We start from the raw sequence: 57,671 nt of genomic DNA, 5'->3' as shown, positions 1-57,671 counted from the left end.
TCTCTGGTCGATCTGAGTCTTTCGGTCGGCGTTGTCAGAAACGCGCATTCGGAACCGAGCGGCTTTGTGTTGCTGGCCGCGGATCTTTCCGAGCGTGCGAAGCTCGAGGCTCAGTTGCGGCATGCTCAGAAGATGGACGCCGTCGGCCAGCTCGCCGGCGGAATCGCGCACGACTTCAACAATCTTCTGACCGTCGTTACCGGATACGCAGGGATACTTCTCTCCGAGCTTCCCAAGGACGAGCCGATTCGCCCCGACATCAAGGAGATAATGAGCGCAGCCGATCGTGCTGGCGTGCTCACGCGTCAGCTGCTTGCGTTCAGTCGCCAGCAGATGCTGGAGCCTCGCGTGCTCGATCTCAACGACGTAGTGGAAGGAATGGAGCAGATGCTCCGCCGCGTCCTGCCGGCCGATATAAAGGTGATCATGACACTCGATCGGTCGCTTGGATGGGTCAACGCGGATCCGGGCCAGCTGGAGCAGGTACTGATGAATCTCATCGTCAATGCCCGCGATGCAATGCCCGAAGGCGGCGAGCTCGTCATCGAGACCAGAGATGCCACGCTCGACGGCGCGGACGGCAGTGAGTGCGCGGGTGCCAAGCCGGGTGACTACGTGACACTCGCTGTGAGCGATACAGGCTGCGGTATCCCGGAGTCGATGCAGTCGCGGATCTTCGAGCCGTTCTTCACGACCAAGGAGTACGGAAAGGGAACCGGACTTGGCCTGTCGACCGCACATGGCATCATCACACAGTCCGGCGGCTATATCACCGTGCGTAGCGAGCCGGGCATCGGCGCAACATTCAAGGTCTATCTGCCGCTTGTACAATCGGCGCCAGCGGTGAACGTCGCTACGGCACCGGTGAGCACGGTCACGCGTGGCGCAGAGACAATTCTACTCGTCGAGGACGATGACGCAGTGCGCACGACGGCGACCCGCATTTTGGAGCGTGCGGGCTACACCATCTACGCAGCGGCCGATGGTGGCGAGGCGCTCGCAATTCACGACAGGATCGGGCACGGCATCGACCTCCTGTTGACTGACATGATCATGCCGGAGATGAGTGGCGGCGAGCTGACGGCGCGGATCCGGGAGCGCGAGCCCAACGTCGCGGTGCTGGTGATGTCGGGCTATACCGAACAGACGTCGCTTCGTCAGAGGCTGGTCGATTACGGAAGTGCATTCATTCAGAAGCCATTCACGCCGGAAGGTCTCACCGCGAAAGTACGCGAAGCACTGAACGCAACAGCTACCGTACAAGCTTCGTAGCGCTGCTGCGTCTGTACGTGCGGGCCGACGCTATGCGTCGTTCATGCCACCGGTAGATCAAACACGATCTCGGCGCCCTGTCCCGGTTCGCTACGCGCCCGAATCGTGCCATGATGGGCTTCGACGATACCCCGGGCGATCGCGAGTCCCAGGCCCGCGCCGGTACGCACACCATGAGTCGCCTGCCAGAACCTGTCGAAGATGTGCGGCAAATTCTCCGGACTCACTCCCGGTCCGCTGTCACGAACGGAGAAGCGAACATTGTATGGGCCATCGGCGCTCGCCGTGACGTCTATTCTTCCACCGGCCGGTGTGAATTTTACCGCGTTTCCGATGAGATTACTGAACACCTGTTGCAGCCGCTCGCGATCTGCCATCACGTCGGGCAGATCGGCATCGTCACTGCAACAGGTGAGCTCTACATTTGCGGCGGCAGCGGTGGGCGCCATCGCTTCCAATGCGTCAGCGAGCAGCAGTTCGGGCGCGATCGGTTCAGTGACGACGGAGAATCCCCCCGCTTCGATTCGTGAGACGTCGAGCAGGTCCTGAATCAACCGGTTTGCGCGATCGACCGCGCGCCGTATGATCTGCGTCTGCTGAAGTGCCGCCTCCGGCAGGTCCGGAAGAAACACATCGGCCAGGTACGATGCACTGAGAACGATCGTGTGCAGCGGATTGCGTAGATCGTGTGAGACGATTGCCAGCACGTCATTCCGCGCCTGAGTCGCGCGTTGGGCGGCGCGATAGAGGCGGACGTTCTCGAGTGCGCCACCAACCAGACGCGCAAGCTGATTCACCACCGCGGCATCGCTTCCTCGATTTGCCCACACCTCCAGCATGATGTTGCCGATGGTCTCATCGCCGCGACCGGGGAGAGGAACCTCTATTGGCGAGGATATGTCCCGCCGCGCATCACCGTCTACCGAATACCAGCCGCCATCGTCATCGTCATCGGAAAGATCGTTCATCGCGCTGCCGGCAATTGTGACACATGCCGCCGGCGCGCCTGTGATGAGGCATGCGTGCATGGCGGCCGCGTCGAGCAGGTCACGAACGTTCTCCGCCCGGTTGACCGCGACTGCTGCGTCAGCCAACCCAACCAGCTGATTCGCGTAACGCTCGTGTGCCGCCCGGGCCGCGTCCGCGTGGCGCTCCGCCGCGGCCAGTCGCACAGCTGAGCGTACTACCTGTCCGATACGTTCCGGCGATACGGCCGACTTGGCGACGTAATCGGTGGCACCAGCCTTCATTGCATCCAGTACCGTCTGCTCATCGCCGAATCCCGTCAGCACTATGACGGGAGTATTCACGCCCGCTGTCCGCACATTGCGCAACAACGCCACACCGTCGCTATCGGGCAGACGGAAATCGAAGAAGGCACAATCGAACGACTTGCTCGTGATCTGCGTGAACGCATCGCGTGCCCGCTCCGCTTCGACGATCACGAGCTCGCCGAGGTTCGCCTTGCCGAGCGCGCGACGAAGCGCGAGTCGATCCACCTCGTCATCGTCAACGAGCAGGATCGACAGCGGTTGCATGGTCAACGCAGGATAGGGCACGAAGTCACCGGTGACGTGTCAACGCACTTCGGGCAGCTCGACCAGAGCCCAGTACTTGTTGAGCGCCGCCATCACATCCACGAAGTTGACGAACGTCACCGGCTTGAGCAGATATCCGGCCACGTTCAGATCGTATGCCTGTATCTTGTCGCGATCGTCGTCCGACGTGGTCAGCACTACCACGGGTGTGGAACGAAGCGCTGGATCCTTCCGGAGCTCGCGGAGGAACTCGATTCCATTCATCCTGGGCATGTTGAGATCGAGCAGCACGAGCCGCCGATCCTTCGGCACGGTGCCGCTGCGAAGCAGCTCCAATCCCTCGAGCCCATTATGCGCCACGAACACGGGGTTCGTCACGTGCGCGCGCTCCAGAGCTCGTCGGACATTCATTACGTCAATCTCGTCGTCCTCGACGAGGACCAGATTCAGCGTTCGTTCGATGCTCATGCTGCGGTTGTCTCCTCGGTGCTCTTGGGCCATTCAAAAGTGAAGGTCGCGCCTTCTCCGAGCGCGGAATGCACGGTAACCGATCCACCGTGCAGCTCGACCGTTTTCTTTACGACGGATAGTCCTATGCCAGTACCCTCGACCCGGTCACGCGATTCGAGCGTCTGGAAGATTCCGAAGATCCGATCGTGATATTCCGGCTCGATGCCCGGGCCGTTGTCCGCCACACTGAATGCATACATGCTGCCGGCATCGCGCGACGACACAGTGATTCGGGCACCCGGACGCCGGTTGTACTTGATCCCGTTGTTGATGAGGTTCATGAAAACCTGTTGAAGTGGCGTGCGCTCGGTCGCGATCGTCGGCATGCCAGGTTCGATGGTGACGGTGATGTCTGGCGGTGGTGCCAGCAGCTCGACCACGTCCTTCACGAGCAGCCCCACGTCGACCTGCTCGACCGCCGAGCGCACGCGGCCGGCGCGGGAGTACTGCAGAATGCCGTCGATCAGCGCTTCAAGGCGCTGCACACGGCCTCGCACGAGTGCCATCTTCTCCGAGACGTCCGGTGGAACGCTCTCGCCCAGGTCCTCCTCGATCCATTGCGACAGGTTCGCGATGCCGCGTAGCGGCGCCTTGAGATCGTGCGATGCAACGTACGCGAACTGGTCCAGCTCCTGATTGCTGCGCGCAAGCGCGCCGATGAGACGCTCGCGCTCGCGCTCGGCGCGCTTGCGAGCGGTAATGTCGTTGAAGGCGATCACCGCTCCAACAGTTCGTCCGCTGCTCAGGATTGGCGACGAAGTGTATTCCACCGGCACCGCCCGGCCGTTGCGAGTCCAGAATACCTCATCTGCAATTCGAACCGAAGTTCCATCGACGATGGCCTTGTGTATCGGACATTGCTCGAGCGGGTACGGGGATCCGTTGGCGTGGTGATGGTGCAATACTTCATGTATGTTCCTGCCGAGCAATTCATTACGCTCGTAGCCGAGCAGCTGTGCGCCGGACGCGTTGATGAAGGTGCACACGCCAGCGGCGTCCATTCCGAAAATCGACTCGTCCGTCGACTGCAGCAGTTGCTCGAAGCGGACACGCGCACTCTCAGCTGCGGTGTTCGCCTCTTGCAGGTCATCGTTGCTGGCCGCAAGCCTGTCGCTGAGCGATTGCGACCTGGTCAGCTCGTCTCCCAGCTCGGCCGATTGTTCCTCGATCGTATCCTTGGCCGCTTCCAGTTGCTTTATCCCGCTGCGCAGCCAGAGCATCGTGAGAATGGAGAGCGTGGCGGCGAGCAGACTGCCGATGACCGTCACGAGCGTTACGGCGCGCTTTCGGCTGTTGTAGATGTTGATGCGCTCCGTGAGCTGCTCTGACTGCGTCTCTTCCATCTCGTCGATCACGCCGCGTGCGCGGCGCGTCAACTCGGCGCCGCGTCCGGTCATCACGATCTTGAGCGCGGAGTCGCGATTGCCCGATTGCGTCAACACTACGGTTTCATTCATCGTGACCAGCTTGGCGTCCGCTATGAGCGCCAGCGAATCGATGCGACGCTGCTGGAGCGGACTGTCTCCGGTGAGTGCGCGGATCGATGCAATCTCGTGGTCCAGATCCGTGCGCGCGGACGTGTACGGTGCGAGGTAGTTGGTGTCCTGCGTGATGAGGTAGCCGCGCTGGCCTGTTTCGGCGTTCACGATGGTCGTGAGCGCGCGCTCCAGCTGCACCCGAACCATCTCGGAGTGCTCGACCGCGGCTGCGGCGTTGGTCGATTGCCGCAGGGCATAGAGCGACGCGACACCCACGAGCAGAATTACGAGTGCCACCCCGAGGGCGGCTGTGAGCTTGAGACGAAGCGACACGTCGGATTGAGTAGAATTGGCGGGCGAGTGAATTCGCCGCTGGCTGGTGCGCCCGACATGTCCCGGGTTGGCCAGCCTTCGAGGCTGGGATAACGCTATAATTGGGCCTGACTGACCAACTTCAGATGCAACCACTCACACCGATCCATTTTCCGGTCGTAAAGACCGCGCGCTACTATCAGATAGGCACTCCGAACCCGCTCGTTCGGGACGTGTGGATAGTTCTGCATGGCTTCAGCCAACTGGCGGCTGATTTTGCTGTCCCGTTTCAACCCCTGGAAGCCGATTCGCGGCTGATAGCGGTGCCGGAGGGTCTATCCAGGTTCTACCTCGATACGCGGCCAGGTCATTCGGGCGCCAGCAAGGTCGGCGCTCTGTGGCTGACCCGCGAGGACAGGGAAACGGAGATAGTTGACATTGTCAACTATCTTGACAGGCTGTACGAGCGGATACTGGAGGAGCTGGCGAACCGTGGAGTGGACCGCGACCAGATCCGCGTGCACGCGCTGGGCTTCTCGCAGGGCGGACCGGCGGTTTGCCGGTGGGCGGCGCGCGGGTCGGCGGTGATCGATCATCTGGTTCCGTGGGCCCACGCCATCCCCCAGGACGTAAATCTGCGTGCGCTCTCCGAGCGAAGGCCGCACCTGACCATCGATATGGTGTACGGGACCCGGGACAGGTTCATCGGCGAGGACGCGGTGGAAGAGCAGCGCGCCGTTCTCGAGAGCAGCGGGGTACCATACGCGATGCATCCGTTCAACGGCGGCCACTCTCTGAACCTGGCAATGCTGCGCCAGCTCATGGGTAGCTGACGGGACGGATGGGGTGGGAAGGAGGCGGGGAGCCGGTTAGGTTTGGAGACTGACCGTTGGCAGTAAACGGCACCGTGGCCAAGTGGTAAGGCGGGAGACTGCAAATCTCCTATTCGTCAGTTCGATTCTGACCGGTGCCTCTTGTAAGTGATTGTGGGAAGCCAATTTAGAGCGCAGCGCCATCGTCGTGCGATCGGACTGGGTACAAAACAGGGTACGAAGCCACGGTTTCCCTGATTGAGTCAGCACAATCGAACACATCGTCCGTGTCCGGACAACGCGTCCGCTGCTGCAATCCCAAACACCGGCAGGCGAGAATGTGTCATTCAACGTGCTGTAGTGACCCAAATAAACCATGCCGGTCATTCGGACGCTTCGTAGCAAAGAGACCGGCATCAGTAGTGCTCTACCTACAGGTGCATGGATCAACCGATGGGAAACACTGCGTGCCCGCGAATTATTCTTTGAGCTCCACCAAGCAAAGCCACGATGCGTAATCACAGCAGTTGAAAAGTCCCAAAGACGATGACAAACTTCGTGAGCCGGCGGCAGCCAGCGCAATTGCCGTGTGCAAAGGACCCGTCTGACTTTTAGCCCTGCGCCCTCATTCTTGACGGGACCATGAAGCGATCTTGCCGTACGTGCTCTCGCTCGGGCTGTGATCTCGCGCCCTACCTCGGTGGCCTCTGCAAGACGCATAATGCTGAGCACGACCGCGAGCAGGCGAAGCGTACGAGGGCGCTCGATGCCTTGCGTTTCCGGCTGCCTGATTCAGCGGTCCGGTCCACAGGAGAACTTGCAGACGACTGGAGCACGCTTCGTAGCCGGTGGAACCGAGTATGTGACGTTGTGAACGGGCAACATGGCACCAAGCAGTTGCCGCTCAACGAGGCGGAGTATGCCATGGATTGGTGCATCGCGCTAGCGAAGGAATTGTTAGATGCGGAAGACACCTTGGCGATGGGGAACAAACTCTCCTCGTCGCTGGAGATCGCGCGAGGCTGGGTAAACGAGCGATTCGAGAATCTTGAATTAGGTCTTATGAGTAATGGGCGGCCGCGCTCCGAAGACTGAGCGCGCATTCGGACTAGGTGCCATGGGGAGAGATATCGCAACCACCAGCCTAGCGAGCACGTGCCTCGTTATGCGCCGCCAGTTGCCGCTGCGGGTAGTACAGGTAGTAGCCGGGAAACGGCGCGCAGAACTCTTCGAGGATCGAGACGAGCTGCCGCGCTCGATTGCGTCGCCGCGTACGTGACCCTCGAAAGTGAGCGGCACGCCGAGCCCCGCAATGGCGAGACACCGGTTGAGTGCTGCATCGTTCGAGAGCACGCGCGCTGGGGCAGCCGCGGCGAAAATCGCGCCCTTTTCGGTGAACTTCCGGCGGTAAGTGGACTGCTCGCAGTCGGGTGCTAGTTGAGACAGTCGTGCTGAGAGAGTTCGCGTGGGTGAGCCGGCACGCTGTACCGCGCGAAGTAGGTAGGAGCGCCCACTGCTGCCAAGCGGAGATGAGTCATTTTGCTGTGAGATCTTCACCTAAATCCGTGCAGACTCCATTCAATCGCTGTTAATACTGTTCTAGCGCACATCCGAACGAATAGGTCGGCGCGCGAGACTAGTCCCCACAAGCCCCAAAATCGTATACGGAAAATCCTGCGTCGTCATGTTTTCGCCGATAACTAATGCAGCCGTCACACCTGCCTGTTCCATCGCTTCGGCGGCTGTGACAAACGCAAAATCCTCTGCTTTTGCTCGATCGATCTGCCGATAGACGATTCCTCCTAATGCGAAGGGGCGTGCTGTGGGACCACCGTGCATATGGAACGATCCTAGAGAAACGTGTTTTTTTCGCTTAGATGCATTTGCCCTGATGTCCTTTATACGCTCATTGAATGCACTTTGGGCGGAGGGCGGTACTTCCAATAAGGCAAAGGTGACTTCAACCCATTTGGGTGGACGTGTTCGCTGCAGGCGTTCGAGTGCAGCACTCCATCGCTTCGTCAAACGCAACTTAGGTTTTTCAACTACTTGACCTCGCATACCAGCTACAAAATACCTCATGATCTTGTGTGAGAGCCCCCATATGTCGAGCAAATTGCTCGAGAATTCGAAATCGCCGATATTGAATGTCGTATCCAAATAGAGTGCGAGAAAGTCAGCTTCATCTCCATAAATATTCGCGTGTGCCGCTAGCTCGCCACGACGCAGCAGATAGTGCAGACGAGTGGCGGCGTCCGGCAGGAGATCGAAGACATTCTCTAAGTCGGCTAAGGGAATTGATGGTGTGGGTATCAGTTGCGGGTCAATGAAACCTGCTTCCACAAGGTGCGACCATCTAGCGTTCAGTGAGCCGAGGCTTTCAAGCGTGACGCTAATACAGACAGTCCTGACAATCTGGCTGGTGTCAATCTGAAATTGCGTTCTTGCGCGCGTCGACAACCTACGGACCCCAGGAGATGACATGAGGTACGCTTCGAATCGACGCCCTTGTTCGGCTGGTGCGACAATGGTGTCATTGATGGCGGCTCGCAAGCTTTTATCTCCACCGCGCCGCGCATCTCGAATCGAGTGTGATTTTGCCTCGATAATAACGATGCAGGAATCCAAGTGAACTAGGATGTCATTCTCGTATGTAGCGCCATCCTGGGGATCTTGCCACAAAACACCTCTGTACACATCTCCTGGAGATAGGGCTTGCTGGCACAACTGCTCCACGCGCTTCTCAAGATATGAGCTCCGTATTTTACGGTACTTTTCGTGTAATGAGCTAGCGTTGACAACCGCCTCACACATCTCGATGAGAAAGCCTTGCAAAAGGTCGCCAATCGGAAGAAAATAGTTCGAGGGTGTTATGCGAATGAACGGTCGACCCCATACTGGATTGGCTAAGAAGAAATGTTCCGGTTGCTGATTATGAAGCTCTCCAAATTCATAGCTCCAGGCATCTAACACAGCCTTTAACTGCCGGCGGTCAACAGGCTCTTTGTATGCGCCGGCGAAGTCGTCGAGCGATACCATGAAAGCGTTTGCAATCGTGGTGTGGAAGCAATAACTGACGTAATCGCGTGCTTCTTCCATCGTATCACTTGCACGTATGCGCTCGATATCCTCCGTCCGGAATATTCCATCTGGAGCGGACTCTATGCACTGTACGATTGCTGCAAGGTCGCCGGCATCGCGAACACACTGCACGACGCTCCGTCGAACTCTAAGCCGTGCCGTGATCAGTTCTGCCATCCTGACCAGCATGTTTGTTAGTGCGAGAACCGTGACGCCACATTCTTGATATAGCTGCGGATCGGTGACACTGAAAAGCTCTTGCGTAATTCGTATGACTTGTTCGAAGTGTCCCCAGTTACGAATGAGCTGCGTTTCCCGTCGTAGATCTTCGACCATGACTGCCTGCCACAGATCTACTCCGTCGTGTCGTGCGCTAGGTCGTCGCCGCTCATAAAAGAGGTGGAGGAGCGCATCTAGCTCTGCCCGTATGTGCTGGATGTCGTTGAGAGACGGGGGCCGGGAAGCAAACGATGATACAGGAAATTGTAGAGCAAGGGCCTGAAAAAGCTCGGTCGCCACCTGAGCCTTTCCATGTTTCTCTTCCTCTCCAGGACCATCGGCAGAATAATGCAGAAGCTCTCGTAGCGCCGTAATCCCTAGAAATGTGACGGGATCGACCTGCTTGATCAGCGTCTGAATGGCTATGAGACGCTGCTCAAAAGGCAGGATCGTCGGCGTACTTTCGTCGCCTACACCCACGCGGTCAAGTTCCCGAAAGTCAAAAAGCCAGAATCCACGTGTCGACCATATTGATACTCGATATCCGTTACAGGTTGAGACCGAATCCGCCGACGCGACTAAGCGTCATGTAGATGAGCGGATCCGGTAAACCGCTCTGACGAGGTTCTCGTTACGAAGATGTCGGAAGATTGTCGAAACGGGAGTAGGATCTGTCAAAGGCGACAAATGCCGTCCCAGTCGGCCCATTGCGTTGTTTTGCAATAATTACCTCTGCGCGACCGGCTGATATTTCACCCCATCGATTGGGTTCATTCGGGTCGCGACCATCCAGAACGTCGTAGTATTCCCGCCTATAAAGGAACATGACTATGTCTGCATCGTCCTCAATTGCGCCGGAATCTCGCAGGTCAGGGAGTTGCGGACGTTTATCGAACCCTGATCTTTGTTCGGGCGCACGGGAGCATTGCGACAATATGATGATCGAGATTTTGTACTCACGTGCAAGATTCTTTAAGCCGCGCGAAATTGCAGCGACTCCCTGGTGCCGCGACTCCGCGCCCAAGGTTTCGAATAATTGCAAATAGTCAATCACGACTAGACGAACGCCGGCATTCTGGACCAGTGCCGAAATTCGCTCTCGAAGAGACGCTAGCGTGGCATTCGATAGTGATTCGAACCATAAAGGTGCCTGCGACAGTAGTCCGGCGGCGCGTCCCATGCGCATGAAGTCATCGGTGTGGAGTCTTCCGGTGCGTACACACGTTTGATTTACGTGTGCTTCTGCAGCAATGACGCGGGTCATTAACGCCTCGGCTGAACTCTCTTGGGAAAAGAAAACGGTAGGCGTCGCTTGGTCGAGTGCTGCGCGAACCGTTAAACCGAGACCAAAACTGGTCTTGCCCATCGCTGGACGGCCTCCAACTACGACCAAATCGCCCGCTGAAAATCCGGTGATAAGGCTATCGACATCGTGCAAGCCAGTACGAATGAATCCGGCATGTTCTGGATTACTGACTAGACGTTCGAGCTGAACCATTGTCTCATAAAAGACTTCCTTACGGTCGCTAATTAAGTGAGACGCGTTGGTGGGCGGGCTCGCCTCTGGCAATACTACGCCGCCCTGCGGCGCCGGGCCGCGGGTCTTCGCTGGTGGCATGGAATGACGCTCCGAGTCCCCTGAATGGGACATCTGTGCTAAACCGCCCTAGTCGCATATGGACCAGGCCTGCGATCTGGCAGATCCTACAACCTAACCGTCAAGATAGCAGACAACTGGACGACAGGGACGCGTGTCAGCGGCGACGCGGTATCGAAATCGCGCGATCGATAGATATATGCGATACATATACGCTACACCGGATTGTCAAGTGACCCACAAGGAACCCCGTTCAGTGGCGACGGATCTCAAGCTGTTGCATTCGATGTCGATCGTGCGTCACTGCGATTTGAGTTGAGGAAAGGCGTGCGGTGGATATGAGCCGCGAGCTGGTTTCGTCGTGTCAATGCGAATCTATGTGCGCGGTTGCCGGGAAACGATGGGCGCGTCTTCTCCCGTGAGTTCTCGATACAGACGCACAGCTCTTTTACGAACCGGTGGGATCTTCACGAATTGACGTTGCTGCCCTTGTTCTCCGACTTCTAACCGGAACTCGTGAATTTGCGCAGTGACGTGTTCCGGCAACCTTTTCCCATCGAGCACTTCGTACCATGCGCCGCGCTCTTTCGCAATAACTCCTTCCGCAATCAGCGCTGGAATGTCGACCGGAGTGACAAGCTTGCGTGCCATGGCGACGAGCTGCTCCCGTTGCGACGATATTGGGAGTGATGAGAACACAGCTGCAGTAGGTGATGACGGTGATGACGATGATGTAGCTGCAGCGATGTTATCCTGAGTCACTGGTGTGCTTGATGCGAGTTCGCGCGTGAAGCACTCCGCGTATAATTGCTCGATGCTGCTGACTTCATCTCCCGTAAGTGAAGCAAACTCCTTTTGGCGCGAGCGTTTGGAAAAATGACCGTGTCCTTGCTGCAGGAAGCCATGCAGTAGCTCGACCATGCGGGCTGGCAAATCTACAATCAGCTGTACTCGTGTCGCGAATCGATCATAACCTTCGAGATACGCTACCTCGTCCGGAAGGTCACGCTCCACCGTCGTAGCGACGCATTCATACAGAAACTCTGCATGCGCAGTGGCATCGAAGTATCGGTAATACTGAGCGGTCTCGTTCAGCACGTTCACGTTGCCGCGCTCGGTCGGCTCCCAGTTGATGTAGGGAAGTAGCGGCTTGGAGTATGATTCGAGCACGCGCTTGTAGGCATCCAGCTCGCGAAGGATTGCTGCGCTTACCGGAAAGACTACGCCGGGCGGATTATAGCCAGTGATTGCCAACGCATGATGGATCAACCATCTGTGTAGTCGACCGTTGCCGTCTTCGAATGGATGGATGTACACAAATCCGAACGCCGCGGTCGCTGCTGCAACTACAGGGTCGAGACCTCCTGCAACGGCGCGGGATACGTACTCGACGACCCCGGTAAGCAGATCGCGGAGGTCTTTGGCACGTGCGCTTATGTGCTCGGGCAGCGGCTCCTGGGTGAGACGGTCACGATCGCCAACAAAGCCGCCGTCTTCCCTCAGCCCGAGATGGACGAAGCGAGCATCGCCAATGACGATTTGCTGGAGGCGTTCGAGTTCGTCGAGACTCAACGGTCGAGCGCCAGCTTGCCCGATCGCCTGCGCCCAGCGCGCAGTCCTCTGGCGCGAAGGACGCTCGCCTTCGATGTCGAACGAGGAGCGGCTATCGCTCAGGAGCAGAAATGCCGCAGCTCTCGCAATGACGTCGCCATGCGTGCGGCCCAGTACTTCGCGAGCTCGGCGGTTTAACTGTTTTGCGGCAACTGTATTGAGGGCCTGAGTCCTGCGTACGAGTGGGCTGAACGCACGCGTACCAGGAAGGTTGTCGATGACGCGGTGGCGTGTCGACATGGCCCCCCTCGAAAGGGCAAACTGCTGAGCCGGGTTCAGCACGGGCACCGCGCGGACCTTCCCCGCATTCGGAAGTGCCAGTGTTTGGCCAGTGAGCCACTCGTACAAGAACCAAATCCTCCGTGCGTAGCTGCCGGTCGGCGTTGCTCGGATGAGCGCCTCAAATTCTGCGGGGGGGACAATCTTGGTCAGAGCGTTGATTACGCCGAGATCAACGCCCTCCCACTTGAGCGCAAACTCCAACTGCCCTGCCAGTGTCTCCTCAGGTCTGTGTCTGGGGGTCACCAGCAACCATTCGGCAGTCGACCGTGGATGGTGCCGCTCCGCCACGGCCGCTAGCCGCGGCGGCAGGGGGAGCTGGAGGTCATATAGGCGAATGAGCCCGGCGTAGCCAGCAGGCGAGGCAGGCTCATGGAGTGGCCGCCCGTGAAAAGACATCACACCCCGTGAAATTCCTTCACTTTTTAATTCTTTATTAGACAATTAGTCACTCAAGGCGAATGCAAGGTAGGTAGGCAAAAAAAAGGCCCACTTTATTCACTAGTCGCGAAAAATATTCACTGAAGTCTAAATGTGTGTGAATCTTATCACTAGGTCCCTAGCTCCGTCACAGGCCATTTGCGCGCCTTTTTGGGACATTTTCCCTAGGTTGAGGACACAATCCAGACGGCCAAGCTACCGAGAGATGTGGAATGGGTACGTCGACGACCCTGTAGCTCTCTAGACAGCCTAGCCATGCGTCGGGGCGGCTGACGGGCCCCTGGATCCGCACGCCAATTAAGGCCGGTTGCCCCCGGTTGCTGCAGGCTGGTTCCTCACAAAAATCGAAAGGCACCACCATGGCGCCGATTAGAAGAGACCAGACCTTCCTAATTGTGCGGTGAGGCAGCGAGGGCCTAACACGGATTCATAAGGAGGTAGTGCCGGGTTTTTTTCGGTATATTATCGATACCCAGTGTCAACCGCAGTAGCTCAGTTTCCCTAGCCGTCATCTCTGACATGGCGAACGCAATCGTTCCGCGTCTCCAAGGCGACGAATATCAAGCCCGAGTCTTTTGGACGGAGGCGACCCGATTATTCCAGGACAACCCCATTGTCACGGCCGTGGGATTTGAAGTCGATGGGATACGTGTCTTTGACGACGTCGCGGTGTTCTATGGTGGTACGCACCGTGACGGGACGGACCCCGACGTCCGTGCGGACTACTTCCAGGTCAAGTTTCACGTCGCCCAGGATGGCGCGTTCACTGCAGCAGCCCTGACCGACCCAGCCTTTATCGGAGCTGAGATGGTTTCGCTCCTGCAACGGCTCCGCGACGCCCAGCGGCGGCACGCGCCTACCGGCCGCGAGGCGAGGTTCATCATCCTTGCACCGTGGCCGATTGCCCACGACGACGTCTTGGGAGAACTCTACAGCAACGCAAACGAGTCCCTGCGCCTTGACCGATTGGCAGCCGGTGGCCCAAAGAGCAAGATGGGACGCACGCGCGCCATGTGGCGGTCGCACCTCGGTCTTAGTACTGACGAGGAGCTGTTTCTGGTGCTTCGGACATTGCGTATTCGGACGAGCCATCCACCGCTCGACGGACTGCTCAGGTACTTGAATCCGCTACTGATCAACGCTGGGATGAGGCCATATCCTGATGGGAAAGTGGCCAATCTGTACGATGGGTTGCCGGGAAAATTGATGCAGGCAGGACAGCGTCAGTTTACACGCGACCAACTTGCCGAGGTGATTGCCCGAGAAGGCTTACATCAGCCGCGACCTGCGACAGCGCGAGAGGCAGGTCGTCAGATCGGGATTCGGAGCTTTCGGCGTTGGGCGGAAAACATGGACGACGAAACAGAGCGCATTCTGTGTCTCTTGCCGCATTTTGATGGTCGGAATATCCGCGACGCATCGCTTTGGAACAAACAGTTGGCACCAGCGGTGCGGGACTACCTCCAAGATGCGATAAACGGTGCGGAAGCGGTCGACCTGCATCTGGATACGCACTTGTCCGTTGCATTCACCGCAGGGTGGTGCCTCGATCCGAAGACGGGTGTCGTTGCTAACCCGGTCCAACGCGGTGTGAACGGGCGCACGACATGGTGTCTTGCCGACGGCCCCCCATGCCATGACGAGCATGTCTGGACACAGCGTGTTATCGAACTTACCGGCGCACCCGATGTCGCGGTCGTCCTGAGCGTGTCGCGGGCGGCGATCGCCGAGGCCGAATTGTTCATTCGCGAGCATCTGCCAGCCGTTGGACAAATCATTGAATTAAATCCGTGTAGTGGTACTGGCAGCGGATCGATTCGCGATGCAGCGCACGCGCGTCGCTTGGCTGACGACGCGGCTGAGATAGTTGCAGCAGCGCAACAGCAACGTCCGCGCAACACAGTAGTGCACGTCTTTGCCGCAGCCCCCAACGGACTGATGTTCTTTTTGGGCCAGGTCGCGCGTGTCTGGGGGCGCTGCATAATGTATGAGCACGACTTCGATCGGACTCAGCCCACGGCGTATACACCTTCTGTGTCTCTACCGTTTCCATTAACCACGATTTCTGGAGGGGTACCTGCCCGTGGATCTAAAATCTCAGTTTGACAAGTTCCTCGCAGATATTCGGCTGACGACAAGTCAAGAAGCCGAACTGCGAGATGCCCACCGGTTATTACGGGAGCGTCTCAACAGCCATGCAACGATGAAAGGCGTCATCATCGGCGATTTTCTGCAAGGCAGCTACCGACGCAAAACGGCGACGCGGCCCAAGAATGACAACCGTGCTGACGTGGACATTGTCGTTGTTACCACGCTGTCTGAGGCCGAGTACACGCCACAACAGGCGATGAATGTCTTCGTTCCTTTTCTTAACACGCATTATGCGGGGAAATGGGAATTCCAAGGCCGCTCGATTGGCATTACGATGTCCCAAGTGAGCCTTGACGTTGTGGTGACGTCAGCCCCGTCTGAGATACTCGCCAAAGCACTCCGCGCCGAAAGTATTCGTTCTGAAGCGGCGCTAGACGAGGAAGATTGGCAACCGTCGCTGGACTGGGTACCGAGCGCGATGCGTGCTAATAGCCTACAGCGCGCAGGGCAGACCCCACAGTGGAAACTCGACCCGCTTCGCATTCCTGATCGCGATGCTCAGGGGTGGGACGATACGAATCCGCTAGAGCAGATTCGGTTCACCTGGGAGAAGAACAGGCAGTGCAGCGGGCACTACGTGAACGTAGTGAAAGCGGTGAAGTGGTGGAGACGGATCAATCCAGAACCAAAATATCCCAAAGGATATCCGGCCGAGCATTTGATCGGCGTCTGCTGTCCGAACGGTATTTCGAGCATCGCGGAAGGTGTGACATTGGCGCTCGAAGAGATGGTGCGCCGTTATGAAGTTGACGTCGCGCTCGAGCGCATCCCCGTTGTTTCGGATCATGGGGTGCCAGCTCACAATGTTCTTCATCGTCTCACTCCCGCCGACTTCAAAGTGTTCTATGAGAAGCTGAAGCCTGCGGCGGCCATCGCGAGGCAGGCATTCGATAGCGACTCTCGCGAAACGGCGACGCAGCTTTGGCAGAAACTCTTCGGCACGACATTTCCGCTTGGGCCTGCGCGCGGCGGGAATAATGAAGGAGGTGACGGCGGCGGGTATTCTCCACGGGGCGGACCGACGATCATTCCAACGTCCGGGGAGCGATGGGGTTAAGGCGTCCGCTGTCGCCCAAGTTAGCAGCGCCTGTACCTTCGCAAGCACTCAACGATGCGCGTGACGCACTTGAGGTGCTTGATGGCGTCGATGTGCTCGAGGCGTGGCAATGGAACACTGTCGAGCGCTGCTGGACGATAAGCTGTCGATTCACCATTCCTACTGAAGGGCACGGTGTGCCCAGGCGAAGCGACTGGGTGGTGCTTGTCGAAGCCACATATCCGTGGGGTTACATCCATCTCCAGCCGGCCATGCGGAACAGTGTCGAAGCCACATTTCCGCACCAGCTTTTGAACCGTCCAGCCAACGTCGGTCGCCCTTGGCGAACTGGGCGAATCTGCGTCGACACGGGCGTGCGTGCCTTGGGCCGCCAAGGCGTCGACCGGGAACCATTTTCAGTCGCCGGGCGCCTACGTTGGCGGCTGGAGCGAACACGCCGATGGCTTGAAGTGGCGGCGTGTGGCGGGCTCGTTCGGCCCGGTGACCCATTCGAGCTCCCGGACTTCGGCTCGTTACCGAAGCCGCTCGTCGCGTTCGGCGAGAACGTCGATTCGCTGGAGACATGGGATGGTGAGAAGGCCCGCTATGGTGTGGTCAGACTAGTGCGGCTTCGGCAGCGGCCACCGGTGCTGGTCGCGAAAAGCTTCCACGATCCGGGAGGCCGCGAGGTGTACGCGCCACGTTGGGGTACTTATATCAACGATCCTGAGCGTCCGTCCGAAGATGGATTGTGGCTTCGGTTCAATGGAACCCCGCACATCGAGCCGTGGAAGGCTCCGATGACTTGGGGTGAACTTCGCCGAGCAGCAGCCGAGCAAGATATCAATCTAGACGAGGCGCTGCAGCGGCTTCTGGAGCGCACACGCTTTGGCGGTGCGTCGCGCCTCTTGGTTGGCTTCCCGATTCCGGCAGTGGTGGATGGCGCGGCGAGGAACATGTTCTGGCAGGCGCTACAACTACCTGAGATTCCTATCGAAACAGGTATGTCATCGCCTGGGTTCAGACCCGGACGAGCACGCCCCACCGACGTGACCCGATTGGCGGCCTTCCGTGACGAATGTTCGCTAACATGGCTCCATTCCGAAAATTGGCATGCGGATACAGTGGCCGCGCGCGGGCAGCTTCCTGAAGTACTGACCGACGCAGAGGTGGTCTTGATCGGTGCTGGTGCGCTTGGGTCGGCTATAGGAGAGATGCTGGTGCGCGGTGGGTTGCGTCGCCTGACCGTATACGATCACGACCTCGTAATGGCGGGAAATCTCGTCCGCCATACGCTCACGCTGGCGGACGTAGGCAGCTTTAAGGCCGCAGCACTCGCGGACCGGCTCAACGCAATGTCAGCCCGTACTGAAGTCCGTGCAATCACTCAGGCATTCCCCCCAGATGACGAGGTATCCCATGCGTTGTTGCGCACGACGGACATCATTATTGATGCCACAGGCGAGAATGCGGTAGCTCACGCGCTGTCTACGTACCGGTGGAACAGCCCGAAGATATTTGTCTCGATTTCGCTCGGACTATTCGCGTGGGCGGGATTTTCGTTTTTTTCTATCGGTGAATCGTTTCTAATGGAGGATATGTTGACTGCGTTACGCCCATGGCTCGATCGACAAGCAGAGCGGTTTCGCGACGCAGAGTGGCCTCGCGAAGGTGTCGGTTGCTGGCATCCGGTATTCCCAGCGCGCGGTGATGAAGTGTGGATGTTGGCATCATCCGCACTGCAGCATCTGGTAGAGCTTGTGCAGTCAGAGTCGGATGCATCTGAGCTTGTGGTATTTGAGCGCGTGGAAGAAAATGGTCTATTCTTGGGACTCCGGCGTGTGCTCAGTGTCTGATCTGGAACACTGGTCTGAAGACTTGCGTTTCGGCCTATGCGTTGGCGATGCTAGTGTGAAATTGATGCTCGAAGAGTGCGTGCGAGCTCGCTCAGGGGAGACTGGAGGAATTCTCATCGGTCATTACAGCGATGGGCACGATTGCGCGATCGTAGATCGAGTTACTTCTCCCTCCATTGACTCGAAGTTCGGCTCGACGTGGTTCTACAGAGGCGTTAATGGACTCCAACGCATGCTGGACCACTACTGGCGACAGGGAGAGGGCTTCTATCTCGGCGAGTGGCACTTCCATCCGAGTGCGGCTCCGACACCCAGCCCCAAAGATCATAACTCGATGCGACGCATTGCAGGATCCTACCTCTACAACTGTCCCGAACCCGTACTCTTCATCATTGGCGGCGACCCACATGGAAGATGGTCAACGTCCGCGACTGTATTTCCGAGAGGCAAAACACCGGCCGTCCTAGCGGCGGCTACGCATGCGGGGAAGAAGGTAGAGGAAAGAATATCTCGGTAAAATTCCGCGGCTCTTTTTTTTGGAGTGTATACCCCGTTTGATGGACAGGTAATGCCTAAAGGATCCGCGACGTTCCCCCACTGATGAGTCCAATTCTAGGCCGACAGCCGAGTTGATTGCGAATCATCGACAAACGTAATGGTGGCGTGTATCGTCCTTACACTACTTGCCAAGAGTGAAAGAGCAAGGCGCAATTCACTTTCGTGAATTGCGCCTTGCGGGCATGAACTCGATGTTTCATGGAGGGGCGAGCATGGTTCGCCATTTAGCCTGGCAGCAATTTTGTATTGCTGTAGTTCTCGCGGCAACGTCATTCGTGACTCCTTCGCGCGTCGAAGCGCAAGTTCCCGCGAAAGCTATCGGCATAGGGTTCGGTGTGGACACTACGATAGCCGATGTCCATAGCATCGTCGCGCTCACCAGTGCTTATCTGGCAAAGCCAGATTCATCCGCTCGCGCTCGTGGGTTGTGGAGTATGGGAACGAAGCTTGATGCGGGATTCGGCGACATTGCATTGACCGCCTACCAGGGTTTCAATGCTACGATCGTCGCCGTTACTCCGGCATTCCCTGGAGACAGCGTCTATGCTGTGAAGATCTTACACGCGACGAGCTCGACGAGCGGCAAGCCTGTGTCTGCCCTGGCACTTCAACGGCTGTTCGCCGTACGGACGCCAGGATCGCCCTTTGGATGGCAACTGGCGAATGCGCTCCCTCGAGTCACGCGTGATTGGCGGAGGCGGGATGTTGGACGAATCACATTCTGGTACGCTCCCGGTCAGAAAGAATCTCCCAGCAAGGCGACCGAGACTGCTCGATTCGTCGACTCGGTCGCCAAGCTCTTCGCCGTGACGCCGCCAGCGCATATCGATGCCTATGTCACAGCTTCGACCGATGAGGCATGGCGCGCTGTTGGCCTCGACTTCTTTCCTGATGGCTCAGGCCCAGATACAGGATTTGGCGGGCGTTCAATCCCGCCCGCGGGGATCGTCCTGATTGGAGATCCAAGAGTGGGCGAAGACTATCTGCACGAATTCGTGCATGTGGTGCTATCGCCAACTTTACACCCCGGGAATGCCTTATTCAACGAAGGGGTCGCAGTATGGCTTGGTGGTCACGATGGGCACCCAGCATTGCAGATGTATCCGTTGTTGCGGAAGTACCAATCGGATCACCCCACTGTCACGATAGCTCCGCTACTGCACGGTGGTGCTCCTGGCGGATCTGCGGCAAGCGATGCTATGTACACGACTGATGCGTTGATCGTTCAAGCTATCTTCCACCGTTCCGGAATACCCGGATTACTTAGATTCGCAAAGGTAGTCGGCTCAAGCGACTCGGTGCTTGCGCGCTTACCGGAGTTCGTAGGGCTCACGGCGAAGGAAAGTATCGACGGATGGTGGCGCGCCGAGACTGAAAGAGTGGCAAGCATGCTCGCCCCAGGTAACGGCATGTCCTGCTCGACATGCGCATCCGTCGTTCGCGGGGCCGCGAAATGCAACGTGGGTCCCGAGCCCCGAAATTTGGCCTTGCAGCCCCAGACGACGAAAGCGCGCACTCAAACCGACGCGCGCGCTCCCGTAAACTGTTGCAATTAAGTCACTTACATAAGTCGGGGTGGCCGGATTTGAACCGGCGACGTTTTGCTCCCGAAGCGTGGGCGGGGAGGGTCTTACAACAACAAGCAGCTCGGCTACTCGGCGTTTCCCGGCGACATGTCGTCAAGCTGGTCGACAGCGGGCTCCTGCAAGCCCACCACGCCGGTATAAGGCCCGGCTTGTACGGGCCACAGACGATGTTGCTGCGGTGTGGCCACAACGTCCTCGCCGTGAAGCCTCACCATTCACCCCGCGCAGCACGAAAGCTGCTTCACGTCCCTGTTGAAGGTCTGCGCCGCGAGCTTTAGCCCCTCGACCATTGTCAGGTACGGGAACAATTGGTCGGCGAGTTCCTGCACCGACATGCGCGCCCGGATGGCGAGCGCCGCTGTCTGGATCAGCTCGCCGGCTTCGGATGCAACCGTCTGCACGCCGATCAAACGGCCCGATCCCGCCTCGGCCACGAGCTTGATGAACCCTTGCGTGTCGAAGTTGACTAGTGCGCGTGGGACGTTGTCCAGTGTGAGCGTACGGCTGTCGGTCTCGATGCCTTGCACATGTGCAGTGTCCTCCGACAGACCAACGGTGGCGACCTGTGGGTCGGTAAACACCACCGCTGGCATGGCGGTGAGATCGAGCCGGGCGTCTCCACCGGTCATGTTGATTGCGGCACGCGTGCCGGCCGCCGCCGCTACATAAACGAATTGCGGCTGGTCACTGCAGTCTCCGGCCGCAAAGATGTTCGGTGCGCTCGTGCGCATCGCTGGATCTACGACTATGGCGCCCTGCGCATTCATCAGCACCCCTGCGCCGTCGAGGTTCAGCTCTCGCGTGTTTGGCGTGCGGCCGGTTGCGACCATGAGCTCATCCGCGGTAATGATGCCGACGTCTGTGGTAAGCTGGAATTCTCCGTTCGCATGAGCGACGTGGCTGGCCTGCGTGTATTCCAGCACTGTGATTCGTTCGGCACGGAAGGCCGCCGTCACGGCTTTGCCGATCTCGGGGTCTTCGCGCAAGAACAGTGTGTTGCGTGCCAGGATCGTGACGTTGCTACCCAACCGCGCGAAGGCCTGTGCCAGCTCGACGGCGACCACCGACGAACCGATGATGGCGAGCCTTTGTGGAATGACGGTGCTCACCAGTGCTTCGGTGGAGGTCCAGTACGGCGTGTTCTTCAAGCCCGGCACGGGTGGTACGGCCGGGCTTGCGCCGGTGGCAATCAGGCAGCGGTCGAAACGTACTTCAGTTTCTCGGCCGGCGGGGAGTGTGACGATGAGTGATCCCGCATCCCGGAAATGTGCGCTTCCGTGCACGACGTGAATGTTCGGATTTGCATTCAGGATACTCTCATACTTGGCGTGGCGCAGTTCATCTACGCGGCCCTGCTGCTGCGCGAGCAGTTGGTCACGCCGAACCGTCGGCGCCGTGTTGGAAATTCCCTCGTCGAACGGACTCGTGCGGCGCAGATGGGCGATATGGGCGGCGCGGATCATGATCTTCGATGGCACGCAGCCGATGTTGATGCAGGTACCGCCGATGGGTCCGCGCTCAATGAGTGTGACTTGAGCGCCGAGTTCAGCGGCCTTGATCGCGCCGGCCATGGCCCCACCGCCGGTGCCGATGATGGCCACGCGGAGGCGCTGCTCCGTATCGATGTGCCTAACACCGGCACGCTCGGTGCGGCCGATGCGAGTTGTCGTAACTGGTTGTTCGTTCATGATATTCGTGAAAGGTGACGGCGCTAGCTTGTTCGGGATGACGTAATGGAAATGCGTCTACGACGTCATCCTGGCCACGCACTCAGGTCGAGGCCGAGCTTGTGTTCGGTGCATCGCAGACTTTATACGGTGGAGCTACCAGGTCCCAGATTGATACCGCAACCATCAGTACAAGACCGGGATAGAGCAGCCACGCGGTGGGCCAGCCATACAGCACCATGAACAACGCGGCGGCCATCACGAGTAGCGGGCCAATGAGGCCGAGCGCCGTGCGAAGCCATTGCTTGTGACGCATGCCGCTGACGAGGTTGGCCAGCAGCGCGATGAGTGCAAAGAGCGGCAGCAGGTAGCGGATGAATACCCCCTCAAACTGACTGAGAAAGCCCAACCCGATAGCGGCACCAAGGCTCGCGAGGGCGGGAAAGCATGCCGCGCAGCCCATCGCTGCAATGATTGCGCCGATGACGCCGACCTTGTCGGCACCGCGCGTGAGGGAATCATCTCTGGTCAAATTTTCCTTAGACATGTGGCTGGCCTTCCGAGATTCGGTTTTAGGGACGGGTTGGCCTTGCACTATTCTGTCCGGACATGTGCCTGTTTCCGTCCAAGTCTGGTATATAGGGGCAGAATATATTTCCGTACTCAAGTACGGTGTCAAGGAAGCGGAGTCAAACCAAATGGACAGTATTTCGGATGGCCTGACCATCGGAGTATTTGCTACTGAGGCCGGGGTCAATGTTGAAACGATCCGCTTCTACCAGCGTAAGGGCCTGATACGCGAGCCGCACCGGGTCTTTGGCAGCATTCGCCGCTACAATGGTGCGGACGTGGCGCGAGTAAAGTTTGTAAAGGCAGCCCAGCGGCTGGGCTTCACCCTGGATGAGATTGGCGAACTGCTGAAGCTCGAGGACGGCACCCATTGCAGCGAGGCCGCAAGGCTCGGTGCCGTACGGCTTGCAGATGTGCGCGCTCGTCTGGCCGATCTTGCGCGGATGGAGATTGCGCTGTCAAAACTAGTGAGTGAATGTCGCGCGCATTACGACCCCGTGCGCTGTCCGCTTATCGATGCGTTGCGATGAAGATGACGCTCCTTCTGTACGAGAGCGGCTTAGTAGCGACTTGGGCACACGTAGCGCACATGCCGACTGACCTCGCGGGCGGCCTTGACTCCGTACTACAGTACGGAGCTTATCGTAGATGGTGGGGACGTTTCAACGCGAATGGGATATCATGAGCGATTCATTCGATCTGGTCGTTATTGGAACTGGAGCTGGTGGCTCAGGGCCTGCGTCAAAGTGCAGCGCCGCAGGATGGCGCGTGGCCATTGTCGATGACCAGCCGTACGGTGGTACCTGTGCGGTTCGCGGCTGTGATCCAAAGAAGGTTCTTGTCGGCGGCGCCGCAGTGATTGACTGGCAGCGCCGGATGACCGGCTCCGGCATCGAAGGCGACACACGGATCGACTGGCCCGCGCTGATGCGCTTCAAGCGGACGTTCACCGGGCCGGTTCCCGCGCGCACCGAGGCGGCGTTCGAGAAGGCCGGGATCGTTGCGTTTCACGGTCGTGCCCACTTCACGGCGGACGATCGCATGGTTGTCACTGACCGCGATGGTAACACGCGTGAGATTCATGCGAAGCAGTTCGTCATCGCCAGCGGCGCCACACCGGTTCCACTCCATATCCCGGGTGAGGAGCACGTTCGCACGAGCACTGATTTCCTGGAGCTCGACGAGTTGCCGGTACGCATCGCCTTCATCGGAGCGGGCTACATCTCGTTCGAATTCGCCCACATCGTGCAGCGCGCAGGAAGTCATGCGGTAATGCTTGGCCGCGGCGCACCGCTCGCGCACTTCGATCAGGATCTGGTACAACGGCTTGTAGCCCACACGAGAAGTGTGGGCATCGATCTTAGGATAGGCGTCGATGTAACTGCGGTCGAGAAACACGGCAGCTGGTATCGCGTGCACGTTGCGACAGAGTCCGGGACAGGGGTGATCGAGGCGGATCTCGTGGTGCACGGAGCCGGCCGTATCCCCAGGACGAAACGGCTCGACCTGGAGTTGGGGCGTGTGGATGTGGACAAGCGGGGGGCAATCGTGGTGAACGAGTTCATGCAGAGCACGACAAACCCGCGCGTCTATGCGGCGGGCGATTGCGCACTCTCACGGGGCTCGCTCCCGCTCACACCAGTCGCGGGGCACGAGGGGATCATCGTCGCATCCAACCTACTGCACGGCAACACGAAACGACCGGACTATCGGGGCATACCGAGCGTGGTATTTACAGAGCCTCCGCTCGCAACCGTGGGTCTGACGGAGGCGGAAGCTCGCCAGCAGGGGCTCGATATTCGTGTGAAGTGCGGGGACACGGCAGGCTGGTTCTCAAACCGGCGGGTGCACGAGCTTGTGCCATGTTCAAGACCATCGTCGACAACGACACGGATCGCGTCCTCGGTGCTCACCTCCTGGGGCCCGACGCCGCCGATGTCATCAACATTTTTGCGCTCGCCGCGAGGCACGAACTGACTGCGTCAGACCTGAGGCACATGATCTACGCGTATCCCACCAGCTCGAGCGACGTCAGCTACATGCTTTAACGATGCCGATGCAATTCAAGGGCGTGGCCATCTGCCGAGTGGTCTCCGATCTGTCGGTCGAATCGCATGGGCGCAGGATATGACGATCCCGTACCCACACATCCCGCCTGTCATTGTCTCCATCGGACCGCTTGCGATCCGATGGTACGGCGTCATGTACGCCGTGGGCTACGTGCTCGGCTATCGTCTCGTCCGCACGCAGACGGCACGCGCTGTTCTGCCAATCAGCAAGGCTGACCTCGACAGCTGGATTGGGTATCTCGTCATCGGGATGCTCGTTGGGGCTCGTCTGATCTACGCGGCCGTATATGACCGACCGCAGTTCGTGCGAGATCCGATGGAACTACTGCGTGTCTGGCACGGAGGCCTCTCCTTTCACGGCGCTGTTCTTGGGATTACAATTGCTTGCGTGCTATTCGCGCGCGTACACAGAGTCCGCTTTCTCGCAGTTGCTGATCTGCTCGCGCTGGCCGGAACACCGGGACTGTTCTTCGGTCGAATGGGAAACTTCATCAATGGCGAGCTGTACGGTCGCCCGAGCAACGTGGCGTGGGCGATGGTGTTTCCTACCGACCCTCTCCGTATTCCGCGGCATCCGTCGCAGCTGTACGAGGCTCTTGCGGAGGGTGTGTTGCTCGGACTCATCATCTGGACCCTCGCGCGCTTGAGTCTCGCACGCGGCTGGTACCGCTCCGGGTTATTGGCTAGTGCGTTCCTGATCGGGTATGGCGTGTTCCGTTTTCTTATCGAGTTCACGCGGCAACCTGACGCGCAGCTCGGGCTCATTGTTGGTCCGTTCAGCATGGGCCAGATATTGTCGGTCGGCATGCCGGTCCTTGGCGTCTTGCTCCTGGTTTTTGTCACGCGTAGCCCGCCTGTGGACTAGAAGGGGTCGCCGTCGGGCGTGTACGCCACTGGATCTCATTCATGCTACTGAGTGGCGCTCTTGACCGTGCCGCACGTAGTGCTTCACATACGCCGGGAGCCCTGGCCGCGTCTCCCAGCGCGTGTTCACGTGTCCGATCCCGTGCCAATTATCCTGGGAAATCTGGGATTGCTCGTCGATAATAGGCCAACGAACGCGGCACTCCTCCTATTCGGCCGTGAGCCGCAACGGCGATGTCGATCCGCCGTCATCTCTGCGGCGTTCTTCCGAACCATCAACGATTTTGACGCCTATCCCAACTGTACGGGAACCGTTTTCGAACAGATTGATTCGGCGCTTCGCATTGTCGCGCTGTCGAACCCGTCACGGATCACGTTCCAGGATCAGGATAATGACGCGCATCGTATCGATGCGGGCGAAGACCGTGGGGGCGATGTGATCGAGCGTACTCGGCGACAGGAGACGTCGGGCTATCCTGATCTTGCGATCAAAGAAGCGATCACAAATGCTGTGGTCCATCGCGACTACACACGTGTAGGTACTGAGGTTCAACTTCGGATGTATTCCGATCGATTGGTGCTTATGAGCCCCGGAGCGCTCCTAACGGGCATCACGCCTGAAATGCTCCGCCAAGATCCGCATCGCTCAGAGCGGCGGAATCCACTCGTTGCCGAAATTTGTTTCATTGACTATTGGGTCGAGCGCTACGGGACCGGCACGACGCGCATGCTTGAGCTTTGCCGCGAGGCGCGGCTACCAGATCCAGAATTCATTGCTGAACCGGGCGGATTTGCTGTCATCTTCCGGAAGAGCTTATGGACGCCTGAGAGGCTTACTGAGCTAGGTCTGAACGATCGGCAAATCGCAACCGTTCTCGCATTGCGTGAGGAACCGGTGATTACGACTGCGGTCTATATGAGGGTCGCTGGTGTGTCTGAGGCTACTGCTCTTCGCGACCTTCGTTTCCTGACCAATAAAGGCGTGTTGCTCGCACAGGGTGCGGGTCGAGCGACGCATTATGTCCTGATGCGTACATTCATGCTAAACCCGTCAATCCCGTCATAATCCCGTCATAATCCCGTCAATCCGGTCAATCGTAGATCGCCATCTGAGAGTTCTGTGGGACAAGCCTATCCTTGGAGCTCAAGCGGAGGGAAAGGGATCTTCCTTCAATCTCAGGCCAACACGACATGATCTGTCTGGAGACGTACGGCAAGCACCTTTAAGCCTGCCGCTGCGGCTATGCGCGTTTCGGCGTGAGCGGAATTGTCACCTGACTTGCTCCGTGGAGTGGAGACGCGTCTTCAACAATGGAACAAATCTGCGCCTCATCGCACCGTGCGCTCAGTTCACCGCTCCGCTCAATCAAGGCCGCCAATTCCAGTTGGAAGCTGCGTAGCTGACGCAGTTTCTGGTCGACTTCGACGAGCTTGGCGGCCAACGCGCGCTGAACATGTCCACATGGACACGCGCCTTGCGCTGCGAGGTCGAGGATTTCCTTGATCTCGTCCAGTGGAAGGCCGAGCGCCTGCGCTTTACGGATAAACGCGATGCGTTCGATCAACTCGGAAGTGTAGAGACGATATCCCGCTTCCGTACGCTCCGGCGCTGGAATCAGTCCTTCGCGCTCGTAGTAGTGCAGCGTCTGCACGCCAATGCTGAGCCGTTTCGCTACGTCTCCGGCGAGCAATCTTCGTGCATTCTGCCCGGCCGACATGTCCGTCCCAGATCCAGTCACGGTCGTCCCTCTCGATCATGTTGGTACCTACTCCACAACGCTCTCACCTGCCGTACTCCAGAAGATGCGAGTGTCACTGCAATCGAGCCGATGAGCTCGGGCCACGTTTCGCCATCTCAGGCCTCACAAGCATGATACACTCTCTACTTAAGTAGAGAGTCAAGGGTTATTAGTTCAGGACGGTCAGTCACGTCTACTGCTGCTGGTGCTCATTGCGGAAAAGTGGCACGGCGAGGGTTGCTGTCAGGAGCTGGAATGTCCCAAAGAGGATTAGTGCAGAGGCGAAGCCAAGGCCCAGTGCTGCACCGAAGATGAGGCTGCCGAGCCCAAACCCGGTGAAGAGGAGAAACACATTGAGACCCATCGCTTGGCCGCCACGGGGGCCGCCCAAACTCGTGACAATGCCGGCCAGGAGCGGCTGCGTCATGTCATAACCGAGCGAGAGCACGGTGACGACTATCGCCGCCGCGGTCAGCGGAAGTCTTGGCACGAGCAGCATTGCTGCGGTGGCTGCAATTGCGAGCCCGGAAGGAACAAGCCAGCGTCGCCCCCACCGATCAGCTGCGCGCCCAATAATGGGGCCCAGTGCGAAACCGGGTATACCATAGCCCAAGAGCGCGAGCCCGATTCCGACCTCGCCCAAGCCGTAGCGGCGCACAAAATAGAGCCCAAGCCATGTGAAGACGCCTGAGTGGAAGACGGCGTTGGTGAACACGTACGCGTAGGTCCGGAGACCGCGCCCAGGTGCAAGCAGTGTGCGGTAGGCCGTCACAAGATCGCGAATGGGGCCGCGTGCTCGGTTCCCAGAATCGAGCAGGTGTCGATCGTGGATTACCAACGCCGCCACAGGAAGCGTAAGTGCGCCAACAGAGAGGAAAACACCGCGCCACCCGAGCGCCGGCTCCAACACCGCGCCCAAGGTTGAACCGGTAGCCATCCCACCAGCCATCGCTCCGAACAACCATCCCAGCGGCCGTCCACGCGCCTCGTAAGGGTAGAGCGCGCCTATGAGGGCGAGGCCCAACGGCACCAGCCCACTCGTGCCCAGCGCAGTCGCAACGCGCCAAGCGAGGAGCCCCCATATGGATTGCGCCGTCGCAGTGAGCGGAACGAGGACGACGAATGCAGCAAGAGAGCCAAGCATCAGACGGCTCCGGCCGAAGCGGTCCGCTAATGGGCCGTACGCGAGCGTAGCAATTCCGTAGGGGATCAGGTACGCAGGCACAATGAGACCCGCTGTCGCGACAGGTGCGCCCAAAACCTCGGCGAGCCGCGGGATGAGCGGTGCGACCATGTACGCTTGGAAGAACACCAGGAAGGTGGCTGCTGCAAGCGATCGAACGAGGCGCTCGCGGTCTCGGGAAGAGGCGTCCGACGGCGAGCGGTCAGCGGTTTGCGTCATTGCCGAAACTTGAGCACTCTACTCGGCTAGAGGTCAAGCGCTCCAGCCGAGTCGGCCGTCGAGACGCATACGAGATGTGCGCAGCCTGACCGGCCGGAGCCCAACTCTCGAGTGCATCCTGCTCGCTTGACTCTCTACCGAGTAGACGATGTAGCTTATGACGTTAGACGGTTACTACCACAAGGTGAGGAGTGATGCACTTTCCATCGTTCACCCGTGTGCAGCGAGCCACGCTAGCGGCAGCGGGTGCTGTGCTTGTGCTCGGCGCAGTTGTGGCCGTCCGATCGGACTCTTATCCGACTTCGATCGAGAGCAGCGTTGCGGCATCAACTGAGTATTCTGCGCATACCAGCACGGTTCTCCGCACGACCGCCGACACCAGACAGGTCATTCTGCATGTGAGTGGCATGTACTGCGTAAGTTGCGAGCACACGATCACTGCTATGCTCAAGCGCGCGCCCGGTGTAGAACGCGCAGTCGTGAGCGTCCAGCGCTCTCAGGCTATCGTCGTCTACGATCCCACGAAGACCTCCCCCGCCAAGCTCATTGAGGTCATCACGAACCTCGGATATCGGGCAACGGTGCAGCGAGCGTAGCGCGATCGGTATCGTGTCCCGTGATTGCGATGTTAAGACATCGTACAAACGCTATAACTTTCGCTAACTTCTTCCAACGGTCGCTACTGGATCGTCGCCAGTTGAACGAAGTAAATCGAGAGTCCGAGGAGAGTGACCCCACTCACTACCTCGACAGCGCGGCGAGCTCGGTCGACGCGCTCGAGCCAGACTCCGATCCGACCCGCGAAGAGTCCGACCGCGAGGAACGGGAGGCCGCGCCCCATGCCATAGGCAAGCGACAACGCCGCGCCGTAGGTCGGTCGCCCGACAGCCGCTGCCGCGGTGAGGAGGAGCAGCAGTGGTCCTGCAGATGTCGTAATCGTGGCGACGCTATAAAAAACGCCGTAAGCGAAGGCTCCGAGCACACCACTGCGCTGACGTACAGCGGGGTCCGGAACACGCTTGCGGAGCGCCGGACCAGCGAGCGTGGCGAGCCCCGCCGCGAAGGTCAGAGCCGCCGCGCCCAAGGCAAACGCCGCGTTCCAGCGCGTGAGCAGGCGCCCGATCACGGCCGCGATCGTGCCAAGCACCGTGAGTGTGAGCGTCAGGCCGACGAAGAACGAGACCGAGAGCGCGACTCCATACCTTCGTCGCGCGCGCGCATCCGCCGCAACCACGGTCCGCGCATCCCCGGGTGATCCGACGTAGCCAACGATCCCTACGACCGCAGGGAGCGTACAGGGGCACGAACTGGTCGAGAATATCCCGCCAGCAATCGCGACCGATAGTGCTACTAGCGGGTAGTGCGCGACAGCATTCGAGAGGTGGTCAATGAAATCTGCTGGATTCATTCGACCGTCTCATTCCGCATTCCAGGGTTGTGCGACGAGAACAACCGCAGTGCCGGTCGTATCACCGAAGTTTCACCACCGAAGTTTCACCTAACCGGCTGACCACTACCGGAAGCCCAACTCAGTCAATTCGTCACAAAGCCGATCTTCGCTCATACGTTCCGGGTTGAAGGCCACGAACACCTCCTTTCGACTGGCATCCGGCGCCACAGTACGGACGCCGTCCAGTTTGGAGAGACGCTCGGTGATCTTCCGTGCGCACGACTCGCAATGCATCCGGCGCGCCGGGATCACCGCTTCGACGAGCGATGCGTTGGAGTCGAGCTCGCTGGCTAGCTTGCCGTCCAACTCATTCGCGCCAAGGTTCAGTCGGAGGAGGGAGAGGGTCGAGAGCAGCACCGCGAACACTGATGCGATGATGATCGCAATCGCGAGCGGTGTGGTGATGCGCCCGAGCACCGCAAGCGTGATTCCGAGGACGTTGAACGCGACCGCGATGGCGATGTTTTGACGCATCTTTGCGTGTGAGGCACGACCGAGGAGGATGGACGACACTACCTTTTCCAACTTGTCACTCACCAATACGACGCCCGCGGATTCCATCGCGATGTCCGTCCCGGCGCCGAGCGCGATTCCCACGTCCGATTGGACGAGCGCGGGGGCATCGTTGATTCCGTCTCCTACCATTGCAACCGTGCGTCCCTCCTTTTGCAGACGCTCGATGATCGTGACCTTGTCCTGCGGCAGCAGATCGGCGTACACCTCGTCCACGCCAACATCATGCGCGATAGCGTCCGCAACGGCGCGGCTGTCGCCCGTGAGTATCGCGGTACGAATGCCAAGGGCACGAAGCCGCCGCATCACACGCGCAGTCCCAGGACGCGGCATGTCTTGGAGTGCGACGGCGCCAATGAGACGATCTCCTGCCGCCGCGTACACCACGGTGTGGCTCGCTTCGAGCCGTGCTGTACGCGTGAGTGCGTCGGGCGCAAACGATACACCTTCGTGTTCGAGGAACGACCGGCGCCCGACTAGCACGTGCTCTCCGTTCACCGTTGCGATGGCGCCCTGGCCCGGCACGGCGCGGAAGTCGGTTGCATCACTCGGCTGTACCTCTTGAAATTCCGCATAACGGACAATGGCTCCTGCGAGCGGATGCTCACTACCAGCTTCTACCGCGGCTATGCAAGAGAGGGTGTCGCGCACATCCTGCTCGCTGTTGTTCGAACTGTTATCAAATACGATCACTTCGCGGACGGTCGGACGCCCATACGTGAGTGTGCCCGTCTTGTCGAAGACGACCATGTTGGTCTCGGCCAGCGCCTGAAAGAACTCACCGGCCCTGACGAGCAGCCCACGAGCGATTCCAAGACCGCCGCCAATCGCCAGGATCAAGGGTGTCGTGAGTCCGAGCGCGCAGGGATAGCCTAGAATGATGACCGAAACAGCGACGAGGGTGGCGCGGATCGCGTCGCCCGAGACGAAGAGCCATCCGATGAACGCGAGGGCCGCGACGACGTAGACGACTGGCCCGTAATAATTCATGAGCCGGTCCATCAAGAGCTCGATCGGTGGCTTCCGTTCCTCGATCTGCCGCATGAGGCGAACGACCTGGCTCACAAAGCCTTGCGATGCGGCGCGCGTCACCTCGACATGCACGAAGCCGTCGATGTTCATCGTGCCACCGACGACCTCGCCACCAACGTCGCGGTATGCGGGTGCGCTCTCTCCCGTGACAGCGGATACGTCGAAGCTCGACGCGCCATTCCGAATGACGCCGTCCAGCGGCACACGTTCGCCGGGACGAATCGCGATCACCTCACCGGGATGTACATCCGCGACAGACACCTCGACTTCGGTGCCACCTCGGATCACACGTGCTTCCTGCGCTTGGAGGGACAGCAAGCGGCGGACAGACTCCGCAGCTCGCTTTCGTGTCCCGAGCTTGAGGTAACCGAAGAGGAGGTGCAGTCCCATCAGCCATGCGGCGACAGGAAAGAAATTGGGCCATCGCGCCGGGTCCACAAAGTGTGCGGCACCCACTGCGACCGCGCCCCATGCTCCGCTCGAAAGAAGGACGTTAGCGTTGATAACTCGCTGCCCCACCGCCATCAATGTCTTCCGGAGGATCGGATAACCGATCCAGACAAGTACTACGAGCGCGACGACGGCGCTGACGATGGTGCGTACGCGATCCGGAATACCGAACAGATTGAGCGGGTCAAAAAGCGTATCGGCGATGGCAAGCGCGACTGCTAGAAACCCACGACGACGAACCGTGGTGAAAATGGCCTCGTCTGTCGCGTACTGTTGGGCCTCGGTCCCGACCACCGTGTAGCCTAACTTCTCGACCTTTTGCGCGACCTGCTGTTCGGTAATCTGGCTGGGATCGGCGTCCACGAGAATGATGCCATGAACCAGGTTCACCTGAACGCTACGTACGCCCGGGAGGCGGCCGAGGGCCTTCTCAACTGACATAGTGCAGAACGAGCACATGAGCCCGCTCGCCTTTACTTGGATTAGCCTACCAGCATCTTTCGCCATGACTTTCCTCTGTGAGAACCAATTCCCGAACCAACAAGCGTGAACTCTTGATTGGGAGTCTAGTTCCTATAGTCGGGTAGAGGCGCAAGGTCCAATCAAGCCAGTCGACGCCTATTTATCGCGGACGGCCACGAATCGGGGTGACCAGCCATCCCCATAACGCAATCACGAGCGCCACGCTCATGAAGGGGAGGAGAATGGCGTCGCTCCTCAGGAATCCGAGTCCGAGCGCTGCGAGCACGCTCACGATGAGGGGCGCGCCAGCGCAGCAGAGAGCGGCGAGTATTGCGCCGATTACCCAGCGCTGTCAGCGACGCGAAGCATACGGCTCATTATTGACGACTGCGGCTGAGAGGAGCGACCAAGGCCACGGACTCGGCCCGATCGGCGTTACAGCAGTCAGTCATTCCCGTCTGAATGGACGGGCACGGTACCGAGCCGTATGAGCAATAGACGCAGCAATCGCCAGCCTTAGGATGGAGCACTGTGCCGCAGCCTGCACATTCGTGGAAGAAGACACACGCATCAGTCGGCATCTCGAGTGTCTCCGCGTAAGCACACTCGGGACAGGTCAATACCGATGTAGCCTGGAAGGCAGTCATCAGATAAGGATATTCCTGTAATCATACCCCACCTACAGCCACAATTCATATGAATCTGCGGCATCAGCAACGGCACAATCGCTTGCTCCTCTGGAACTTCCTTTCCCGCGATGGTACTATCCTTCCTCATGATCGCGGTTTCCAGGCGCCATTCCACGAGGCTCTCCACGAGGCTCTCCTCTTTCGTCGCCACGCTGCTATCCGGCGTGTTGACCTTCCAGCTGGCGCTGGCGGGGGGTGGAATGCTGTGCCTTATGCCGAGTAGCGATGGCATATCGTCGATGCAAGCAATGCCGAGTGCATCACAAGTAGCCTTGCACGGCCAGCACCGCGCTAGTCAGGGCAACGCTCGGACTCCGGTCGATCAGCCGTGTGATGGCCATGGTCAGCCTGCGCAGTGCGTGACCATGGCGGCTTGCGCGCCGAGCGTCATTCCGGCCGGTCGTGCTGTCACGCTCACGATGCCAAGAGTACCCGCCGTAGTCGTGTCCGCACCGGTGATTGTTCCTCTCTCGCAAACCTCGGCGCCAGAGCTCCCCCCTCCGCGGGCTTAGTCCAGCCTACAATCGGCTACTAACGTAGCCGCCCGTACGCCGCCCGGCAGCGTCCTCGGATGCACCGGACAGGATCGACCATGCCGCGTCGTCACAAATGACGGCCCGGATGGTGATCCCGGACTTCAATCGAAGGATTCATGTATCCCAAATTTTGCGGGCGCACTTTGCGTCGGCAGCGATGCGTGCAACGTGCCTGGTCTCGTAGGCTCGGCATTCCATGTCGTGTCGCAACCATCGGCGTTCTCATAGCCCTTGTCACGGTCTCCCATTCTGCCAATGGGCAAGCGGCGACATCCCTACCCGTTTCCAATTACAACTCGTCGGCTACTGTGCAGCTTGTGCGGCCCGCGAGCGAGCCAGACTCAGGAGCGGCAGCGCTCGACTCGCTCGTCGCACTCGCCCGAGCCACTAATCCGGCAGTACGTGCTGCAGCGTCTCGAGTTGTCGTCACGCACGCCACGATAGGTCCGGCCGGAGCAAGGCCCGATCCAATGCTCATGGCCGGCGTGCTGGACTTCCCGTATGGGAAGCCGGGCTATTCCGACAACTTCACCATGAACATGCTACGCGTGACGCAGACGTTTCCATATCCCGGGAAATTGTCGCTGGCGACACGCGCAGCTGAAGAAGACGAGGCCGCGGCACGCGCTACGCTCGCACAGCAGCGGCTGGACGTGGAGCGAGACGTTCGTGATGCATACTACGACCTGGCGTTCGTAAGGCGCGCGCGGGACATCGTGCAGCACAATGCAGAAGTCCTGGCGAGCCTGGCCCGGATCACTGAGACCCAGTACACCGTGGGTAACAGTGCGCAGGCCGACGTACTCCGGGCTCGCGTTGAGGTGGCACGCTTGGGCGATGAAGCAGCATCGCTGGACGCCCAGGAGCGCTCCACGTTGGCGCGTCTCAACGCGGTGCTTGACCGTCCGAGTACCACGCCTGTCCGCGTTGCAGTTATCCCCAAGGAGATCGCACGTCTCGCGGTCGTGGACTCTGGGTCGCAGGTGCACTTCTCGTCGAATGCACTTGGGGCCGCCGCGTCCGATTCTCCTCTTCTCCCACTCGACTCGCTCGTAGCTCTTGCGATGGCACACAGCCCCATGCTCCGGGCGCGCGAGGCACGCATCGGCGCTCAGGAGCAGAGACTTGCGCTCGCACGCAAAGCACACCTGCCGGATTTCGATATCTCGCTCGAGTACGATCAGCGGCCGCAGTTCAATGATTACGTCTCGTTCTTCATCTCGGTCCCGCTCCGGCTACAGAAGCGACGGAAACAGGACCAGGAAGTGGTAGGCGCCGCGGCGGAGCTAAGCGCGTTGGAGGCAGAGCGCATGGCCGATGTCAATTCGATCCGACAAGAAGTTGCGACGCGCGTGAGCGACGTCGAGCGCGAGCGCACCATGCTCGCGCTGTCGCTCAAGGCGGTGCTACCGCAGGCACGGGCGACGTTTACCTCGGCGACTGCAAGCTATCAGGTCGGACGTGTCGACTTCACCTCGCTAGTCGATGCGCAAGCGGCGGTGTTCAACTACGAGACCGCGTACTGGCGGTCGCTCACCGATTTCGCGAAGGCAATCGCCGAACTCCAACGAACAGTAGGTACGGAGGTGCTTCGATGACACCGATGAACGAACCATCCAACTACGGCCGTAACCGCGTGAAGCGCTTCGCTGTTGCAGGTATCGTGACTGTTCTCATTGCGGGAGCCGTGTGGCTTCTGGTGTCGCGTCATAAACCGTCTGCAGCGGCTAGCTCCTCTGGCGGCGACATGGCCGGGATGCCCGGCATGAGTAGCAATACAAATAGCAATACAAATGGCAATACAAATAGCGGCGGGAGTGGCCCCAAAGGCGGAAGTATGGCGGGGATGGCTGGAATGAATGGCACCGCAAACGGGGCCGTCACGCTGACCGCGTCGCAGATCCATCAGTTCGGTGTGACTTTCGATACCGCGGAAGTTCGTCCACTAACCAGTGAGACACGCACCATCGGCACGGTCACATTTGACGAGACGAAGATGGCGCAGATCGCGCCTAAGGTCGGCGGCTTTGTGGACCGACTCTACGTCAATTCAACCGGACAGCGAGTGCGGCGCGGGCAGCCCGTGCTCGACATCTATTCCCCCGAACTGGTGGCTGCAGAACAGGAGCTTCTGTTGGCCAGCCAGGTAGATCGCAGCATTGGCAAGAGCAGCATTCCGGGAGTATCAACAGGGCAAACTGATCTGGCGGATGCGTCCCGCCAGCGTTTGCAGCTGTGGGACATCTCGGACGCACAGATAGATCAGATCCTGCGCACGGGTCGCGTGCGCCGCACACTCACGCTCTATGCTCCAGTATCGGGCATCGTTGTCGACAAGAAGGTGCTACAGGGACAGGCGGTAACATCGGGCGAAGAGCTTTACACCATCGCCAACCTGTCGGACATCTGGGTCGACGCCCAATTGCGTGCGGTGGACGCAGCCGGCGTACGCGTCGGCTCCGTGGCCGACATCGATTTCACAGGACTCCCCAGCCATACATACAAGGGTCGCGTTGCGTATGTGTACCCAACGTTGCAGCCAGAGGCACGCACGATCAAAGCGCGCATCGTGGTCCCAAATAGTGACGGTGTGCTCAAGCCCGGCATGTATGCAACCGTACGACTCTCGACCCCGAGTCGCTCAGCACTCACTGTTCCCAACTCGGCTGTTCTCCAGACGGGTGATCGGAACATCGTCTTCGTGGACATGGGTAATGGCACTCTCATGCCGCACGATGTAGAGCTCGGGCGAGTTGCGGGCGACTACACTGAGATCCTCTCCGGTCTCGAAGCTGGGCAACGCGTAGTGACATCGGCGCAGTTCCTCCTCGACTCCGAGTCCAATCTAGGTGAAGTAATGAAGAGCATGATCGGCAGCATGGGATCGGGCGACAAAGCGATGCAGAACATGCCAGGGATGAACGACAAGGGCGCTAATGTGAACGGCATGTCTGGAATGCAGAAGCAAATGCAGATGCCTCCGGCACCACCAAAACCGCGGAGATAGAGCAATGCTCAAGCGAATTATTGAGTGGTCAGTGAACCATAAGCTCATGGTGCTTCTGGGTACGCTCGTGGTCGTGCTCGCAGGTACGTGGGCGATGTTCAGAACGCCCGTGGACGCGATTCCGGATCTGTCGGACGTGCAGGTAATCGTCATGACCGAGTGGCCCGGCCAGGCGCCGCAGACTGTGGAGGATCAGGTTACGTATCCGCTTTCGACCGAGATGCTCAAGGTGCCGCACATCAAATTCGTGCGTGGCATGAGCCAGTTCGGTCTTTCGGCGGTGTACGTGGTGTTCGAGGATGGCACCGATCTCTATTGGGCACGCAGTCGAGTGCTCGAATATCTGAGCAGCGCACAAGCAAAGCTTCCGCAAGGTGCGTCGCCGGTGATGGGCCCCGATGCAACTGGTGTGGGCTGGGTGATGCAGTACATCCTGGCCGACACGAGCGGCAAGCTCAATCTGGCGCAGCTGCGCGGCTTGCAGGACTTCACTGTCCGTCCCGCACTCACTGCTGTTCCCGGCGTTGCTGAGATCGCATCTCTGGGTGGGTACGAGAAGCAATATCAGGTGGATGTCGATCCGGCCAAACTCCTGGCCTACAATATCCCGATCCAGAAAGTGAGCCAAGCCGTCCGCGCATCGAACCAGGATGTCGGTGGTCGCGTATTGGAGATGGGTGGTTCCGAGTACGTGGTTCGTGGCCGCGGGCGCTTCAACAGTCTGGACGACATTCGCAACGTGGCGATTGGCAACGGGCCCGGGGGTACGCCAGTTACGGTTGGTGACGTGGCCAACGTGCAGCTCGGCCCGGAAATTCGACGCGGCATCGCCGACCTGGATGGAAGGGGCGAGATCGTAACCGGATGGGTCGTCATGCGCTACGGTGGCAATCCTCTCGCCGTCATAAACGGTGTGAAAGCGAAGATGGCCGAGCTGCAGAAAGCGCTGCCGAAGGGCGTAGTCTTTGTCGACGGCTATGACCGGTCCGGGTTGATCGAGAGCGCGATCGCGACGCTACGAAGCAAGTTGTTCGAGGAGTCGTTGATAGTAGCGGCTGTGACGCTGCTGTTTCTCATGCACGGGTCGAGCGCCCTGGTCGCGATCCTGACTCTACCGATCGGCATTCTGATGGCGCTGCTGGCGATGCACCTCCTGGGTCTGAGTGCCAACATCATGAGCTTGGGCGGGATCGCCATCGCAATCGGCGCAATGATAGATGCGGCGATCGTGATGGTGGAGAACATGCACAAGCACATCGAGCACAATGAGCGTGACGGAAACCCACGAACGCACTGGGAGGTGGTGATCGACTCGGCGAAGGAGGTTGGTCCGTCGCTCTTCATCTCGCTCCTGATCATCACCGTGTCGTTTATTCCGGTCTTTGCGCTTCAGGATCAGGAAGGCAGGCTCTTCAAGCCGCTCGCGTGGACCAAGACACTCTCAATGGCATCGGCCTCCTTGCTTTCGATCACGCTTGTGCCGGTAATGATGGGCCTCTTCATCCGTGGCAAGGTGAAGCCTGAGTCGGCCAACCCAGTTAATCGGTTCCTGATCAAAGTCTACCGACCGGTCATCGAGTTTGTGCTCAGGCGTCGGTGGCCAACGATCATCGCGGCTGGCGTTGTGCTGCTCGTGACCATCTACCCATGGTCGCACATCGGCAGTGAATTCATGCCGCCCCTGAACGAAGGAGCCATCATGGACATGCCATCGCTCTTCCCCGGTGTCGGGAGCGAACAGGCCAAAGAGATCGTCACGCAGCGTGACGCGGCTCTTGCAAAGATTCCCGAAGTGCAGATGGTCCTGGGCAAGATCGGTCGTGCAGAGACCGCGACTGACATGGCGCCGATGTCGATGATCGAGACGATCGCCGTCTTGAAGGACAAGAAGGATTGGCGACCGGATGTGACATACGACTCTATCGTGGCTCAGGCGAATGCCACTGTGAAAACGCCCGGTGTGGGCAACATGTGGTCGATGCCGATCAAGAACCGGCTCGACATGCTCGCGACCGGTATCAAGACTCCAGTAGGCATCAAGATCTTCGGACCGAGTCTGGATACGTTGGATCAGATCGGCAAGGAGATCGAGGGTATCCTGCCCGCGGTCGTGGGGACCAACACCGTTTTCGCCGAACGTGCGGTAGGTGGAAAATACCTCGACGTTACGGTCGATCGTGCGGCCTCGGCGCGCTACGGGCTAACAGGAGACGACGTGCAGATGGCGTTGAGCGCAGCGGTGGGAGGTGTCGACGCCGGACAGGTAATTGAAGGACGCGAACGGTACAGCGTGCTCGTGCGCTATCCGCGCGCGCTGCGCGACAACCCCGAGCAAGTTGGAAATGTCCTGGTCGCCACGCCGTCCGGCGCGCAGGTAGCGTTGGGTGAACTCGCGCACATCGAGGTCGTCAAGGGTCCGACGCTCATCAAGTCCGAGAACGCGTATCTCAACAACATCGTCTATGTCGATGTCCAGGGCCGCGATATCGGGAGCTACGTTGGTGACGCAAAGAAGCTGCTCGCAGCGAAGCTCACACTTCCCCCAGGCTACAGACTTGAGTGGTCAGGCCAATATGAGTCCTTGGAGCGTGCATCGCAGAAGCTCCGAATCGTCGTACCGATCACGCTCGCGATCATCTTCGGGCTCCTCTACTTCAATTTCAGGAGCGTGACGGAGAGCGCTATTGTCATGCTATCACTTCCGTTCGCGCTCGTGGGCGGCGTGTGGCTCATGTGGCTGTTGCATTACAACATGAGCGTCGCCGTGGCAATTGGATTTATTGCCCTGGCTGGGGTGGCCGCGGAGACCGGAGTGATCATGCTTATCTACCTGGATCAGGCGTATCACGAACGTGCCGAGCATGGTGAGCTACTGGACCGGAGCGATGTGGATGCCGCCGTCGAGCGCGGTGCAGTCGAACGCGTGCGGCCCAAGATGATGACCGTGACGGCGATCATAGCAGGACTCGTCCCCATTTTGTGGAGTCAGGGGACAGGGGCTGACGTAATGAAGCGGATCGCGGCGCCAATGGTGGGCGGAATGGTCACAAGCACCATACTCACTCTGGTGGTGATCCCCGCGATCTACTCGTTATGGAAGGAATGGGCAGTCAACCGCCACAATGATAAGGGACGCGGAGTTGATCTGCACGCACGATCCCTCTGAGACGTAACCGCATCCGCGCCTGTCGGAGTTGCAGTATGTGAACACTGCATCGTTCCCGCAGGCGTGCGGTGCTCATCGCGCTCGTGCGCGATGAGGTCAAAACCAGCACCAACCCGCGATGCAGGACCTCGGATTCACCAGTCATTCCGCCCGCATGGCGGAATGTTCGGTGACCATCAAGTGCAACCTGTGAGCTGCCCGCTCACTCACCTTCAGCGCACGGAGACCATTCGCGATAACCGCCAATGATGCACCCATGTCCGCGGCCACAGCCATCCAGAGCGTCGCATAACCAGTCGCGGCAAGTACCAGAAACACAGCCTTGATAACGAGCGCGAACACAATGTTCTGTTTGATGATGCCGAGGACGCGTTGTGCCAGAGCTACGGCGGTAGGAAGTTTCATGAGATCGTCGGCCATGAGCGCGACGTCGGCAGTTTCCAATGCTACATCCGTACCCGCCACTCCCATCGCTACGCCGACGGTGGCTGTGGCCAGTGCCGGTGCATCATTTACTCCATCGCCGACGAAGGCGACGCGCGCTCCGTTCCTCTCTAGCTCCTGCACGAGACGCACCTTGTCATCTGGAAGGAGTTTCGCATGCACGTTGCTGATCCCTAGTTGCGTCGCCACCGCCGTCGCAGGACCCTGCGCATCGCCGGTCAACATGACAGGTGTAATACCGTGCTTGAGGAGAGCCGCGATTGCATTGTTCGCCTCTGATCGCACCTGGTCCGCGATCGCGATTATGCCGACTGCTTCTCGTTCCGTCGCCACGACCACCGCGGTCTTGCCGCTTGCTTCAATCTGCAAAAGAGCGGTTTCGAGAATCGGTGTAAGAAGCCCATGCTCCTGTATTAACCGAACATTCCCGAGATAAATCGCATGCCCATCAACCGACGCCCGTGTCCCGCGCGAAATGAGCGCCTCGAAGTCTACGGACACCGGAATAGCAAGGCCACGTACAGCAGCCAACTCGACAATCGCGCGCGCTAGCGGATGTTCGGAATGACGCTCAACAGCGGCAGCGAGTCGCAACACTTCTTCCTCAGAGATGTGTTCACTGAGCGCGACAATATCCCTTACCACCGGCCTTCCCTCAGTAAGCGTTCCAGTCTTGTCGAGCGCCACAACGGTGATCGCACCCAATCGCTCCAGATACATCCCCCCTTTGATGAGGATTCCTGCCCGGGCGGCGCCGGCCAGACCGGAGACAATCGTGATCGGCGTACTGATCACGAGAGCGCACGGGCACGCCACCACGAGCATCGTAAGGCTGCGATAGATCCATGTCTCCCATGTGCCGAGCCCCATGGAAGGCGGCACGATCGCAATGAGGATCGCTGCGAAAACAACGACGGGCGTGTAGATCCGGGCAAACCGGTCGACGAATGTCTGTGAGGGTGCCTGGGCGCTCTGGGCTTCTTCAACCGCGTGGATGATGCGGGCGAGCGTGGTATCTCCGACGTGCCTGGTTACACGAATATCGAGTGACCCTTGAGCGTTAATGGAGCCGGCGAATACATCCCCGCCCGGCTCCTTGTCCACTGGCATCGACTCGCCGGTGATCGACGCTTCGTTCACCGCAGATCGGCCGGCTACTACAACGCCATCGAGCGGAATTTTCTGGCCCGGACGCACGAGAATCGTCTCGCCAATGTCGACCTCCGATGCCGGAACAACGACATCCGCTCCCGCGCGATATACAGTTGCTTCCGTGGGCGACAGATCCATGAGCGCCTTGATCGCATTGCGGGCGCGATCCATGGAGTAACTCTCAAGGAGTTGCGCAACCGAGAAGAGGAACATTGCCGATGCAGCCTCACCCCACTGGCCGATTGCGCCAGCACCAACCGCCGCGACGCTCATGAGGAAATTCATGTCGAGCGCGCGATGGCGTGCAGCTCGTACACCTTGCGGCACAATGAACCATCCTCCCGCAATAGCGGAGAGAATGAGTGCCGTCATCGTTAGTCCCGATTCGGCGCCTAGCCAACCCAGTACCAAGCCGGTAAGTAGGAGCACCCCAGACACCGCGGTCGTCGCGAAGCGTCCGCTACGACCCCGCACGCCGAGTGATGGACGAATGCCTGATTCCGGTCCGGCATCGCGATCGCCAACGTGGCCACGCGATTCGTCCTTGACCGTGAATCCAACTCGCCGGATGGCACCTGCCAACTCGTCGGTTGTGAGCAGTTCGTTCCTGTAGCCTACCCGAACACGCCCGCCTATGACGTCAACGCGCACATCGTCGACACCTTCCAAAGTCGAGAGCGAATGCTCGATGGCGCTTGCACAGCTCGCGCAGTCCATACCACCGACCTGCAGGTCGCACGTCGCGTGCTCGCTGACTCGCTCCATCATGCTAGCGTTCCATTTACGTTAACCGTTGGACTCGACGCCGCTGTCGCACATCGTCAGCTTCGCCATGCGGACGTATTCAAGCGCATCAAGCAGGAGATGCGCGTGAGGTCCATCCGACAATCTGTACAACGCATGCTTGCCGGCGCGCCTGAACTCGACCAGACGTGCTCGACGCAGGAGGTGTAGTTGATGGCTCGTCATCGACGATGAAGCGCCGGCCACCATTGCGAGATCGCAGACGCAGAGTTCGCGCTTGGATATCAGATCATCCGGCTCGTCGTGCACACAGCGCGAGGTCAGTTCGCGTAGCTCCAAGGGTTCGATGCGTGGATGCAACGCTAGCAGGAGTTTCAGCCGAGTTTCGTTGGCGAGCAATCCGAACAGAGCGGCGGCGCGCCCGATCAGTGTCTCCGGTGGGAAAGAGATGTGGTCTCGCAGGCTGTCCATTGCCTCCGTCGGACCGGCCGAAGGCCTCCCTGGCAGCTTCGGCCCCTGTAGGCCGGCTATCTGCCGGTCACCCACTTGCGGAGCGGGTTTGCCCTGCATTACTGTTGAAGACTTCTTCATACGTTGAGACTAGTCGCGCTGTGCAGGGATAGTCAAGAGTGCCGTATGGCGCTTTCTTCGGGCTCTCTCTGCCATGCCTTACCGGAGTTCTGCCGCATGTTCTTAGGGGTACGCTCTACCGTGGGTAAGCTTGTTCGTAGGACGGTCGCCATTGGCGTCCTGTTCGGCGTGCTCGTTGCCCCCGTTGAGGCGTCCCTCCCGGACGTGCATGACGTGGCCGTTGAGGCGGTGACTGCCATTACGACTATCCCCGGTCAAGCGGTCAACGAGACGGCTTCGTCCGTAGCGCACATCGAGTCGCAGCACGCGTGCAATCCCGCGGCGAGTCCCGACGGCTGCCCAGCGCAAGGACAGTCTGGTGGGACCGGATACGATCACTGCATGCACTCCCACGTCGCACAAGTTGCGTACACCGAGATTCGCCCCTCCACAGGGTCCGTTAGGTACGCCGCCTATGCTCAGCCCGAGCGCCAGCCGGCGAGCTTTCGAGCTTCACCAGCCATTCGCCCGCCCATAGCCTAAGCGCGCTATACGTCGAGTCGGTCGCCCGCCTCGACGCACCCTCGCTCTTCGCCGCTGACATCTCGCGGCGACTGAGTACTCAACCACAATCGTAATTCAATCGTACGTGGGCCAGCCGGCATCCCTTTGCCGGATTGGCGCTTGTCGGCAGCAGGCTGATCCTCCCGGGAACCGGCCTCGACACCGACGTTCGTCCGAATTCGTCACCCGCGCTTGTAGTCGCATGTAGTAGCAGTCCCCAGGGTGATCGGATCTCGTGGCCCCGTGCTCACGCATGTGTGCCCCAGGTGTGCAACTCGCTTGGTCGCACACACCTCACGCGAGAACTGTACGTGTTTGCTTCAGTCTTTCGAACGACCATAGCAGATGTTGCAAGACATCGTGCCATACGTGCCGCAATTATTTTAACAATCACTGCTCCAGTCGCACTTGCAACGAGTGCGGCGTCGCGTTCGCTTGGTGCTCAATCCGCTGGCGGTCAATCCGCTCGCATGAATAATGGGCGCGCCAGTACGAAGTTGGATACGCCGTCCGACTCGCTGCGATTGACACTAGCCGAGGCTCGTGCACGAGCGCTTCGAGCCAACCCGGAGCTGCTTGCATCACGGCTCGATACAGCGATTGCACGCGGCGATCTTCGTCAGGCGGGTGTCCTCCCATTCAATCCCTCGTTCGAGATATTGGGTCCGGGCGCTGGCAATACGACACAGCCCTCTGTGGCTCAGGAATTGGAGCTGTTCGGCCAACGCGGCATTCGGGTTGGGGCGGCGCGCTACGGATATGTGCGAGCCGCGGCCGGAGTGGCTAACGCCACTCGGCTCACCATCGGCGAAGTTGACCGTGCGTTCTACAGGCTGGTATCGGCTACACGTCGTGCGCAATTGGCGGACGAAGTGCTCGCCTTGAACCAGCGACTGTCAGCGGTAACACAGCGTCAACTCACAGAAGGTGAGATCAGCCGACTCGACTTCAACCTGGCCACTGTCGAGCTCGGCAGGTCGCGGTCGCGTGCACTTGACGCACATAGAGAGCAGAATGAGCAGGAGATCGACCTGGCCCGAATCATCGGCGTGCAACGCGGCGCACCGATTGCACCCGTGCTCGAGTCTTCGGAGCACGCGATTGCTGGTGTTTCTGTTCTGGTTGACACCATGCGACTGAGTGACCGCGCCCTGGCGCTCGACATTGATAGTCTCACCGCACTGGCATTCACTCGCAGACCAGACCTCGCCGCTCAAACAGCAGCGGTGAGCGAAGCGTCGGCGCGAGTGTCGCTCTCACGCCGAGAGGCGTTTCCCAATCTTGTGGTTCGTGGAGTCTGGCAACGTGCGGTTGACGAAGATAAGGGACGTTTAAGTCCGGGGATCGGTTTCACACTCCCATTCCTCAACCGCAACCAAGGCGAAATTCAGGCACGCCGCGCACAGGCGGCTCAAGCAGTGCTTATCCGCTCAGTCCTCGCCACGCGAATTCGCGCTGAAGTGGCGAGGGCAGTCAGCGCTTACAGGTCCGCCGCGCAGGAAGTCGAACTGCTGGAATCAACAGTACTCGCGCCAGCGCGTCAGAACCGTCAGCTACTCGAGATTGCTTACCGCGAGGGAAAGGTTGGCCTCCCCGTACTGATCCTCATTCGCAATCAGGTGAGCGACGCGGAGCTGGAATACTGGACCGCCTGGCTCGCGGAGCGCGAGGCATCGACGCAATTGACTGAAGTGACCGGGCAGGATCTCGCGTTACGGAATCCAACATCACGACCAATCCAACTTCCAACGAAATGACTGATCCAACCGAACCAATTGCATCAAAGGACTCGTCGCCAGATCTGTCTCCAATGGGACGTCCGACGAGGCGTCGTCGAACACTGTCGGCGTTTGGCGCGCGAACCTCACGAACGTTCTGGACGCGCGTCATCATCGCGGTTGTCGTGCTCGTACTTGGCGCGTGGGGCATCTCAATGCTGGCCGGCCCCAAAGCTCAAGCGCCTATCGCGGCAGCGACAGATACCGCGTCGGTGGCAGAAGGCGACAGCGTACTGCGGCTTGACTCCACGGCGCAGCGCCTCGCCGGGGTGCAGCTTCTGACCATTACTCCCAGCACGACTGGCACGCTCACTGCCAATGGCACGATCGGTTACGACGCAAATCGTGTCTCCGTAATTTCGTCGCGTGCAGAAGCACGCGTGATATCGGTGCGCGCGGACCTCGGTCAGCAGGCGTCGGCTGGCGGTGTACTTGCGACGCTGGAGAGTCCGGAGGTCGGTCAGGTTCGTGGTGATCTGGAGCGTGCACGCAGCAATGTCGATGTCGCACGGCGCAATTACGAGCGGGAGAAGCGTCTCTTTGCAGAATCGATCTCGCCCGAAAAGGAGATGCTCGACGCAGAGGGCACGTACCACGCAGCGCAAGCGGACTGGAATGCCGCCTCTTCCAAGTTGCGAGCTTTAGGCGCTACCGGCGGAGCAGGCGCGACCTACAGCCTCGTCACCCCGGTGGCAGGGATCGTGGTCGAGCGCAACGCCAGCCCAGGACAGGTAGTGGGTCCGACGACCAATCTCTTCACAGTCGCGGACCTGAGCCACGTCTGGATCACTGTAGATGTGTACGAGGGAGATCTGTCACGTATCCGGCAGGGTGCCAAAGCCGTTGTCGTCGCAAATGCGTTACCGAATAGAACGTTTTCCGGAAACGTGACGTACGCTGGCGGAATAGTCGACTCCGCAAGTCATACGTTCAAGGTACGTGTCGCGGTAGATAACGCGAATCGTGCGCTCCGGCCCGGCATGTTCGCCCAGGTCAGCATCGAAACACCGGTCGTGCGAGCACCGTCAGCTCAGGTGAGTACTTCAGATGCAGCATCGGCCAGTACGTCGTCGGCTACGTCCGCTCGTAGCGTCGCACCGACGATCGTGGTGCCTGAAGCGGCGGTTCAGGAAGTCAACGGCAAGCAGGTGGTGTTCGTTGCGGGTCGTAACGAGGGTGAATTCATTGCGCGTTCAGTGGTTCTTGGGCCGCGTGCGGGAAATGGCACGGTTGTGATTTTGAGTGGCCTCTCCGCAGGAGACCGGATCGCGGTCGAGGGCGCATTCCAACTCAAGTCAGAGCTCACGAAGGCGAGCTTCGGCGAGGGGGAGTAAGCGGCCGTGATTGATCGCATAATCGAATTTTCGCTCAGGAACCGGCTTCTAGTCATCCTGTTGGCCGTAGGAGTCCTGAGTGGTGGAGCCTTTGCGCTCACCCGTCTGCCCATCGACGCATTTCCGGACGTTTCGCCAACGCTCGTGCAAGTAATGACGGAAGCGCCGGGCCTCGCACCGGAAGAAGTCGAGAAGCTTATCACGTATCCGGTGGAAGTCGCGATGAATGGCATGCCGGGTGTCGAGCAGGTCAAGTCGATCTCCGCTTTCGGCATCAGTCAGGTATCCGTCTACTTCAAGGACGACGTCGATATCTACTTTGCGCGCCAGCTCACACTTGAGAAGCTGCAGGAGGCGAAAGATCAGATCCCGCCCGGCCTAGGCGACCCGAAACTCGGCCCCATCACCACCGGCCTGGGTCAGGTCTACCAGTACGTTGTCGAACGCGATGGTAAGGGCGCCGTTGGTCCCGATAGCGCAGCCGGCACACTGGGCGCTCTAACAGATCTCCGAACACTTCAGGACTGGATCGTCAAGTACAACTTGAGGACCGTGCCCGGTGTGACGGAGGTCCTGAGCTTCGGTGGTGACGTCAAGCAGTACCAGATCCGCGTCGATCCACGTGCACTACTGCAATACGGCGTCACACTTCCACAGGTACGCGAAGCGATCGGTGCCAACAACCGCAATGTTGGTGGCGGCTACATCACTCGCGGGCCGGAGGAATATCTCATCCGCGGCATCGGGCTGGCGGAAAGCATCAACGATCTAGGTAATGTGATCGTCGCCAATGGGAACGGTACCCCCGTATTCGTGCGGAACGTCGCCGAGGTGGGTGTTGGCCCGGAAGTGCGGCGCGGTGCGGTCACGATGAATGGAAAGGGTGAGGCAGTTACCGGCATCGTGTTGAAGCGCATCTATGAGAACACATCAAAGGTGATCGATTCCGTCAAGTCAAAGGTGGCGGACATCAACAAGACGCTGCCCGCGGGGGTGAAAGTTGTTCCGTATTACGACCAGTCAGAGCTCGTGGAGCGTGCAGTGGGAACGGTCAAGGACGCTCTGCTGGAGGGAGCCGTCCTGATTGTGGTAATTCTCTTCCTGTTCCTGGGGAATGTACGTAGTTCGCTCATCGTGACGGCGATGCTACCGCTCTCGCTTCTGCTCGCCTTCATGCTCATGCAGTACACGGGATTAAGTGCCAATCTCATGAGTCTCGGAGGGCTCGCGATTGCAATCGGCATGATGGCCGATGGCGGTGTCGTGATGGTCGAGAACGTGTATCGACACCTGTCGGAAGCGGAACACCGCCCTACGCCGCACGATGGACGAGGAGACGGCCAAGATGGTGCTCTCGCGCGCAGCAAGTTCACCGGAGAGTATCCCGTAGAAACCGCATCCACTCCAGATATCGAGCAGCGAGAAAGAGTCGGTGAAACCAGTGTTACCGGAAGTAGCGTTACTGGAAGTAGCGTTACTGGAAGTAGCGTTACTGCTGAGCGAATCGAATCCACCTATCGCGAGTCGAAAGGACACCTGATTTTACGCTCCGCTCGCGAAGTCGGTCGGCCGATCGTATTCGCGATCTCTGTCATCATTCTGGTCTTTCTTCCGCTGTTCACGCTGCAAGGCGTCGAGGGAAAGATGTTCCGGCCCATGGCATTCGCGATCTCGTTCGCGATGGTGGGCTCGCTCCTCTTCTCGCTTACAGTGATACCAGTGCTCTGCTCCTTCTTCCTGAAAGGTGGGAGCGAAGAAGACACGTGGATCATGCGCAATGTGAAGACTCCATATCTGCCAGTGCTTCGGTGGTCGATCCGGAACAGAAAGACGATGCTGTTTGGCGCGCTCGCCGCACTCGCGGCTAGTCTCGCGATCGTGCCGTTCCTTGGCTCCGAGTTCGTACCGGCGCTTGAAGAAGGATCCATCCTGTACCGGGCTTCACTCGCGCCATCGGCCGGACTGGAAGAGGGCATTCGCACAGCGACCGAGCTGGAGCGTATGGCGAAGTCGTTTCCGGAAGTCGCCGACGTGGTGTCCAAGATTGGTCGCGCTGAGGCAGGTGGCGATCCGGAGCCGGTGAACAACATCGAAGCAATCGTCACATTGAAGCCAGAGAAGGAATGGAAGACGGGACGCGACAAACCGCATCTCGTCGAAGCCATGGAGAAGAAATTTTCGGTGTTCCCGGGGGTTGCGCTCAATTTCTCGCAGCCGATCGCTAATCGCGTGGACGAACTCCTGAGCGGCGTAAAGGCGCAGCTCGCGATTCAGCTCTTCGGTGACGACCTGGACGAACTTGTCGCCAAGGCTGACCAGATTCAGCGCGTCGTATCCGGTATTTCAGGAGCTGCAGACGTGCAGACTGAACAGGTGACCGGCCAGCCGCAGGTGCAGATCAAGATCGACCGCGCTGCGATCGCGCGATATGGGATCAACGTCGAAGATGTCCAGTCCGCCATTCAGACTGCGATCGGCGGTGCTGATGCGGGGCAGGTATTCGAGGGGATCCGGCGATTTGACATCACTGTCCGGCTCATGGACCCGTATCGCCGCGACCTTGACGCGATCGGTAATCTCCTCATCCCGGCGCCCGATGGTACGGCGCGCGTGCCGCTTTCACAACTTGCCGACATTCGCACGGTTGTCGGACCCAAACAGATCAGCCACCAGGACGGCCAGCGGCGGATTGTTGTGCAGCTCAATGTGCGCGGACGTGACCTGGGTGGTTTTGTTGCCGAGGCACAGCAGAAGATCGCCGCACAGGTCAAGCTTCCCACCGGCTACTTCATCACGTGGGGTGGCCAGTTCGAAAACCAGCAGCGGGCAATGAAGCGACTCGCAGTCATCGTACCGATCACCATTGGACTCATATTCCTGCTCCTGTTTTCAAGCTTTGGGTCGCTCAAGCAGGCAGCGTTAATAATTCTGAACGTGCCCTTTGCCCTCATTGGCGGCATCCTGGGGCTCGCGATCTCGCGTCAGTATCTCTCAGTACCAGCGTCAGTGGGTTTCATCGCGCTGTTCGGTGTCGCGGTGCTGAACGGAGTTGTCCTGGTGAGTTACATCAATTCACTAAGACAGGACGGCCTGACGGTAACTGAGGCCGTCTATCAGGGCACTGTTTTGCGGCTTCGTCCCGTGTTGATGACGGCGACCGTTGCCATTCTCGGTCTGTTGCCACTTCTCTTCTCGAGCGGTGCCGGATCTGAAGTACAGCGTCCGCTCGCGGCCGTCGTTGTTGGTGGATTGATCACATCGACAGCACTCACGCTTCTCCTCCTGCCGACGTTGTACGGGTGGTTCGAAGGTTCTGAGTAATGCCAAATAATCAAGCGTCAAACGTCCGGATGACACCTGCCGCGGCGCAGGCGAACGATGCGAACACCTCACCAGCAAGAACATGGGATGAAACAATGACCGAGACACCGCCAGAGATGATAATGATTACCGCGATCATTCAGCCATTCAAACTCGACGTCGTGATGTTGGCGTTGGAAAGCATTCCCGGCTTCAACGGAATGACGGTAAGCGAGTGCCGGGGCTTCGGGCATTGGAAGCTGAGTCTTGAGGAGACTTCGAGCCACATTGCGGGTCTGGGTGCGTCTGGGACTGAGCTGCACCGTCGTGAAGGAGAGCGCGCCGCTGGAAGTGATCTTACCGATTTCACCGAGAAGGTGAAACTCGAGATCGTAGTTGCTGAGCGTGAGCGCGCCGAAACGATAGTCCAGACTATTTCGCGCGCTGCACGAACAGGTCGCGCTGGCGACGGCAAGATATTCATGTGGCCGATCACACACGTCGTCCGCATACGCACTCTGGAGTTGGACATGGCAGCCCTATCGTGACCCCGCAGAGAATGCCTATTCGTTGCTTCCACCCCTTTCCACGTGGGGGTTATCACGGACACGAGCACCCGCGGCTTTGCGTTTTACGGCCCGATCGGCGAAGTTAGGCTGATCATGCCCCGAACACCCGACCCAACAACCGGCAACTCCCAGGGCCACGCACACAGCCATGGGTCCGCCAACTACAATGCGGCGTTCGCGATTGGGATCTCACTAAACCTCGTGTTCGTTGTCATAGAAGCGATCTACGGACTCAGATCACAATCCCTGGCACTCGTCGCCGATGCCGGACACAATTTTGGCGACGTATTGGGATTGGTCCTCGCATGGGTAGCAGCACTCCTGACGCGCAGACTCCCGACGCGCCGTCACACGTACGGTATGCGACGAAGTTCGATTCTTGCCGCGCTCGGCAACGCGATATTCCTGCTTGTAACGGTGGGTGCGATTGCCTGGGAGGCGATTGGTCGTTTCAGGAACCCTGATCCAGTTCAGAGTAACATTGTAGTCTGGGTGGCGGCTGTCGGGATCGTGATCAACATGGGCACCGCGCTCCTTTTCATGGCAGGACGGAAGGGCGACCTCAACATCCGCGGTGCATTCCTCCACATGGCCGCGGACGCTGGAGTCTCGGCCGGTGTCGTTGTAGCGGGAATCATCATCGGCGTCACTGGCTGGCTGTGGCTCGACCCAGCCATGAGCCTCCTAATCGTGGTCGTCATTACGATAGGCACCTGGGGGCTCCTCACAGAGTCAATTAATCTCGCGCTTGATGCAGTTCCGGAAAGTGTCGATCTGCACGAGGTCGAAGCGTACTTGCGCGCGCTGCCAGGAGTCGCGGAAGTGCACGACCTGCATATCTGGGGGATGAGTACGACGGATGTGGCGCTCACTGCCCATCTGGTAAAGCCAACGCATGGCGATGATGATGCGATGTTGCTGGGGGCGTGCAAGGACCTGCACGATCGATTTGGGATCGAGCACGCCACCATTCAGATCGAGCGAGGATACGGATCGGCCGAATGTAAGCAGGCGCCTGCCGAAGTGATCTGATGCGAGCTTCGGCTAACACGGGACCATCTCACCCGTCGCGCAAGGAGGCAAGCACGACAGTGTCGTCATCGTACGATTCGGCAACGGATAACAATGAGAAAAACGACTCCGTGCGACGTGAAGAATCGCTCCGCCGCGGACTGACGGGGGCTCATCTCGCGATTGTGTGGGCGGTAATCGAGACGATTCTTGCCTTCGTAGTCGGATCGAGGGCGGACAGCACAATGTTGGTTGCTCTGGCGCATGTGACGACTGTTGATATTTTGACGTGCCTGATCGGACGAGCACAAATTACTGCACTGTTGAACGGCGACGGAGCAGCTTTCGGCGACTATCGGCATGAGTCACTGGCGTTTGCAATAGTTGGCGTCACCTCGCTGGTTGCTACTCTGTCCGTGTCTGTGCGAACGCTTCTGCACTTTCATCCCGCTGCCTGGAGCGTCTCGCACACTCAGTATGCGGAAGCGATAACAATCGCGGGCAGCTCTACACTCGTGTGGTACGTTCTCGCGCGCCTCAAGCGCGGCGTAGCTGCCACCCTTCAGAGCGAGGCCTTGCACGCCGATGCCAACGGCGCGTTCTACTCAGCTTGTGTTGCTGGTGGTGTACTACTGGCGTTGGCGCTGCTCTGGTTTGCTTCGTGGGCGCCGCTGGACTCTGTTTCTGCACTCCTGATCGGCGGGCTACTTATTTGGCAGGGCATGTACGGTGTCCGAACCGCGCTGCACGTTCATCGACGTGCTAGAGATGATGACGACGCATCATTGAGAGTTTCGCGCTACGCTCCGAGATAGGCCGTCAATGGGAACGGCACATGAGGATTTCAAAGCGAAGATGGGCGCGGCCGTCATTGGTCAATAGAACCTGTGGCGACCACTCGCCCAACTGGCCGATGGTCCGCTAATTGCCGGTTAGATTACCTGATATGACCCGCCGCATCCTTCGGATGGTGCTCAGCGCCATGCTGATTCCCGCCTTGACGGGCATCAGCGCATCCTGTGCGCCGATGGGACAGGCCGGATCGGCCGATTCGTACGCGGCTCGTGCAGAGGCGCATTGTGACACAGCTGCCGCGCAGGATCCTTCGGGCACCACACAGAAGCAGCAGCATTCGCAACGGCAGCATCCCAACCCCACGGGCACGAATTGCTGTCCGGCTGTCGCAGGATGCGCCGCAGTCGCGCTCCCAGCAATCGTAACTTCGCTGCGACCGGCGACGCCGATCGTGGCGTCCGCGCATGTGGCGTACGCCGATTTGCCAATCGAATTGGCCGTAGCACCGGAACCACCCCCTCCGAAGGCTTAAGCAGCAGGTCCAGTAGCCGCTGCGATCACGCGGCAATCCGAGTCGTCCAATGTTGGCGCCGACTCCAAGGTGCCTTCCGGCACCACAACCAAAAAAAACTGTTCAGTTCGACTGCCTTATAACCGCTCGCGTCTGCGCATGCACGTATGCATGCGTCCGGGCCGGGCAAATCGGGCATTACTTCACTTTCTTCGATTACATGATTGTCACGGCAATAATGCTGCGGCGATTGCTTCCGGATCTTATAGATGTCGCTTATATCAGCGGCGGTTTCCACACTCATCACACCGCCATTCAACCAATTGCGCAGGCGTGTGCGCGCACTCGTAGTTATAACAATCGCGTTCAGTATCATTACAACCGTGACTGCTTCTTCGGCGTCGGCACAACCTGGTCACTCTGCACAGGCTGATTCCGTTCGCCACAAACCCGCACAGGACAGCTCGGCCAAATCATCCCCGATGCAGGACATGCACAGGATGAACGGCATGAAGGGGATGTCGGCACCGACCGATACAGGAAGTTCTTCGATGCCCGGGATGTCCATGGACTCAGCGCCACTCGGCCTCCCCATGCAGCGCATGGGCTCCGGCACCTCGTGGGTGCCAGATGCGACAACTATGCACGCGTCGCACACGACGTTGGGTGGCTGGGATCTGATGCTGCACGGCCTTGCGTTTCTGCAGTACGACGACCAGGGCACAAAGCGGGGCGACAAACAGTTCGGCAGCGTGAACTGGGGAATGATCATGGCCGGTCATGATCTCGCGGGGGGTCGTCTCAATCTGCGCGGCATGATGAGCGCCGAAGCGTTCACCGTTGGCTCGCGCGGCTATCCGTTGTTACTTCAATCGGGTGAGTCGTACCGCGGCCAATCGCTTTACGATCGTCAGCATCCCCACGATCTCTTCATGGAGATCGCGGCGATGTATGATCACGCGATCGGTGACAATCTGGCTGTGTCGCTCTACGCCGCTCCAGTCGGCGAGCCCGCAATCGGACCCGTCGCCTTTCCGCATCGCCCGAGTGCCCAGAACGATCCACTTGCTCCGATCGGCCACCACTGGCAGGATGCGACGCACATCTCGTTTGGGGTACTCACTGGCGGGATTTACACGCGTACGGTGCGACTCGAGGGATCGATCTTCAACGGACGCGAACCGGACGAGGTCCGCACCAACTTCGACTACAAGGGACGCAGCCTGGACTCCTATGCAGGACGTCTCACGGTAAATCCAAACGAGAACTGGAGTCTTTCCGGATCGTATGCGTATCTCAAAAGCCCGGAGCAATTGCACCCCGAGGAATCGCTGCATCGCATCAGCGCGTCGGCACTGTATGGGCGACCCTTCGGCGTGTCCGGTAACTGGGCAAGCACATTCATATACGGAGCGAACAAGCACGCGGGGCAGACCAGCCTGTCCAATAGTCTGCTGGCCGAAAGTAATCTCACCCTCGATCAGCGCAACACGATCTTCGGACGCGCGGAATTCGTGCAAAAAGGTCCGGAAGATCTTCCCACCTCGGGCGCAACGCCTCCACCTCCACTCACACAAGGGTCAGGCGCTGGAACTATAGCACTCATGGACCAGTCGTCGCCGATTCGGTACAACGTCGGCGAAGTGACGTTGGGTTACGTGCGCGAGCTCACCTCTGTGTACGGCGGAAGCCTCGGACTCGGGGTGGCGGGTACGGTCAACATGGTCCCATCCACGCTGAAGGATACCTACGGCACACGCACGCCTCTTGGAGCTACTGTCTTTCTGCGTCTGCGACCGGGTGCAATGCACATGGGTATGCATATGGCTAGCCCTGAGGCTCCGTCGCACATGCAGGAGCCCCTGCATGACATGGATAACATGCAATGAGTCGTCAACTGACCATCCGTCGCGCGTTGGGACTGCTCATTTCGATCTTCGTGATCGTCGCGCCGCGCGCCGCATTCGCGCACGCTCATCTCGTAAAGAGCGTGCCATCCGCTGGCGCGAGGGTTGCCGCAGCTCCGAATACGATTCAACTGTGGTTCAGCGAAGCACCGGAAGCCTCGTTGACCACCATCATTCTCTCGGCCGCAGACGGCCGCGTCTTTCAACTGGGAAAAGTGACGGCGGTCCCGGACACATCGGTGTCGGTCTTGGCGATTATCAATGGTGTGTTGGCTCCGGGTGATTACACAGTGAAATGGCGCACAGTGGCGGCTGACGACGGCCATCCGTCGAACGGTGGCTTTTCGTTCACTGTGACTGGGATTATTAGTGCGACTGGTACCGCAACGACCGCGACCGCGCCGCCGAGTGGATCGGTGACGGTAATTCCAACCGAGCCGAATGCCGAACCTATGGCTGTGTCCGGAATGGATGTCGAGTCGCCGATTTATGTGATCGTCCGATGGCTGAGCTTCACAGGCCTCGTTCTTCTTGTCGGAGTTGTCGCGTTTCGCCTGCTCGTGCTGCCGCGGGTTGGCGCTTCACCGGCCCTGGCTCTGGCCCGGGCCGGAACACACGAAGTGCTTGCCACGGCAATTGTCCCCCGGCTTGCGACACTCGGCATCGTCGCGGGTCTGGCTGTCGTGATAGCGGCGATGGGTCGCCTCCTTGCGGAGCAATCGGTGATGGCAGCCTCGATGACTATGAGTGTGACAGCCATCGTCGGCCAGACCACTTGGGGAAGCGTGTGGCTTCTTCAGGTCGGAGCGGCGATCGTCGCATGCGCAGGATTCGCGCTTGCACGCCGCCGCCTTGGCGCCGGCGTGGGCGTCGGCTGGAGCATCGCCGCGATTGCCGCTCTTGTTCTGGCCGTTACACCTGCACTTTCCGGGCACGCCGCTGGAATGCCTCATTGGAGGACATTCGCCGTAACAACCGACGCGATACACGTAATTTCGGCCGGTGCATGGCTCGGAAGTCTGTGCGTGCTTGTGTTCGTGGGTCTTCCGGCGGCCATTCGTACTCAATCGCGTAACACATCTACCGGCCACTCCACTGGTCTCATGGCCGATATGGTCAACGCATTCAGTCCCATTGCGCTCACGTTTGCGGCGATCGTCGTACTGACGGGTCTCATCTCCGCGTGGCTGAGGCTCGGATCCGTCTCTGCACTGTGGCGCACCTCGTACGGCGTTGTCTTGCTCATAAAGCTCGCGCTGGTCGGAGGCGTATTTGCTGCCGGCGCATTCAACTGGCTCCGCATGCGATCCGCACTCGCTCGATCCGCTCTTAGCCACGCGGCGTCAGGTGGTAGCGAATCGCCACACGCTTCTTCCAGTGCCAGCGTGCGCTTTCAGCGGTCCGGAACGTTCGAGCTGGTGTTCGGCGTGCTGGTCATCGCGGCGACTGCCGTACTCGTAGCCATGCCAACTCCGGTTCACTGACAATCACCATACCCCGCATCAGTCCGTGAGGCAGACACCATGATGGACGTCAAGCATACGAAGAGGGCTGACCAACGACTCCCGCTTCGCTAATGCTGTTCGCACATATGGGCGGACGATGATTGATTCCGCGCCTGGCATGCGCGCCCGCTTACAGTTGCGCACGGCGCAGCAACTGTGCGTTGATGGCGACTATGATCGTGCTCATCGACATGAGCACCGCACCAACGGCCGGCGAGAGTATCACGCCCCAGTGGGCAAGCACGCCGGCCGCGAGCGGGATTGCGATGATGTTGTAGCCCGCGGCCCACCAGAGGTTCTGCACCATCTTGTGATAGCTGACGCGTGAGAGATTGATGATGCGGGGTACGTCGCGTGGATCGCTCCGCACGAGGACGATGTCACCCGCTTCGACCGCAACCTTCGTCCCGGCCCCGATCGCCACGCCCACGTCGGCGGTGACGAGCGCTGGCGCGTCGTTCACGCCGTCGCCCACCATCGCCACACGCTTGCCCTGTCGCTGCAGCGCTTCGATGTTCGTCGCCTTGTCCTCTGGTAGCACTTGCGCAAGCACGGTGTCGATTCCGAGCTCGCGGGCGACGGCTTCCGCCACGGCGCGCGTGTCGCCGGTCATCATCACCACCTCGACGCCAGCGTCATGCAGCCGCCGTACCGCCTCGGCCGACTCAGGCCGTACTGCGTCCGCCACCGCGAACGCCGCGAGTGCGCGGCTCCCCTCGACCAGGTACACCACGCCCTGACCGCGGCCGGCCGCCTCTTCCGCGAATCGCTGGAGCTCGGGCGCGGGGGTTACGCCGAGACTCGTGAGCAGGTTCGGACCACCAGCCGCAAGCTGGCGCCCATCCACGGTGGAACGCACACCGCGACCCGGGATCGCCTCGAACGCGCTCGACGCCGGCACCTCCAGCCCTCGCTCCGCCGCGCTCGTCACAATGGCCCGCGCAACCGGGTGCTCGGCGTCGCGCTCCACGGCGGCCGAGAGCCGCAAGGCCTGGTCCTCTGAGAGATCGCCGACCGTACGCGCCGCGACCACACGATGCTCGCCCAGGGTGAGGGTGCCCGTCTTGTCGAACACGACGGTCGTGAGATTTCGCGCCTCCTCGAGCCCGCGGCGGTCGCGCACAAGAAGGCCTGCGCGTGCTCCGAGTGTGGTCGATATCGCAAGCACGAGCGGGACTGCGAGGCCGAGCGCGTGAGGGCAAGCGATGACGAGCACTGTGACGAACCGCTCGATGGCCGTCGAGGCCGTCGCGCCGATCAGCAGCCAAGCGACGAGCGTCACCACACCGGAGCCGAGCGCGATCCAGGTGAGCCAGAAAGCAGCGCGGTCGGCGAGCGCCTGCGCGCGTGAGCGGGAACCCTGCGCCTGCTCCACCAAGCGCATGATCCCGGCGAGTGCAGTGCGGTCGCCGGTGCCGGTGACCTCGACCCGGAGCGAGCCCGAGCCGTTCACCGTGCCGGCGATGACCGTGGCGCCCTCCTTCTTCTCCACTGGCGCCGACTCGCCGGTCACTAACGCCTCGTCCACAGCACT

40 protein-coding genes, 1 tRNA gene and 1 pseudogene (2 of these 42 only partly in view) are annotated in these 57,671 nt (G+C 59.5%); 25 read left to right on the top strand and 17 right to left on the bottom strand.

Annotated elements, in window-relative coordinates; translation table 11 throughout:
* Nucleotides 1-1,272, top strand: partial view of a PAS domain S-box protein gene (locus V4529_08220; protein ID MES2358318.1) — the final stretch only. Its footprint begins 1,509 nt before the window's first position; only the last 1,272 of its 2,781 coding nucleotides appear in the window; its start codon lies beyond the left edge, outside the window; its stop codon occupies nucleotides 1,270-1,272.
* Between the two features lie 41 nt (nucleotides 1,273-1,313).
* Here V4529_08220 and V4529_08215 read toward each other — a convergent pair whose 3' ends face one another.
* From V4529_08215 to V4529_08205, 3 genes are read right to left on the bottom strand one after another with little or no spacing between them, the layout of a single operon-like run.
* Nucleotides 1,314-2,810 (bottom strand): ATP-binding protein, encoded by a 1,497-nt coding sequence (locus V4529_08215; GenBank protein MES2358317.1) that lies wholly within the window; start codon nucleotides 2,808-2,810, stop codon nucleotides 1,314-1,316.
* 39 nt (nucleotides 2,811-2,849) lie between these two features.
* Nucleotides 2,850-3,278, bottom strand: coding sequence for a response regulator (locus V4529_08210; protein MES2358316.1), 429 nt, complete (start codon nucleotides 3,276-3,278; stop codon nucleotides 2,850-2,852).
* On the bottom strand, nucleotides 3,275-5,131 hold the full coding sequence (locus V4529_08205; GenBank protein ID MES2358315.1) for a CHASE3 domain-containing protein: 1,857 nt from the start codon (nucleotides 5,129-5,131) through the stop codon (nucleotides 3,275-3,277). Before V4529_08205 ends, V4529_08210 begins: the two co-directional genes overlap by 4 nt.
* 125 nt (nucleotides 5,132-5,256) lie before the next feature.
* On the opposite strand from V4529_08205, the gene V4529_08200 reads away from it, so the two are divergent.
* From V4529_08200 to V4529_08190, 3 genes are all read left to right on the top strand, one after another.
* Complete coding sequence (locus V4529_08200) at nucleotides 5,257-5,943, top strand: dienelactone hydrolase family protein (GenBank protein MES2358314.1); 687 nt, start codon at nucleotides 5,257-5,259, stop codon at nucleotides 5,941-5,943.
* Nucleotides 5,944-6,011: 68 nt separating this feature from the next.
* Nucleotides 6,012-6,083, top strand: a tRNA-Cys gene (locus V4529_08195).
* Between the two features lie 709 nt (nucleotides 6,084-6,792).
* Nucleotides 6,793-7,017 carry a hypothetical protein gene (locus V4529_08190; protein MES2358313.1) on the top strand — a complete coding sequence of 75 codons (225 nt, stop codon included), beginning with the start codon at nucleotides 6,793-6,795 and terminating at the stop codon, nucleotides 7,015-7,017.
* A 504-nt stretch (nucleotides 7,018-7,521) separates the two neighbouring features.
* Here the strand turns inward: V4529_08190 and V4529_08185 are convergent.
* The 3 genes from V4529_08185 to V4529_08175 form a co-directional block, all read right to left on the bottom strand.
* A complete protein-coding gene (locus V4529_08185; protein ID MES2358312.1) occupies nucleotides 7,522-9,702 on the bottom strand; it encodes a hypothetical protein in 2,181 nt (726 codons plus the stop codon).
* Between the two features lie 151 nt (nucleotides 9,703-9,853).
* Complete coding sequence (locus tag V4529_08180; protein MES2358311.1) at nucleotides 9,854-10,840, bottom strand: DnaB-like helicase C-terminal domain-containing protein; 987 nt, start codon at nucleotides 10,838-10,840, stop codon at nucleotides 9,854-9,856.
* A 354-nt stretch (nucleotides 10,841-11,194) separates the two neighbouring features.
* Complete coding sequence (locus V4529_08175; GenBank protein ID MES2358310.1) at nucleotides 11,195-12,670, bottom strand: Fic family protein; 1,476 nt, start codon at nucleotides 12,668-12,670, stop codon at nucleotides 11,195-11,197.
* Nucleotides 12,671-13,669: 999 nt separating this feature from the next.
* Between V4529_08175 and V4529_08170 the strand changes: the two genes are divergently transcribed.
* The 4 genes from V4529_08170 (at nucleotide 13,670) to V4529_08155 (ending at nucleotide 20,307) form a co-directional block, all read left to right on the top strand.
* Nucleotides 13,670-15,256, top strand: coding sequence for an SAVED domain-containing protein (locus tag V4529_08170; protein MES2358309.1), 1,587 nt, complete (start codon nucleotides 13,670-13,672; stop codon nucleotides 15,254-15,256).
* Entirely contained in the window at nucleotides 15,234-16,358 is a 1,125-nt protein-coding gene (locus V4529_08165; protein MES2358308.1) for a nucleotidyltransferase, read from the top strand. Before V4529_08170 ends, V4529_08165 begins: the two co-directional genes overlap by 23 nt.
* A gap of 74 nt (nucleotides 16,359-16,432) precedes the next feature.
* A complete protein-coding gene (locus V4529_08160; GenBank protein MES2358307.1) occupies nucleotides 16,433-18,193 on the top strand; it encodes a ThiF family adenylyltransferase in 1,761 nt (586 codons plus the stop codon).
* 692 nt (nucleotides 18,194-18,885) lie between these two features.
* Nucleotides 18,886-20,307 (top strand): hypothetical protein, encoded by a 1,422-nt coding sequence (locus V4529_08155; GenBank protein ID MES2358306.1) that lies wholly within the window; start codon nucleotides 18,886-18,888, stop codon nucleotides 20,305-20,307.
* A gap of 245 nt (nucleotides 20,308-20,552) precedes the next feature.
* Here V4529_08155 and merA read toward each other — a convergent pair.
* Nucleotides 20,553-21,968 (bottom strand): annotated as a pseudogene (gene merA / locus V4529_08150) (mercury(II) reductase).
* A 139-nt stretch (nucleotides 21,969-22,107) separates the two neighbouring features.
* Nucleotides 22,108-22,551 (bottom strand): organomercurial transporter MerC, encoded by a 444-nt coding sequence (gene merC, locus V4529_08145; protein MES2358305.1) that lies wholly within the window; start codon nucleotides 22,549-22,551, stop codon nucleotides 22,108-22,110.
* A gap of 151 nt (nucleotides 22,552-22,702) precedes the next feature.
* Here merC and merR point away from each other — a divergent pair, with 151 nt between their 5' ends.
* From merR to V4529_08120, 5 genes are all read left to right on the top strand, one after another.
* A complete protein-coding gene (gene merR / locus V4529_08140) occupies nucleotides 22,703-23,104 on the top strand; it encodes an Hg(II)-responsive transcriptional regulator (protein MES2358304.1) in 402 nt (133 codons plus the stop codon).
* A gap of 151 nt (nucleotides 23,105-23,255) precedes the next feature.
* Nucleotides 23,256-24,551, top strand: coding sequence for an NAD(P)/FAD-dependent oxidoreductase (locus V4529_08135; GenBank protein ID MES2358303.1), 1,296 nt, complete (start codon nucleotides 23,256-23,258; stop codon nucleotides 24,549-24,551).
* On the top strand, nucleotides 24,491-24,622 hold the full coding sequence (locus V4529_08130) for a hypothetical protein (protein MES2358302.1): 132 nt from the start codon (nucleotides 24,491-24,493) through the stop codon (nucleotides 24,620-24,622). The genes V4529_08135 and V4529_08130 overlap by 61 nt, the downstream gene beginning before the upstream one ends.
* A 79-nt stretch (nucleotides 24,623-24,701) precedes the next feature.
* Complete coding sequence (gene lgt, locus V4529_08125) at nucleotides 24,702-25,508, top strand: prolipoprotein diacylglyceryl transferase (GenBank protein MES2358301.1); 807 nt, start codon at nucleotides 24,702-24,704, stop codon at nucleotides 25,506-25,508.
* Between the two features lie 129 nt (nucleotides 25,509-25,637).
* Nucleotides 25,638-26,573, top strand: coding sequence for an ATP-binding protein (locus V4529_08120; GenBank protein ID MES2358300.1), 936 nt, complete (start codon nucleotides 25,638-25,640; stop codon nucleotides 26,571-26,573).
* Between the two features lie 175 nt (nucleotides 26,574-26,748).
* Here V4529_08120 and V4529_08115 read toward each other — a convergent pair whose 3' ends face one another.
* A complete protein-coding gene (locus V4529_08115; GenBank protein MES2358299.1) occupies nucleotides 26,749-27,225 on the bottom strand; it encodes a heavy metal-responsive transcriptional regulator in 477 nt (158 codons plus the stop codon).
* A 214-nt stretch (nucleotides 27,226-27,439) separates the two neighbouring features.
* A complete protein-coding gene (locus V4529_08110; GenBank protein ID MES2358298.1) occupies nucleotides 27,440-28,648 on the bottom strand; it encodes an MFS transporter in 1,209 nt (402 codons plus the stop codon).
* 194 nt (nucleotides 28,649-28,842) lie between these two features.
* Here V4529_08110 and V4529_08105 point away from each other — a divergent pair, with 194 nt between their 5' ends.
* The gene (locus V4529_08105; GenBank protein MES2358297.1) at nucleotides 28,843-29,244 is read left to right on the top strand and encodes a heavy metal-associated domain-containing protein; all 402 of its coding nucleotides are present in this window, start codon (nucleotides 28,843-28,845) and stop codon (nucleotides 29,242-29,244) included.
* Between the two features lie 83 nt (nucleotides 29,245-29,327).
* Here the strand turns inward: V4529_08105 and V4529_08100 are convergent, their stop codons facing one another.
* The 4 genes from V4529_08100 to V4529_08085 all read right to left on the bottom strand — a co-directional run bounded on the left by V4529_08100 (nucleotide 29,328) and on the right by V4529_08085 (nucleotide 33,202).
* The gene (locus V4529_08100) at nucleotides 29,328-30,056 is read right to left on the bottom strand and encodes a cytochrome c biogenesis protein CcdA (protein ID MES2358296.1); all 729 of its coding nucleotides are present in this window, start codon (nucleotides 30,054-30,056) and stop codon (nucleotides 29,328-29,330) included.
* A 105-nt stretch (nucleotides 30,057-30,161) separates the two neighbouring features.
* Entirely contained in the window at nucleotides 30,162-32,600 is a 2,439-nt protein-coding gene (locus V4529_08095) for a heavy metal translocating P-type ATPase (protein ID MES2358295.1), read from the bottom strand.
* Between the two features lie 115 nt (nucleotides 32,601-32,715).
* Complete coding sequence (locus V4529_08090; GenBank protein MES2358294.1) at nucleotides 32,716-32,847, bottom strand: hypothetical protein; 132 nt, start codon at nucleotides 32,845-32,847, stop codon at nucleotides 32,716-32,718.
* A gap of 85 nt (nucleotides 32,848-32,932) precedes the next feature.
* Nucleotides 32,933-33,202, bottom strand: coding sequence for a GDCCVxC domain-containing (seleno)protein (locus V4529_08085; protein MES2358293.1), 270 nt, complete (start codon nucleotides 33,200-33,202; stop codon nucleotides 32,933-32,935).
* 694 nt (nucleotides 33,203-33,896) lie between these two features.
* Between V4529_08085 and V4529_08080 the strand changes: the two genes are divergently transcribed.
* Genes V4529_08080 through V4529_08070 form a run of 3 tightly spaced genes read left to right on the top strand, consistent with a single transcriptional unit; the run spans nucleotide 33,897 to nucleotide 39,953 of the window.
* On the top strand, nucleotides 33,897-35,378 hold the full coding sequence (locus V4529_08080; protein ID MES2358292.1) for a TolC family protein: 1,482 nt from the start codon (nucleotides 33,897-33,899) through the stop codon (nucleotides 35,376-35,378).
* A gap of 5 nt (nucleotides 35,379-35,383) precedes the next feature.
* Nucleotides 35,384-36,787, top strand: coding sequence for an efflux RND transporter periplasmic adaptor subunit (locus V4529_08075; protein ID MES2358291.1), 1,404 nt, complete (start codon nucleotides 35,384-35,386; stop codon nucleotides 36,785-36,787).
* Between the two features lie 4 nt (nucleotides 36,788-36,791).
* Entirely contained in the window at nucleotides 36,792-39,953 is a 3,162-nt protein-coding gene (locus V4529_08070; GenBank protein MES2358290.1) for a CusA/CzcA family heavy metal efflux RND transporter, read from the top strand.
* A 141-nt stretch (nucleotides 39,954-40,094) separates the two neighbouring features.
* On the opposite strand, the gene V4529_08065 is transcribed toward V4529_08070, so the two are convergent.
* Both V4529_08065 and V4529_08060 read right to left on the bottom strand, forming a co-directional pair.
* Nucleotides 40,095-42,317, bottom strand: a complete 2,223-nt coding sequence (locus tag V4529_08065) for a cation-translocating P-type ATPase (protein MES2358289.1) — start codon at nucleotides 42,315-42,317, stop codon at nucleotides 40,095-40,097.
* Nucleotides 42,318-42,335: 18 nt separating this feature from the next.
* The gene (locus V4529_08060) at nucleotides 42,336-42,884 is read right to left on the bottom strand and encodes a metalloregulator ArsR/SmtB family transcription factor (GenBank protein ID MES2358288.1); all 549 of its coding nucleotides are present in this window, start codon (nucleotides 42,882-42,884) and stop codon (nucleotides 42,336-42,338) included.
* Nucleotides 42,885-43,897: 1,013 nt separating this feature from the next.
* Between V4529_08060 and V4529_08055 the strand changes: the two genes are divergently transcribed.
* The 8 genes from V4529_08055 (at nucleotide 43,898) to V4529_08020 (ending at nucleotide 56,116) form a co-directional block, all read left to right on the top strand.
* Nucleotides 43,898-45,184: a TolC family protein gene (locus tag V4529_08055; GenBank protein MES2358287.1), complete on the top strand. Its 1,287-nt coding sequence runs from the start codon at nucleotides 43,898-43,900 to the stop codon at nucleotides 45,182-45,184.
* Nucleotides 45,181-46,539: an efflux RND transporter periplasmic adaptor subunit gene (locus V4529_08050; protein MES2358286.1), complete on the top strand. Its 1,359-nt coding sequence runs from the start codon at nucleotides 45,181-45,183 to the stop codon at nucleotides 46,537-46,539. Before V4529_08055 ends, V4529_08050 begins: the two co-directional genes overlap by 4 nt.
* Nucleotides 46,540-46,545: 6 nt before the next feature.
* Nucleotides 46,546-49,860, top strand: a complete 3,315-nt coding sequence (locus tag V4529_08045; protein ID MES2358285.1) for an efflux RND transporter permease subunit — start codon at nucleotides 46,546-46,548, stop codon at nucleotides 49,858-49,860.
* Between the two features lie 116 nt (nucleotides 49,861-49,976).
* Complete coding sequence (locus tag V4529_08040) at nucleotides 49,977-50,387, top strand: P-II family nitrogen regulator (protein MES2358284.1); 411 nt, start codon at nucleotides 49,977-49,979, stop codon at nucleotides 50,385-50,387.
* A gap of 114 nt (nucleotides 50,388-50,501) precedes the next feature.
* Nucleotides 50,502-51,440, top strand: a complete 939-nt coding sequence (locus tag V4529_08035) for a cation diffusion facilitator family transporter (GenBank protein ID MES2358283.1) — start codon at nucleotides 50,502-50,504, stop codon at nucleotides 51,438-51,440.
* A gap of 110 nt (nucleotides 51,441-51,550) precedes the next feature.
* Nucleotides 51,551-52,234, top strand: coding sequence for a hypothetical protein (locus tag V4529_08030; GenBank protein ID MES2358282.1), 684 nt, complete (start codon nucleotides 51,551-51,553; stop codon nucleotides 52,232-52,234).
* A 760-nt stretch (nucleotides 52,235-52,994) separates the two neighbouring features.
* Entirely contained in the window at nucleotides 52,995-54,614 is a 1,620-nt protein-coding gene (locus V4529_08025; protein ID MES2358281.1) for a hypothetical protein, read from the top strand.
* Nucleotides 54,611-56,116, top strand: coding sequence for a copper resistance protein CopC (locus V4529_08020; GenBank protein ID MES2358280.1), 1,506 nt, complete (start codon nucleotides 54,611-54,613; stop codon nucleotides 56,114-56,116). Before V4529_08025 ends, V4529_08020 begins: the two co-directional genes overlap by 4 nt.
* A gap of 151 nt (nucleotides 56,117-56,267) precedes the next feature.
* Here V4529_08020 and V4529_08015 read toward each other — a convergent pair whose 3' ends face one another.
* Nucleotides 56,268-57,671, bottom strand: the 3' portion of a protein-coding gene (locus tag V4529_08015; protein MES2358279.1) for a heavy metal translocating P-type ATPase. 546 nt of this gene lie beyond the right edge of the window; only the last 1,404 of its 1,950 coding nucleotides appear in the window; its start codon lies beyond the right edge, outside the window; the stop codon is at nucleotides 56,268-56,270.

The organism is Gemmatimonadota bacterium (assembly GCA_040388625.1).
In the GTDB taxonomy this organism is placed as follows: domain Bacteria; phylum Gemmatimonadota; class Gemmatimonadetes; order Gemmatimonadales; family Gemmatimonadaceae; genus Fen-1247.
This window is presented reverse-complemented; position numbering and strand designations above follow the sequence as displayed.

What these genes read in the sequence shown, in the direction of transcription:
- V4529_08215 (MES2358317.1), bottom strand. Translation starts at nt 2,810, where the DNA reads ATGCAACCGCTGTCGATCCTGCTCGTTGACGATGACGAGGTGGATCGA.
- V4529_08210 (MES2358316.1), bottom strand. Translation starts at nt 3,278, where the DNA reads ATGAGCATCGAACGAACGCTGAATCTGGTCCTCGTCGAGGACGACGAG.
- V4529_08200 (MES2358314.1), top strand. Translation starts at nt 5,257, where the DNA reads ATGCAACCACTCACACCGATCCATTTTCCGGTCGTAAAGACCGCGCGC.
- V4529_08180 (MES2358311.1), bottom strand. Translation starts at nt 10,840, where the DNA reads ATGCCACCAGCGAAGACCCGCGGCCCGGCGCCGCAGGGCGGCGTAGTA.
- V4529_08175 (MES2358310.1), bottom strand. Translation starts at nt 12,670, where the DNA reads ATGTCGACACGCCACCGCGTCATCGACAACCTTCCTGGTACGCGTGCG.
- V4529_08170 (MES2358309.1), top strand. Translation starts at nt 13,670, where the DNA reads ATGGCGAACGCAATCGTTCCGCGTCTCCAAGGCGACGAATATCAAGCC.
- merC (MES2358305.1), bottom strand. Translation starts at nt 22,551, where the DNA reads ATGTCTAAGGAAAATTTGACCAGAGATGATTCCCTCACGCGCGGTGCC.
- merR (MES2358304.1), top strand. Translation starts at nt 22,703, where the DNA reads ATGGACAGTATTTCGGATGGCCTGACCATCGGAGTATTTGCTACTGAG.
- V4529_08135 (MES2358303.1), top strand. Translation starts at nt 23,256, where the DNA reads ATGAGCGATTCATTCGATCTGGTCGTTATTGGAACTGGAGCTGGTGGC.
- lgt (MES2358301.1), top strand. Translation starts at nt 24,702, where the DNA reads ATGACGATCCCGTACCCACACATCCCGCCTGTCATTGTCTCCATCGGA.
- V4529_08115 (MES2358299.1), bottom strand. Translation starts at nt 27,225, where the DNA reads ATGTCGGCCGGGCAGAATGCACGAAGATTGCTCGCCGGAGACGTAGCG.
- V4529_08110 (MES2358298.1), bottom strand. Translation starts at nt 28,648, where the DNA reads ATGACGCAAACCGCTGACCGCTCGCCGTCGGACGCCTCTTCCCGAGAC.
- V4529_08105 (MES2358297.1), top strand. Translation starts at nt 28,843, where the DNA reads ATGCACTTTCCATCGTTCACCCGTGTGCAGCGAGCCACGCTAGCGGCA.
- V4529_08100 (MES2358296.1), bottom strand. Translation starts at nt 30,056, where the DNA reads ATGAATCCAGCAGATTTCATTGACCACCTCTCGAATGCTGTCGCGCAC.
- V4529_08095 (MES2358295.1), bottom strand. Translation starts at nt 32,600, where the DNA reads ATGGCGAAAGATGCTGGTAGGCTAATCCAAGTAAAGGCGAGCGGGCTC.
- V4529_08085 (MES2358293.1), bottom strand. Translation starts at nt 33,202, where the DNA reads ATGACTGCCTTCCAGGCTACATCGGTATTGACCTGTCCCGAGTGTGCT.
- V4529_08080 (MES2358292.1), top strand. Translation starts at nt 33,897, where the DNA reads ATGTATCCCAAATTTTGCGGGCGCACTTTGCGTCGGCAGCGATGCGTG.
- V4529_08075 (MES2358291.1), top strand. Translation starts at nt 35,384, where the DNA reads ATGAACGAACCATCCAACTACGGCCGTAACCGCGTGAAGCGCTTCGCT.
- V4529_08070 (MES2358290.1), top strand. Translation starts at nt 36,792, where the DNA reads ATGCTCAAGCGAATTATTGAGTGGTCAGTGAACCATAAGCTCATGGTG.
- V4529_08065 (MES2358289.1), bottom strand. Translation starts at nt 42,317, where the DNA reads ATGATGGAGCGAGTCAGCGAGCACGCGACGTGCGACCTGCAGGTCGGT.
- V4529_08060 (MES2358288.1), bottom strand. Translation starts at nt 42,884, where the DNA reads ATGAAGAAGTCTTCAACAGTAATGCAGGGCAAACCCGCTCCGCAAGTG.
- V4529_08055 (MES2358287.1), top strand. Translation starts at nt 43,898, where the DNA reads ATGAATAATGGGCGCGCCAGTACGAAGTTGGATACGCCGTCCGACTCG.
- V4529_08050 (MES2358286.1), top strand. Translation starts at nt 45,181, where the DNA reads ATGACTGATCCAACCGAACCAATTGCATCAAAGGACTCGTCGCCAGAT.
- V4529_08040 (MES2358284.1), top strand. Translation starts at nt 49,977, where the DNA reads ATGATAATGATTACCGCGATCATTCAGCCATTCAAACTCGACGTCGTG.
- V4529_08035 (MES2358283.1), top strand. Translation starts at nt 50,502, where the DNA reads ATGCCCCGAACACCCGACCCAACAACCGGCAACTCCCAGGGCCACGCA.
- V4529_08025 (MES2358281.1), top strand. Translation starts at nt 52,995, where the DNA reads ATGTCGCTTATATCAGCGGCGGTTTCCACACTCATCACACCGCCATTC.
- V4529_08020 (MES2358280.1), top strand. Translation starts at nt 54,611, where the DNA reads ATGAGTCGTCAACTGACCATCCGTCGCGCGTTGGGACTGCTCATTTCG.